The following is a 57,671-nucleotide window of genomic DNA, read 5'->3' as shown; positions in this document are numbered from 1 at the left end:
CTTTTAGGTTTGAAGCCTACCAAGCGCTCATTCACCAATTGGTATTCTGCATTACTGCCCTGACGGTTAAGATCGCCAGCGTAATACACCACATCGCCAGGCCTGAATTGGGTAACTTCTGCACCTGCGGCAATCACCTCGCCAACGGCATCCCAGCCCAGCACCCTATGCTCTCCTTCTTTGGGCGCTAAATTCTGTCGAATTTTGTAGTCCACCGGATTTACCGCAATCGCCGCCACCTTTACCAGCAAGTCGCGTCCTGTTGCCAGAGGCTGAGGCAGCTTAATATCGGATAGTGACTCAACATCTGTGATTGGGAGGGATTTACTGTAACCAATAGCTTTCATTGTTCCAACGGCACTCATAAGTGATTTTTCCTTTTAATTTCGGTGCAGGCAACCTAGCGGGTGGGCATGCCTGAAAATTCCTGTAGGCACTATGCCCGAGGTATGTTTGTTGCGGAATACGCTCAAAGAAAAAAGCGCGCGTGCATTAAAGTAACTTATTGCTAACGGAATTAAGGATAGACATGAACCACACAACAATGCCTTGAGACCTACACAACAATGCCTTGAGACCTACACAACAATGCCTTGAGACCTACACAACAATGCCTTGAGACCTACACAACATTAGCCAGACAAACGCGCAAAGCCTTGTTACCATAGCGTCGCTTTCTAAGCGCTCACGTTAGATGCGCCAATACCCATAATCACGCCTACATACAATACACACGGCGCCGACTTAAAAATACGCTTTCCCCTTTGAGATCGAGATACACCATGTCGCTTCAGCACTATTCACAAGAATGGCTAGCCCTGCAATCGCAACACGACAAATTTGAGTGCTACTCACTGATCATAAAACTTGTTGCCATTGGTCTTTCTGCTTTCATTTTGGTAAACGACAACATTAGTTTGGCGATTATAGCCCTGGCGCCGGTATTGTGGCTTCAGGACGCCATTTGGAAAACCTACCAAGCCAGAACCGAAGCTCACTTGCTCGTTCTTGAGAAAGTTCTAGCGGGAGAAATAGTCAGCGACGACAGTGCGCCCTTTCAGTTTAACCAGAGCTTCCAAAACAATCGCCCAGGCTTAATCGGATTAACTAAAGAGTACCTAGCACAGGCCTCTCGCCCCACCGTTGCTTTTCCGCATGTTGTACTTACTGCACTACTTGTATTCGCTTAAAATGTATTCAGCTCCAGCGCTATACCTACACTGTTTACTTTTTTATAGTAGTCGACAAGGTCTGAGTTGTACCCATGAGACGCCCAGACCATTAGCGGTATTCCGCCGAGATCAAACGTGGCTTCCCCGCGTATACTGTGGTTTGCAAATGGCTGACTGATACCCGTTGTATATAGCAGGGCTAGCTTGGACACATTTATTCTGCTGGGCTTGTGGTAACGGTACTTAAATAAAGCGGTAATGCCGTCTACCTCCCGGCGCTGCTTTCCGGTAATGCCTGGCTCATATTCCCACTCGTTATATTCTTCTATTTCCGTTTGCAATAACCCATTTTCTAAAAAATGCTTAAGATTTATATAATAGGCAATATTTTGCTTTTCATTTTTCTGGGGTGCCTTCCAGTCGAGGGAGACGTAATCCCAACCTCGACTAATGTAGTTTCGGGCAAACTCTGCAGACTGACCACTTCCCTGAAGATCTTCTTGTAGCTGCTGGAACTGCGTCAAACTTTCCACGCTCTGCCCGTTAGATTCATGGGCATAACCAAAATCAATATAGTGATCTTCGTTGCCCAACCAATGGCGCACAAATAACTTGGGATTAAAACGCTTTGCGATTACAGGTGATGACTTAACACTACCTATATATTGAGAAAAACGACCGGTAAAAGCAAGAAACGGAGTCAGGAGCCACGCCCGCTCAGAATATTGACCACTGTTAAAAAGCGGGTATCGTAACGACACTTTAAAATCCATGTAGCCACCGGCCACATCATTATCGTCGAATGTCCAACCTAATGAATTAGGCTCATAACTGGAAAGCTTAAGTTGACGCGCCTTGATGTCGTCGGCCTCCGATTTACTCTCTAATAGGGCTATTAATTGCATCGCGTACGCATTCGAGCAGCCCAACAACTCTGTTACGCCGCTCTGGCTTTTTCGATAAACTTCAACCCCTAAGGCACGAATACTGTTGGAAAAAAAATGGACTTCATAAACCCCCTTAGCACTCTGTACTCGGATAGCCTTATAACCTACGCTCGGTATTTGGCTAACGGGCTCTTCAATAGCACAGGATTCAACCAACTTTTCGGTTACTCTAGTAAAGAACACTTTCTCATCTTGTTCATACAGTTCCGGCTGCATTTTACCCAAAAATTCAACCATAACCTTGTCGCTAGCTGCACTATACTTGCCGTAGAATGCAAATAAGCAACATGCTAACCATAAGCATAAAAAACCCGTTTTTCTCATTACGGCTTGATGAGGACTTAGCTGCAATGGTACCTGCAGGGTGTACTGAAACATAAAGCTTTCATTCCCAATTTGTTTGCGGACTATAACGGAAAAAGGTGTTAAATATTAGCTTAGGGCAACCATGATTTTACACTAAGGCTACTCTCTCTTTTGCTCGCTAATGGTTCAGCTGTACACATAACGATTGCGCCCTTGATCCTTTGCCGCGTACAAGGCTTTATCGACCGAAGACAGCAAACCATCAGCACTCTGACCTTTTTGCAAGCGTGAAATACCTATCGAGCAGGTTTGTGAAAAACGGTGATGTTCAAATTTAATTTCAGTTGTTTCACAGGTTTTCAAAATACGTTCCGCTATAAGCTTTGTTTGCTCCGGCGTTACATCACACAGCAGTATGCCGAACTCTTCCCCCCCCATACGAGCAACCACGTCACTCGGTCGAACCAAATCGGCGCAGATAGTTGCCATTGAACGAATAGCTTCGTCCCCGGCCGGATGGCCATAGGTATCATTAACGATTTTAAACTTGTCTATATCCAACAACAAAAGACTTAAACCCATAAAATTTTCGGAAGAGCGAGGCATATCCTGTGGGCGGCGTAATTCACGCGCAACTTCTTGCTCGAGGCGCTGACCAAAATAACGCCGACTGCTGATTCCTGTTAGTGCATCGGTGACGGTAAGCTCATAGAGTTCATTGGAGACCTGTGATAGATTTTCGTTTGCTAGTGACAATGCCCGCAGGTGTGCCTTACGTGACTGACTAAAGTTGAGGCTTCGCTCAACAAGTACGATAAGTAAAATACCCGCGAGTAAAACAGTAATACTAAACCCCCAATGGCCGTGGGCTGTTTCGAATACCTCTTCGACATCCTGCAGTAAAAAAACGTGGTAATCATTACGCGCTACGCTATTTTGGCCAATTAAATGCCGCCTTCCCTGCCACGTCCAAATCGATACACTACCCCTCTCGATTGCTGTCATTTCGATCGCCATTATGCGCATATCGGGCTGCTTGTATAACCGCCGATATTCGCCAATTCGTGGCACTGGCGCCAACGCAGGCCCCACATGGTGAAACAGTAATGTGGGGTCTGAACTACCGATCACTATGCCGTTTTCATCGCCAACCAGCGCAACTGAAGCGCTGGGATGAATGAAATCTATAGCATCGCTCGTTAGCAGCCGCACCACTATCACCCCGACAAATTCCTCGTTGTCATGCAGTGCTGTTGAAAAGAAAAAGGAAGGTACCGCGTGTAAACGCCCAACGGCAAATTGTCGGCCAGACCCTTGACTTGCGGCCAGCTGAAAATACTCTCGATTATGGTAGCGCGCACCGATACAATCGTCGCTTTCTCCACTGCGACCTGAGCCAACGCAGTATCCCCAGTAGTCGAGCATAAATACCTGGTAAGCATCGATATGCAATACCATCCGCCGAAACAGATCATTAACCTCTGCAACACCGGGCGCCTCCATTAAATGTTGGACACGCTCGCTGCGCTCGATAGCGCCCAAATAGCCATTACGCTGTCTGCTGGCATGCGCAAACTCAATAAGTGAACGGTCAAAAGATAAGGTTTTGGATAACTGTTCAGCCTGATGAAGGTTCTGCTCAAACACACGAACCAAATAACCCACTTCGCTATCGAGCTGTTGCTGACTCGCTTGTAATCGCTGATTGAGCTTATGAGCAATAAATTGACTACTGAACAAACTGCCGCCAACAAGCCAGGCACACGCGATCGCGATCGCGATCATTTGCAGACTGCGAAATTTACGCAGTTTGGGTGTGGGGTTGGTGCCCTGACTATGCGATGAGGGGAACTCGTGCAGGTTAGTTGGGCAGCTTTCGCTCTCCTGGGTCATGGGCTGGAATTGGGAAAAAGTGTGCCCTAAGTCTAGCGCGGATACCGCCAGAGTACGTCGAAATAATAGCCTTTTAGTCCGTTTTTATGCGTTTTAGACCCGATCCAAAGTACGAAAGAACAAAAGAACACGTTAACTACAACATTTTGACTAGGCCGCTCTGGAAAGTAACACAAAAAGGGGCGAGCACGAGGCCCACCCCTAGACGTATTTAGTCGATACGCCGGAACTGCCACTGTTGGTTAGTGCCACCAAGATCATCCCACTGGGCGATATTGGCGCCATTGTTAGAATCCCAAGCGTATACGTCCAGTGCTTTTCCACTGTGTACAGACACAATTTTGTAATAGCCGTCTTCCACCGCTTCAATACGCCAGCGTTGATTAACGCCGTTAAGGTAGCTCCACTGACGAATATCGCCCCCATTTTCGGTACTGAAGCCGTACACATCTAACGACTTGCCGCTATGCGCGGGACGAATAGAGAATGTGCCATCACCAAGACTGGCAATATCAAACTGTTGGTTAGCGCCTCCACCATAACTCCACTGAACCAGGTTGGCTCCGTCGCTAGTGCTATTACCTTCCACATCAAGGGCTTTACCGCTGAATCGAGAGATAATCGCGTATCGGCCTTCACTTAGGCCAGTGCCGCCTGAGGAATCTGAGCCACCACCGCCACTGGCACCTTCAAGAAATGCATCCAGCGCCGCTGTTGGGCGACCGGTGTTGGGGTTCCAGGTGCCCAGGGTATAACCACTAAAGTTTTGCCCCTGAGGCTCCCAATAAAACACCCCCAGACCACGACCATTATTTACGGCACGAACTTTACTGATAACGTCGGCAACAACGTCTTGTGCATCGGGCTGATCCCAGGGAACACCCAGCTCGACAACCATAACGTCACGGTCGTAGCGCGACACCATATCGTTGAGGTTTGATAGGCAATTATTGTTTGCTGTTTGCCAATCTAGGCCAGAATGCATGGGGTACGAGGAAGCGCCAATAATATCGAATTTGCCACCATTATTGGTCAAGCCATCAAATATCCAACGGAAGTTGGCGTTGTCGTGGCAGTTCGCTAAGTGCACCACAACCTGAGCATTAGGGAACACCTCTTTTACCGCCTCATAGCCGCTGTTAGTGAGCCAGGCGTAATTTTGCATGTTGACCGACGCCCGGCCATCGTCCCAAAGCATGCCGTTGTTAGTTTCATTACCCACCTGTACCCACTCTGGGGTAATACCGGCGTTTTTAATGGCCGTAAGCGAATCGCGTGTATGCCACCATACTTGTGACATTAGATCTTCCATAGACAAATTCGCCCAAGCCGCTGGCTTAGTCTGCTGCCCTGGATCGGCCCAAGAGTCGCTGTAGTGGAAGTCGATTAAAATACGCATTCCCGCAGCCTTGGCGCGCTGAGCTTTGGCAATGGTATCGCTTATCCCGCTCCAGCCTCCGTTTGGGTTAACCCAAACCCGCAGACGAATGGAGTCCATACCGTGTTCTTTTAGAATCTCAAAGAGATCGCGTTCAGTGCCGTTATCGTCGTAAAAGCGGTAACCATTGGCCTCCATTTCGGTTAGCCAACTGACATCCGCACCCTTCGTAAACGCGTGAGCTTGGAAAGCAATCGCAAAACTCAGAATTGCGGTAACTAGAACGGCTATTGTCTTAAAGTAAGCTGTTCGGAGCATACATGTATCCTCAAATTATGGTTATACGCCAGCCTGCTATCGCAGCCAGCTAGAGATCACATCGTGGTTTAGAAACCCGTAAAAGAAACAGCTGTAACATTTATAATTATTGGGTTACATCAGTAAAAAAAGGTAAACGTTTACCTGCCAGGTTTTGCCGAGTATATAACCATTATTTTAAAGATAATAGGTAAACGTATCAGATTATTTTTTACCCTACTTATCTGTGGCGGCAGATTCAGCAACCACCTCCCATTCCTCACGGCCTGGCAAGATGAATGCCTCAATTACCCGCCAAAAACTAAAATAATGCCAAAAACGCGTTTTGGAACCTGCAGACGCCGCATCTGGGCTAGAGTGAAAGTAACTCCATTTAACGAGATCCCACGTGTGCGGCGAGGCAATAACGGAATGGCTTTATATCGGCAGTATGTTTTCTTTGTATTTTTACAACTCAGTGTTTTACCCACCGCTGCTGAAACCCTCACCATTCGTCACTTCCCCTTTGAAGGAGAAAAAGAAAAGTACATGGAAGGCCTGGTGGAGCTGGCGCTAAGCTATTCAGACCTAGACGTTCAGTTTGAAGTAAACTCGCGCGCTAACTATACCGACCTTGATCGCAGCCAAATGGTTAACGCCATTGAGCAGGGAGAGATTTCTATTATGTGGTCGGGCACCTCCAAACAACTAGAAAAACAACTACGGCCCATTCGTATTCCTCTGTACAAAGGGCTACTGGGTATGCGCTTACTTTTGATCAGCCCAGATCAACAACAAAAATTTGATTCGGTTCACAGTATAGACGCGCTGAAAAACATCCGCCTCGGACAAGGTAAAGGGTGGCCAGACGTAACTATTCTGGAGAACGCTGGATTCAACGTAGTGCTGTCACCCACCTATGAAGCGCTATTTGGCAAGCTAAACGCAGGAGAATTTGATGCATTTCCACGAGGGCTACAGGAACCTTGGGCCGAAATTAAATCAAACCCAGGCATCCCCCTCGCCGTTGAGAGCAACTTATTACTGGCCTACAAGCTGCCCACCTACTTTTTTGTCAGTAACCAAAATACGCAACTGGCGCACGCTTTGGAAAACGGACTGAAGATGGCAATTGCCGACAAAAATTTTGACGATTACTTCTTTTACAGTGACCAAGTAATGGATGCTTTAAAAAACGCCAATGCGGTGGGCCGTATTATACTTTCCATAGACAACCCCTATCTGCCTCCAGGCACACCCGTAGATGAAAAAGCCCTTTGGCTCGATATTGGAGACTTGTAGGCAGTCGAGACAATGAGCACCCGTTACAATAATAAGAAAGAACCAAGCTCACTGTACTTCCACTCACGGACATGGATCTAGGAGCACGTGTTGTTCGTTAGACTATTACTCATTTTATTTGTGCTTTGGTATACCTCCATAGCAAGCGCAAAGGATCTCATACGCCTACCCAACGTAATGGGCAGCTCAGACCCCCTTGCATACCAATTTGAACTGACCGCAATTAGGGCCGCATTGGAAGCAACCGTCGCCGACTTCGGCGAGTATGAGGTAAGCCACCACCCACGCTTTATGCCTCGCGCACGCCTACTCAAGGAATTGGCCAGCGGCAACTTGATAAACGTAGCGCCAGCACCTACCCGAACCGAATGGGAAAATCAGGTAACACCCATTTATTTCCCCCTTCGCAAGGGTACTCTCGGCTTCAGAATTTTTTTAGTCCACAAAAATAGCAAAGCGCTATTTAGCAAGATAGACAGTATTGCATCCCTCAAAAAACTGAGTGCTGGGCAAGATTACTCCTGGAGCTCGGGCATCCGCATGCGCTCCCTAGGCTTCCAAATATACAGTGATACCAGTGTTAAACGTTTCTATGACATGCTGAACCACGCGCGCTATGACTACTACCCAAAAGCAATTTACGAGGCTCGTCGAGACGCAAAAAAAATAGCGCTAAGTCACCCGAACATAATCGTTGAAGAGACAAAAATGCTTCTATTGTTTCAACCACTTTACATTTTTGTATCACCTCACGAAGAGCGGCTTACCAAGCGCATGAGAACGGGCATATGGAGAATCCATCACAATGGCATTTTCGACAAAATATTCGCCAATTTTCACGATGTAAAACAGATGAAAAGAGACGTTGATAAACGCCAGATATTCACCACCATCAGCCCCCAGGATTTATTCAAGCACCCCGCCTTTGCCGACCCAAATTTGTGGTTCTACGGCTGGCCAGGATCGACAGACCCTCATCTATAACCGAAAATTGGGTTCTATAACTCAACAAACAAAATGACGCCTCCTGTCTTGTCGGTTGAAATAACGCGCCAAAATAACGTTGATTTTATTTTTAGGTCCTTGTACAGATTTCAACTAAGACTGGTATCTTTATAACCAATAGCGGCCGGCAGATTACAAAAAAACTCAAAAAAAATGCCTAACCACCTGTTTTAATTCACTATCTTATATTTCCGTTATTTTTTGTAAAAATTGAAACCCATTCCGGAAACGTTATGACGCACTTCACATTTAGTCATTTTGTGTTATTTTTTAACGTATATTGTTAACTGCAAAAGGCAAGTTGCTTCGAAAGAGCAACACGCAAAGCTACCGGTCTAAGGATTAGTTCTAGGGCAGCGGGGTTACCAGATGGCACGAATATTTTACTATTGTCCGTCTCTACTGGTTTTTCCTCGTCCCCCACTTTAGCCACACAGTTTTTCTGCCATTAAATCCGAAGCGGAAGGGTGAACATTGGAACTGGAAGAACGAGAAATACCTATAAGCGAGCTAAAACCTGGAATGTATGTTTCCCGTCTGGACGTGCCATGGGAATTAACCAGCTTCCCTTTACAGGGTATTAGAATTGAATCCTCAAAAGATATTCAACGGTTGGCAAGCTATTGCCAGCGCGTTTATATCGATCTTGCTCGACAGCGTTCTGCGGAAAAATCCGTAGATACCCACAGCCCCACGCAGGCCATATCCACGAAAAAATCAGTACAATCAACGAAACCCGCCTGGAAAAAACACTGTGTCGAAAAATACAGCATTAGCACTCCCCAGCAAAAAGAGCTGAATGCCTGTACCGACATCATGAACGATTTGGAACGTAAGGTGTACCATCTCTGCGAGCATACTTTACGGTGTAGAAGCGCAAATGTTGTGCAGCTCTTAGATTCAGCCACTCAAATTGTAGAAAGCGTTATTCGCAACCCCGACGCATTAGCCTGGTTATGTCGAGTAAAGAAAAATCGGCAACCCATTCACATGCATACCATGCGCCTTTCTGTCTGGGGGGCAATTGTAGGTCGACAGCTAGGCCTAAACCGATATTCCATCACTCATCTTTGTGGTGCATTATTAATGACGGGCATTGGGAAAAGTGCCATACCCGAAAAAGCGCTTGGTGGTTACAGCCCATTTAAGTGTTCGTTCGAATACAAAAAACATTTACAGGAAACACTGTATCAACTTAAACAACTAAAAATCAGCGACAGCAACATCTATGAAACCCTAGAGTCTTACTGCGAGAGAATCGATGGAACAGGGTACCCCGATGGTATCCGTGAAAATACTATTCCGTTTTTATCTCAAGTATGCGGGATAACTGAAGCATTTGAGTTGCTGGTTAACCCTTACCATATGACACGGGCGATATCCCCAGCGCACGCCATTTTTTTTATAAATAAATTTAAAGGCGTTCTATTTGAAGAAACTCTAGTTGAAGAATTTATAAGAGCGATAGGCCTATACCCAACCGGAACACTAGTGGAGATTAGCGACGGCCAGCTTGGCGTTATTATTGCAAAAAACCATAAAAATAAATTTCGCGTCAGCGTTATACCTATCATTAACTCACAGGGCGAGGTTATACAAAAATACACTGTTTTAGATCTGTCATATACCAAAAGTATTGAGCATACTTTTATTCGAAAGGGCATCCCTTCCAGCACGATTCCGCGCGGTCTTCTGGAGAACGCCCACCACTGGATGTTTAAAAATGGCACCTCTATAAAGTCACTTATTGACACACTATTCTAGTCACAAGTACCATTTAAGATGCCCCGAAAAAATACTATGTTATCGATTCATTTATCTGACAGATATCTCTAATAATTGATTTTTTCTTCTCTGTACGATCTGGCAAGCGTTAGCGTAAGGTGTAAGGCGTACTGCGCAGCGGAAAGCTAGCTTCGTTCCCAAGTAGGACAACACTGGAATAAGGTTTGCGTGACCGCGCCCTCAACACTACAAGCGATGAAAAACCTAGGCAAAATATGACTGTAACTATTCGTCTTGAGCAATATCGCGCAAAAGCACACTTTTCATTGTTTCTAAGGTAAACGGTTTAGTCACGAAGTAATCCATACCCACCTCTAAGGCCCGTTTGTGATCGGACACATTGCAGCGGCTGTTAACGCAATTATTTTCGGCTGGCTTCTTCCCCTCAATTGCTCTCTAATTAACTGCGTTGCTTGAAAACCGTCCAGCTCTGGCATTTGCACATCCATCAGAATAAAATCGAAATCTTCCTGTTTGTTTTTCTCTACCGCCTTGGAAGCGGGAGTTGCTGTCTTTGTAGTAGAAGAGGTCTTGCAATTGATCCTGCATGTGCATAAAAAAACGTGCAGATTCTCGCGATTTTTCCGCTTCGGCGTGACTATCGGAAATGTCGATAATACACGCGCAACCGTCCACGTCTCCCGTTTGGATAAAGGAACACTGCAACCAGTAGTCCTCCCCAAGAAAGTTACACAAATGCAATTCGCTGTTAAAACTGGCTTTATCACGCAGCGCGATTTTTTTGTCCAAAATCCAAGTTTTTAGCCTGCTTGTTGAGCTGCTGCCAGATAAACGGACATACTAAGCCAGCGCGCTTTTAGCATGACCGGAGAATACCTTGGGAAACATGTGATCGACAAAGCGGCAATTCTGCCTCAACTATCACGGCTTACCGCCAACACTGACACTATAGGCGCCGACCGAAGTCGATAATAAGCGGTTTTCATCGGAATACTATTTGATGGAAGGGGGGGGGGTAGCCCCCCAAAGGGATGCTTATCAGGTTTTAAACTCTACGCGTGGCACAGCTGTTTTCTTGTAGTCCACTTTTGGTGAACACAAATGTAAACGCTGAGATTCAACGCCAACATCTTTAATCAACCTAGCTTTAATGGCTTTTGCTCGCGCATCAGCCACTGCAATTGCCTGCGTATACTGCTCTGGAGTAAGCGTTGCTCCCGGTGCAAGCAATATGTCTTCCGGTGTTGCAATACCGCATACGCTTACCACTAGGTTTTTTTTGTCGGTCATCAGTAGCCCTAGCTGTTGAAGAAAAACATTCTGCTGTTCAGCGGGCAGGGTTTGCTCTGGTGCGTAGGACAAATCTTCAAATCGAATTTTTAGCGCAGCCGAGCCTGCCGCCATGGCCACAGACACCACCTCACTATAGGGCACGAACATAGTCATTAAGTAACTTTTCGCCTGCGCCATGGCGACTTTTCGAATAACCATACCCACCACGTGGCTCGCATCAAAGCTTGGGTCATTCACATCGCCTTTTATGGGTATTTTAAGTTTAATATTGCCCTTACTATCCTTGAGCATATCCAATGCAACATTTAACGGAATGGCCGTCTGGCCAATAAGATTACTCTCGTCTGTACTTTTTTGGCTGCCTTTAAAGCTCGCCCCTCGTAACAGTATCTTAGCGCTGCTATTTAACTCATCTTCGGTGACGGTAGCCTTTAAATCCACGTCCAGCTGCCCACGTTCAACTTCAAAGCCTAGCGCGTCGCGTAAATAGGGCGCCACCTCGTACAACGGGAATTCACGCAGTTCGCCCTCCGAAACAAGATTCAGCTTGGGCGTAAAAGGCTTCACCCAACCCGATAAGTGAGACCGAAAGTATTCTGCATCCCTCACTTCCAGCATATAGTTCGATTGCTGATCGGGGAATGAAGTATCAATATTGTTTATTTCCGCCTTCGTCAGCTCAAATGTTTTACTAAAACGATGTTCATGGCTTTTATCGTCTACCAATATTTTGAACGGATCTGCCAGTTTAAATTCGCCAAGGCGAATGGCAAGCTGCTGTGGATGTTCCGCAGGCTGTTCAGGCGCAGAGACCACTTCAACGACGTCGGCTTTGTTTTCTGTGGTTTCTTCACTTGCCTGATCAGCAGAGAATATTGCCGTGTCGAACAACGTCACTAACTCGCCACTTTCGGCAATATGTACATTTGCAACAGAAGCACCCAATTCAATACTCGCAATTTGTAACGACTGAGCAGACGCTTCCAATTCCGATATACGTAACTGCTCCGCTGAAAACAGTGGTGGTAATTCCTGCTCGTGGCTAACGGTTGATAGTACAATTTTTTCAAATACCACCTCCGGTGACTGAGCAATAATTACACCATCCTCCATTCGTAATTTTATCACGCCTGAATTAAACTGATTCAAACCCAGTAATTTGTCACCCGACCCCTGCGCATCTACCGCAAGGTCGGTAAGCTGTAGCTGCAGATCGGTAGCCATATCGGAAATATCACCTTGCAGGTTCATGTTCGCCTGCAGGTTCTCTATGGAGAAATTCAGCTCAGTCAGGCCCAAGTCCAACAATTCGTCGGCGAATTGGCCATCGTTGACCGTTATATTCACACTAGCCTGCTCAACCCTCAGCGCGTCTTCTGTCAGACTGAGCGAAGTATTCAATTTCACCTTTGCCTTTGCCGCGAGCGCTTTAATCGAATCGGGAAGCAGATAAAGCACACTATTAGGTTGCAGGTTGTCAACGGATAAATCTAGCTCAATAGACTTTACCCCTTGGTCAACAGAAACGTCAGTCTTTACAGCAAGCTCGGCGCCATCTAACTGCCCACTAAAGGCGAGTGAGGAGCTAAATACCTGCCCACGGTATAAACTGCGAGCAATTTCCAAATTATCAATATGGAGGCGATGCGGCTGCCCCTGATTGACAACCAAAAAAGTGATGTCCATTAAGACTATTTCCGGTGCCGAAATAGTAAAGCCTAGGCCTTCACTAGGCTTAGTACTCGTAGGTATTTCGGCTTCACTCTCAGCCCCTTCCTGAGCAGGAAGAGACAACCCAGCAACTCGAAACTTGTCTCCGCTTTTTTCCAGTTTTAGGGTCATTCCTTCTACCGTTACCCTGTCAACGCGGACCTCTTTGGTCAGCAATCGCCATAAACTGTAATCTAGGTATAACGCTGTCAGATGATAGGTTTCGCTATCACCCTGCTTAAAGACTAAATCGTTAATGGAAACTCGAGAGGTAAAGGGGTTCAGCCGCACGACGCTATCGCCACTCAATGTTAACTGGCGCGGAGCTAATATGTCGGTAAGGACGTGGCGAACTACAAGAGGTGAGAGCAACCACACGAGAGAATAGAGGGCCACGACAAAAACAACGACTCCGATTCCGAGTCTCTTAACAATTTTCATTTATATTACTTTCCATAGAAGACCTACACATCGCTGCGATGCAACATATAAGATCAGATACATAAAAACGCTTACCACGCAGCCAGCAGACGAAACAAGACAATCACCCTGAATTGGCGCTATTGAACATGCTAATACCGCTCCCCGCCAAAGGAATCTCAATTTTATTCACGTTCTTTCAAGTAGCACTTCGATCGGTGACAGTGTAATCAGTGCCAAAACAGGAAGCGATCAAACTGACTAAATGTGCGCCAAAAACACAACGCTTTCACCGCAAATAGGTTTCATATTTTGGATCTCTGCACCTACTTTTCAAACCCATAGCAGCATTACCCTTAGCCCCCCGAAAATTTCGTATCTATACTTAGTCGGTTATAACGTGAAAATCGAGGTGAATGTGTACGATCGGGCTTATTCAACGCTACGCCTTACCCTAGCGACCATGGCTTTTCTACTGCCCATGTCGCTGGCGGCCGAATATAGCGAGCTTCACCTCAACATTCCAGCTTTTAAGCCCTACCAATATATGGAAAAGGGTAAACCAGGCGGTGTCGGCGTTATAAAGCTGAGTAACGTACTCAACCGGATGCAGGTCAAGTACCGGATTACCAGTGTTCCCAATTACGGTCGAGCCGTGCTTAATTTACGCAACGGCCACAGCAGCGGATTCTTTCTTGCGTCTCAAAATACCGAGCGTGACAAGTTGGGAGTATTTTCTGCGCCATTGATGATCAACAACTGGGTGTGGGTGCTGACCTCAAACTCCACAGCCGACGTTCACAGTGATGATTTTAAGCGGCATAGGCGCGTCGGCACTTTTTTACACAGCAATACCCACAAATGGCTAATAAAAAATGAATACCAACGAATATTGCCCTCAATGCAGGCCCATTTACTGCCTAGGCAACTATACAACAAACGGTTAGATGCTGTGTTTCTTGCGGAAACAGTGTTTGTTCACCATGCCAAAAAAGACAAACTGAATATTGAGCATTTTAAATTTGTGGTGGAAGCGGGTAAACCCTTTGGAGCCTACATTTCCAAAAGCTACTTAAAACAAAACTCGGGCTTTATGGAAGAATTCAATTCGCTAATACTCAAAGCCAATAAAAGCAGCAAGTAGGCTTTTCGCTATCAACAAGGTGATGAAGTTTGTAGGATCGCAATACTACCGTACAGCCGAACATTAGTACCATCATCGGTAAAACCCCTAAATTCTGCTCCCTGTTTGGACAGCTGCCGCCCATACATCTCCCCACGCAGCCCCTGTTGAAACCAATACTTTACCAGAAGAGCATTCGCTGAACCGGTGGCCGCATCTTCTTGCTGGCCATATTGGGGGGCAAAATAGCGCATTACATAACCAGCCTTTGCCACCCGGGCCGTGACGATGAGGGCTCTGCCTGTCAACGCAGTCATCAAGCGGTAGTCTGGCTGGCAATTGCGAACACTGCTTGCGTTAGCCAGCTGCAGTATGACGTAACCGCGAGGGCCTCCAGCATTTACTCCGTGTACCACAGGCTGATCCATTAGATTTTGCCAAAGGCCTCTTCTGCTCAGCGGAAGAAAGACTGAGGGGCGGCAACTAAAACCATACAGCGCTCTCCGACGCATCAACTCGATACGCCCCACGGCCGTATGAACCCAAGCATTATCTCTGGCGCCCAGTTCCAATGCCGCGGCAGCGAGCAGACCCGAGCCACAAAACTGTACGTTATTACCACAGCAAAAAAAATCGGCACGAATACCATCCGACAGCTTACCGTAAGAAAACATACAAGCGATGGTCGCAGGATGCTCAGTACTCCACCGAACAATATCGAAATTTTTCTCAGCTTTTGCGTTGATAAAAACCGAATGATGATTACCCGCACAGCCAGGACCGAGAAATGTACGAATGTGGTAATCGGGAGTAACGTGAGGCAACGTTTAATACTCTAATCTCTAAATTTTTTATCCCTAAGCCCTAAGCAGAAACGTACTGAACATCTCATTTTCGGCCAGCCACAATTGCTCCACCTGCCACCCGGCTCGATCGGCCATTGCAGAGAAATCTTCGGGGCGATATTTATAAGAGCTTTCCGTATGCACAGATTCACCCTTATTAAATACAATTTCTTTGCCTAGCAGCTGATAACGCTGATCCGCAAGGCTGACCAAATGCATTTTTATACAGCCTGCATCCGTATCGTAATAAGCATAGTGTTCAAATGCCTCCAAATTAAAATTAGCCCCCAGTTCGCGATTAATCCTAGTGAGCATATTCAGGTTAAATTGGGCGGTCACACCGGCATTGTCATTGTAGGCTCGATGTAATGTAACGGGTGACTTTTTGGTGTCGACACCGACCAACATATAGCCACCGCTACCCACAGTTTTTTTTGCATTGGCTAAAAATTGCATAGCTTCCGAAGGCGAAAAATTACCAATTGTGGAGCCAGGAAAGAAGCCCAACGGTTTACCCATAGTTTGCCCAAGATCCACGAACTGACAAAAATCTGCCTCCACCGGCTGAATCTCAATAGCGGGAAATTCTATAGACAACTGCGCACAGGCCTCACGCAAATGATTGCCCGATATGTCGATTGGAATAAATTGACGAATTCCTTTTACATTTTCCAGCAGCGGCTTAATTTTAAGTAGGGAACCCGCGCCGAACTCTACTACCGTATAGTCTTCTGTTAATATTTTTGCGAGTTCTAGGGCCACCACGGGCAATAACTTCAACTCTGCTTGGTAGGGGTAGTATTCGTCCAAGCGACAGATACGGTCAAATAACGCCGACCCCTCGTCATCGTAAAAATATTTTGGTGATAAAGATTTTTCTTTGGCCGTAAGCCCGCGCAAAACATCGCGGGAAAAACCTGTATCCATACTTTTTCCGTTACCAACAGTTTCAGCTTGTTTATTATCGTTATAACACTCTGCCAGAGAGGTATGCACTTTCGTCGCTCCTTAAATGTCTTCGGCTAATCGCAGCCCCATAAATTGCCAGCGTTGATGCGGATAGAAAAAATTTCGGTAACTGCTTCTCATCTGTGCTTTTGGCGTAATGCATGAACCACCTTTCAACACAAATTGATTAGCCATAAACTTTCCGTTATATTCCCCCAAAGCCCCCTGCTCCGGAGAAAATTTTGGGTAGGGGCTATAGGCGCTTTGCGTCCACTCCCAAACGTCGCCATACAATTGCGCCACGTTTTCATTGGCGCCCGTAGCGGCCTGTGGTCGCCAACAGCGTTCTCCCAAAAGGTTTCCAAATACAACCTCATCCTGAACACAAACCTCAAGCTCATGTTCGCGCGGCAAGCGTTTTCCTGCCCAGCGTGCAAAAGCATCGGCCTCATAAAAACTTACATGGCATACGGGGGCATGTTTATTGATGGGCTGTAATCCATCTAGACCAAACTGAAACCAACCCCCATCTTTTTGTTGCCAATATAGCGGTGCAAACCAGCTGTTTCGCTGACAATAATCCCAGCCGTCAGACAACCAATAGAGCGGGTTTTTATAACCTCCATCGGCCATAAACTCCTGCCACTCGCCATTGGTGGTTAAACGGTTTGCCAGCCTGAAAGGATGCAGTAATACTGTATGTAGTGGCCCTTCACAGTCATAACTAAACCCCGAAGCCTCAGCGCCCACCGATACTACACCACCTTCATTCAGTGTCCACTTTAACGAAGCTCCGGCCATTTGCGCTTCCCTATGCGGGGCTTCCATTACCGCAGGCAGTAGCGGGTTTTGAGAAAACAAATGCAGTACATCCGTTAACAATAATTCCTGATGCTGCATTTCGTGATGTAAACCAACGGTCACAAGCGACATCAGCTCAGAGCTAGCCCGATCCAGCACCGCCATCATATGTTCGTCTACATAGCGACGGTAGTCCATTACCTGCTGCATAGAAGGACGCGTCAATACACCGCGTCTGGGGCGAGGATGACGTTCACCCGCGGATTCATAGTAGGAGTTAAAAATGAACGGGAATGTATCGTTAAACCGTCGATAGTCCGAAGCAAATTTTTGCAAAATAAATGTTTCAAAAAACCAAGTGGTATGGCCTAAATGCCACTTTACCGGGCTGGCATCAGCCATAGACTGAACAACCATATCCTCCGCCGACAGGGTCTCGGTAAGCCCTTCGGTAGTGTGACGCACTTGACTATAAGCATTCGAGGAAATCGAACTCACCTCCATGTTACACATCCTTATTCATCAGACCGTCGGTAGTCAGCAGGCAGCACCGAGAGGCCCGCTACGACATGTCAGTTTAGTGTATGAATCTTGATGACAAACAACAACTAGGCGAAAGAGAAAGTGCGCAATTACAAAAAATATTGGCGCAAAATTCAACAGAAAAACATTCTGGCCCTACCAATACGGCAGACTACTACTGCGGAAGGCTGGTTGCCTTTCCAAGCGGGCCAACCCCGCAAATAAGGTTCGCGAGACCGCACAGAGACTAAAAACAATAAATGCAGGAGCCCTAAAAAATCAAAGGTAGGGGCAGAGGGGACAAAAGAAAAGGACAGTCGCTCAGCAAAGCCCCGATAATAAGTGGGGCAAAACTGAGCAAAAGGGTACCCCACAACCCAGCGCTCAGAGGCACCGGTAGATATCAATCTATACGGAGAATGCCTGACGAGCAATTAACACCCAGCTACCTCCGGCATTTTGCCAAAGCATCATATTGCGAATTTCGAGCGCACCCACTTTGCCGTTTTTACTGGTTTCGGCTTTAAAGGTATGACGAACGATGGCGTTGTCACCGACTATTTCGGTCGTTTGATCGGCAATATCAATTTTCACAAACTGTGTTGCGCCCTCACTAACAACGTTGTTGACGAACGACTCCTGACCTTCAACTTTACCTTTTGAATGACCATAGCTTAAACCTGCCGATGTCAGCTCTGTTAATGCCTTTGCGTCTCGGCTAACAAGTGCTCCATTAAACTGTGCGACACATTCGTTGACGGTTTGAATTGCCTCAGTGCTCATAATCGTAAAACTCCACTCATGATATTACTCTGTACGTACTGGAACAGGATCACTGCCAAACGGGCAGCGCCTAACTGGCGAAGATAGTAACCGCCTGTTAGGTAAACGGCAATTTACATAAAACAATTTTTAGGCAAGCTCTGACGAAGAACAAAATATGCACAATACTGTCGTATACACGGAAGCTAATGCAGAAGCCCAAACACCCTATTGTTACTTCGCCTTTCTCCCGTTTGAGCAGGATCAAGCTTTCCCGACACATCCCATAGCGTGCCACGGCCTTAAAGATGTAGAATAGATGCATCTTTCGATATTCGTTAACGGGTAACCTCCTTATGACCCCTCCGGCTCTGCTGGCTTATGCCTTTCGCCCTTTCTTTTTACTCGTCGGCCTTTACGGGGCTCTCAGTGTGTTTTTCTGGGCAGGTTTTCTGCTGGCCGGGTGGCAGCTTCCCACCGGGTTATCCATTATTCAGTGGCACAGCCACGAAATGCTATACGGCATGATCCCCGCGGCCATTGCGGGGTTTTTATTAACGGCTATTACCAATTGGACAAGCGCGCCTCCACTCAAGGGTTTCAAATTGTTAACCCTAGTTCTGCTCTGGCTTAGCGGGCGTATACTCTTTGCGGTTTCCGGTTCTCTCTCTGTACCTTATGGCTTAGTTGCCGCTGTGGATATCAGCTTTCTACTGGTGCTGGGTATCAGTATTACCATTACGCTTGTCCAACATAGAAATTATCGCAATCTCATTTTAGTGGCTATTATTGCGCTACTTATTACAGGCAACTCGCTCGTCCATATCGGTATTGGAGGCTACGATTTCGAGCTGGTACAAAAAGGCCTGAACCTTGGGTTTAACGTAATAACCCTCATGATAATTATCATCGCCGGGCGCATTACTCCCGCGTTCTCGATTAACTGGCTAAAGCAACAGAATCGCAATTTCGATGCTGTTCAAACGGTCAAAATACTGGATATTACCTGTATCGGCAGTCTTGTAATCCTCATCATTGTGAATTTATTCTTCAACGAGCTTTGGCTAGTAACCGTATTGATATTCGCCGGCGCCGCTAATTTAATTCGCCTGCTTTTATGGGCCGGTTGGAAGGTGAAAAGTGAACCCCTACTGTGGGTGCTGCATTTAGGGTACTTCTGGATTGTAACCGCCCTGTTTATTCGCGGCTTTGGCATTTTGTTTGAATCCGTACCCGATAGCCTCTGGCAACACACGCTCGGGGTAGGTGCTATGGGCACACTAATTTTTGGTGTAATGACCCGTGTCGCCGTCGGCCACACAGGTCGCAAAATAAAGCTGGTTCGCTTTGGCGTTTTTATTTACATCGGCATTGCACTTTCAACCATTTTACGGATGGCCGTTGCGGTAAAATGGCTGCCTTTCCAACCGGGTATTCTATTAACATCATTATGCTGGGTGGCGGCCTGCGTGCTGTTTTTAATTCTCTATTGGCCAATACTCAGCAAGCCACGCATAGACGGTCGGCCCGGTTAATGTCTTACGGGCTGAAATTTTCATGCATATAACCCGCTACACCGACTACTCGCTTCGCGTTATGATCTATGTTGCCCTGCAGGACGACAAGCTGTGCACTATTCAAGAAATTGCCAGCGCCTACAACGTATCCAAAAATCACTTAATGAAAGTCGTACAGCGCCTAAATAACAGTGGTTACATAAAATCCGTACGGGGAAAAAATGGCGGCCTGCGATTAGGGCGGGCAGCCGCAAGCATTAACATCGGTGAACTGGTACGAGAAATGGAACAGGATTTGGCTCTGGTAGAATGCCAGCAACACCAAGACAGTTGCGTCATAACACCTGCGTGCCAGCTAAAGAATATTTTTCAGCAAGCGCTAGACGCTTTTTTTCATGTGCTAGACCAATACACTCTCGCCGAACTACTTGAGGAAAAAAATCGAACACAACTTCTGAATTTACTCAATATTGAGTAGGTTATTAACAATACTGAAACCTTTCCCTACCACGCCACATTCCCTCACTCCCCCCCCAGCACACTAGCCTTTCCTACCGCTAGGCCCCTTGCGGCACATCCGATATCAACACTAGCGCCCATTACTGCACCTTGATCGACAATAATGACGCAGGCACATAGGCAACGCCACCCTCGCCCTAACCACATTCTCCGTTACTACGCGACCACAAGCTCACCGTTTACCCCCGCGCAGCGGAGACATATTCGGCCCCGTAGAGCGATCGGCAACGGCAATTACCCCTCACACATACACTCAGTAAAGCGAAAAACCACTCAGACGCTCAACGAATAAGCCTTTACACGTTAATAACCTTTAATTTTAACGTCTTTTTTTAAGACCATTTCTCTCTAAAAATAAGTAAACCGCGCTTTTACGGTTATGGTCATATGCAAAAAAGATCTACATTACTACTTCGCTAATAGCTGGCCCGCCCTAAAGCTGACTATTTTCACCCTAAAAAATACTTTAATTTCAAACAGCTAAACCCATAGTTCCATAACCAAGTAAAAACGCCAATAAATGGTTATACCGAAAACGCATATGCACTTTCGTTATTATTATGCTCACCTCACAAAACGACCTAGAAAAGCCATAACCTATACCTTTTTAGTATTTTACGCGCCACTCACAGATCATTAAATTCTAGTCAGCTGTCGCTTTAGACAACAAATCATCAGTGCAAAGAAAACTGACATTGTTGCGCGACTCTCAAAGACTTACTCAATAACTTTATAACTCGAAGTCGGAGAATTACTTATGGTTCGCAACTTGATCTTGGCACTCGCTATCAGCGGGTTGGCTACTGGAGCCCTGGCTGAAATGGGCCCTAACCTCGTTACAGGATCAGATGGATCTGGCAAAGGCGGTGGCACCAGTTATGGTGACGTACGCGATAATGACTACAACTCTTACTGGATGCCCCCTTCCAGTAGTGACGAACGCATTTCTGCAAAATTCTCGACTACCAGCTACAACATGGTACGTATTTATCAATCGGGAAATTATATTGATTCCTGGCGCTTATTGAACCACAGCACTGGCGCGCAAATAGACTCTGGTGCTGGCTCAGATTTTACCAACGGCTTACTTGAATTGAACTTCGCGACACAAACCGGCAGTAAAGTGAGCTTCATGGTTGATTCCGCCAATGCTGCACCCTTAATTACCGAATTCGAAGTGTATATGTCTTCTGGTTCCAGCGAGCCAACGCCTGCACCCACACCAGCTCCAACAGCAGAGCCTACGCCCGCACCGACTCCGGCACCCACTCCCTCTCCAACCGCTGAACCAACACCTGCGCCTACCCCCGCGCCAACGACAGAGCCTGGTGGCGACCTAGGCGCTAACCTCACCGAGAATGCCGACGGCTCAGGTAAAGGTGGAGGCACAAGCTATAGCCACTCCTATGACGGTAATTACAGTTCCTACTGGATGGCAACCTCCAGCAATGGCCAACGTCTGTCAGCCAAATTCGGTGCGGATGTTGAGTACAATACCGCCATCATTTACGAGGTTGGCAATGAAATAACCGCATGGCGTTTGGTTAACCACGACACCGGTCAACAAGTGGCTTCTGGTAGCGCAATAGGTAACGGCCTCGTTGTAACCTTCGCCACGCAGATTGGGCCAAAATTAAACCTGATGATCGACAGCGCCTATTCCGCGCCTATGATTGCCGAGTTTGAAGTGTATAACGCATCGGGTTCGGGAACAGGTTCCAGCTCATCTAGCTCGAATTCAAGCAGTAGCTCATCCAGCTCATCAAGCGCCAGTAATGGAACGCCCGACCCAGAATGTGTCAGCGGTGCAGTGCTGGAAGACGGTGTTTATGACTGTGCCGGTATTACGCTTGGCGCATCAGAGCAATGTACCAGTGATGCCGAAGGTCAAGCACCGGTAATTACCCTTAAGAATGCCACGGTGAAAAACTTGGTTATCGACGGCGCTGCAGGCGGTGACGGTATCCACTGTTCTGAAGGTGACTGTGTAGCCGAAAACGTGGTGTGGGAAGAGATCTGTGAAGATGCGGCAACGCTGAAATCCAGCGGCCGCACAATGACCATCATTGGTGGATCAGCACACAACACTGTAAACGGCCCTGGTGGAAAGCCCGATAAAGTATTCCAGCACAACTCCAAAAACAGTACCTTTATCGTGGAAGGCGGCTTCACCCTTACCGGCACCCACGGCAAACTCTGGCGCTCTTGTGGTAACTGTACCGGCAACGGTGGCCCACGTGACCTGATTGTGGATAATGTCATTATCGATGCAGATATTGGTAGCGTTGCCGGTGCCAACGGTAACTACGGTGATACCGTCACTATCACCAACCTGGCGATCAAAAACTACGATTCCGAAACGCCCAGTGTGTGTGTGGAATATGTAGGCATCGATAAATCAGTGGGTGGTGATTCCAGTAAAATTGGCAAACAGTGGAACACCGATGTATGTAACGTAGACCCAAGCGACATTTCTTCTTTTTAACGCATTCGCTCACAGGTGATGTTTAAAGGCCTCTGCTTCGGCAGAGGCTTTTTTCGTTGCGCTAACGTGATTTACCTGCAAAGTTATAAACGCTTTGCGCGTGTACACCGAAAAGTATCCTGCACCAAAAAACTACACGTTAATCGGCAGGGTCGTTACCGGTTTACCCGTAATGGCGAACACCGCATTGGCCACCGCAGGCGCCAGTGGTGGAACACCTGGTTCTCCCACCCCGGTAGGCGGTTCTTGTGACGCGACAATATGTACTTCCACATCGGGCATTTGGCTAATACGGATGGGCTTGTAACGGTTAAAGTTTTGCTGTTCTACATAACCGTCTTTAAACGTAATTTGCTCACCCAACACCTGCCCAAGCGCAAAACCAATACTACCTTCCATTTGCGCACGTATTACATCGGGGTTAACGGCTATTCCGCAGTCCACCGCGCAGTAAACTTTTTTTACTACCACGTTGCGCTCTGCATCAAGTTCCACTTCCGCAACCTGCGCCACCCAAGACCCCATGGCTTTGTGCACGGCAATTCCCTGTGCGCGACCAACCGGCATGGGTTTCCCCCAACCGGATTTTTCTGCGGCAAGGTTAAGTACGCCAAGCCAGCGGGGTTCGTTTTGCAATAAGCTTCGACGAAAATTCAGCGGATCTTGTTCTGCTGCGCGTGCAAGCTGATCAATAAAGCTTTCGACAATAAACGCATTACCTGAATGCCCTACCGAACGCCACCATAAATGCGTTAAGGGAGTAGTGAACTCACTGCCATGCAGTAGAAAATGAGGCATTTTATAGGGCATATCGGCTATGCCTTCGGTAACGGTTGGATCTACGGCGCCTTTGATAAAAAACTCGAAATCGGTGCCACGAAAAATAGACGGGGCAACACTGTGTTGCTGCCATGCCAATACGCCCTCGCGCGATACCTTTGCCTTTAGCTTGTGCACCGCGCCAGGCCGAAACTTACCTGCGTTCATATCATCTTCACGCGTCCACACCATTTTCACCGGCTTGCCTTTAAACGCTTGGGCAATGGCAGCGGCGTCTATCACGTAGTCACCGGGTGATGCCCGCCGACCAAAACTACCACCAGCAAACAGCGTATTGATCGTTACTTTTTCAGGCGGTAGCCCTAAATACGCCGCAACCTGTTGCTGGTCTGTGGTGGGCATTTGGCTACCAAACCAAAGCTCACACGAAGCATCCCCCACCCTTACAACGCAATTCATCGGCTCCATTGTCGCGTGGGCTAAGAAGGGAACACGATAACTAGCTTCAACAATTTTTTCGCCCTTACCCAACGCTACAATCGCAGCATTGGCATCTCCACGCTCACCGATTACGTGCCCCTTGGTGGCAGCCTGTATTTCCATAGACGTATACAGTTCCTCACTACTTCGGGTTTCACAGGCTGATAAATCCCAGTCTACTGTGAGTATATCTCGAGCTTTTTTTGCCGCCCAAAAACCGGTGGCTACAACCGCTATCCCCCGCGGGATTTGCACAACATCTATAACCCCCTCAATAGCTTTCGCTTTTGAAGCATCGAATTTTTTAGCGCGGCCACCCATTTTTGGTGGATACTTTACCAACGCCGTTAGCAAGCCGTCTAATTGAATGTCTTGAGTAAAAATAGCTTTACCGGTGGTTTTGATATAGCTGTCTTTACGCGAAACATGCTTGCCAATTAAATTAAACGCTTTTGTCGATTTTAATGTAGGTGCCGCCGGAACAGGCTGTTGTGCTGCCAGCGCCACTAAACCGCCGAATGTTGCACGGTTTTCACCCGCGCTAACCACACCATTGCTAACCTGAATAGAAGAACTGTTTACGCCCCATTTTTTTGCTGCAGCGTTTACCATCATTTGCCGAGCAGAGGCACCGGCATTACGTAACTGTTGCCATGAATTAGCAATAGAGGTAGAGCCACCGGTACCCTGGCTATTCCCCCAAAAAATATTATTGTATTTAGCACCATCGGCGGGAGCGAATTCCCAACCAACCTGCGACCAGTCTGCGTCTAACTCTTCCGCGACAATGGTCGCTAACCCTGTTGTTACGCCCTGGCCTTTATCCAGGTGTTTAATCACAACAATCACTTGATTCTCTGGCGTTATTTTTAAAAAGGCATTAAACACCAGCGCGCTATCATCACCATTTACCAACGGGTTGGTGCCAGCAATAATTAACGGAGCAACCGCACAACCTAAAACAAAAGCTCCACCACCACCGCCCACACGCTTAATAAACTGACGACGATCAAGAGAATGACTACCTGAGGCCTCTCCCAATAACCTTTGGCGAATATTCATTTTTCACCTCCCTGTAATTGCGTAGCGGAATCATGAATGGCACTACGAATACGGTGGTAGGTTGCGCATCGACATAGATTACCGTCCATAGCGGCGTCTATGTGTTCATTCGAGGGGTTGTCGTTTTGCTCCAATAAAGCAACAGCCGACATAATTTGACCCGACTGGCAATAGCCACACTGCACAACATCCAGCGACTGCCATGAGGCTTGCACTTGTTTAGCCGTAGGCGAGGCAAGCCCCTCAATTGTTTGAACACTTGCGCCCGGCATTGCCGACATAGGCAAACTGCATGACCGAACCGCAGTACCGTTAAAATGCACGGTACACGCGCCGCAACGGCCAATACCACAACCAAATTTAGTACCCGTTAGCGTCAGCTCCTCGCGTAAATACCACAGAAGAGGTTGCTCTGGGTCTCCCCTATACTCCCTAGGCTTTCCGTTAACCTTCAGCTTTATCATTATTTTACTCCTGAGAATGCAAGAGGGCATTGTTCAAGGCTGAGCGTGAAGATTAAGTAAATGTGGCGCGCAAAAGTTCGTGCCCGGCGGTGAAAAAGAGGTTCATTGAAAAAAATTTAGGGCGACAATTCCTTTAACTTGATAGCCAACAGATCATCGTCAATCGGCTTGGCAATATAGTCATTCATGCCTACTGCCCTGCATCGCTCCGCGTCCCCAGTCATCGCATTGGCGGTACAAGCCAAAATCGGGATCGTTGTGTATTGCTCGCCCACTTCGCCGGCTCTTATTCGCTTAGTTGCCTCAAATCCGTCCATCACGGGCATTTGGCAATCCATTATAACCAGCGCATAGTCACCACATTTGTTTAGCTCTTGCAGCGCCTGCTTACCGTCCTCAACACAGCGGCAGCTATAGTTAAGGTCTTCTAATAAAAGTATCAGAAGCTCACGATTGCTGGCGTTATCTTCAACTATTAGAACTTTCCCCGTTTTTTCATCTACTTTATTTACTTGAATATCCTCGACAACTGCAGCTACTGTTATGTAATTATCATCACAATTTTCCAATTTTCGCTCAGCCAAGGCCTCAGTAACGGGTTTATTTACCACATCCAAAATAAAATCAGCAAAAAATGAACTGCCCTTACCCAGTTCACTCTTTACCCGAATACTACCGCCCATCGCACCACAAAGTTTTTGACTTATAGAAAGGCCCAAGCCAGTACCGCCATACTCTCGTGTAGAAGAGCTGTCGGCCTGAGTGAAGGCCTCAAACAGCTTCGGCAATACGTCCTTTTTCAACCCTATTCCTGTATCTCTTACTTCGATAGTCAAGCGGGCACGCACGGGCTCCTCTTCTAAGCTTGTAATAATACGAGACGACGCAATTACAACAACTTGGCCGGTAGCGGTAAACTTTATGGCATTGGAGCAAAGGTTTAGCAAAACCTGACACACTCGAAGAAAATCTCCACGGTATTCAGCCCCTGAGCTGGATTTATTTTCCAGCCGAAATACCAACCCTTTCTCATCACATGCACTTTTATGTACAGCCGTTAACCGTTCAAAAACACGCTCTACGGAAAATCGGGTACTTTCCAGCACAATCGCACCAGCCTCAATTTTTGAAAAATCGAGAATTTCATTGATAATAGCCATCAAGTGCTCGGCGCTTTTTAAAACCTTACTCATCAGGTTCGCTTGACGATCATCAAGTGATGTTCTTGCCAGTATTTTTGTCATGCCTAATACTGCATTCATGGGCGTTCTAATCTCGTGGCTCATGGTTGCCAAAAAATCAGATTTTGCACGCGAAGCTTGCTTGGCATCTTCAATAACAAACTTTAACTCTTCATTTTTTTTGACTAGGTTATGGGTTTGGAGATCAACCATTTTTTGCAACTGCGTCGACTTCAAAATCGACTGTCGAGCAAATAGTGCGGTGAATAGTCCAATAATCACCGTGGAAATTGTGAGTAAAACTATAAGCACGTTGTGGTAGGCCGAATTCAATTCAAGCGGAAAAGCAACAACTCTCCATTTTTCATCGAGCACATCAAATTCGTATTCCACACCGATAGAAAAATCTACCGCCCGATTTTCAATGACGTTGTCTGGGTACCAATATTGGTTCCCCAGACTATCAATCAAGCAAAAATTAAACTGTCCCGTATCATATGCCAACGTAGATTCCACAAATATGTTTTTAAAACTATTACCCGAAACCAAAAAACCATCAATTCTATTTGCACCTTCTGGAGAGTAAGAATACACCGGAAACGTAATAAAAAAATGAATGCTGTCCACCGCCGGTATGGGTTTTGATATACCACTAACACTGCCAAAACCCGTTTCCAATACTCGCATAGCGTTTTTATATACCGATCTATTTTCGCCAATATTTCGACCGACAAAGTGAGGAACAGAAATAGGAGGGAAGTTATAACCTATGACTAAGTATTCCGATTGATCAGTATTGAGTGGACGTTTTGACTTATTTACATAGTCGTAGTCGAAGGCAAAATAATCTTTGTATTCACCCAAATCATTTTTACGGAAATAAGCTTCCATATCCGCCACTTGACTTTTGTCACCACGAACAAGCCAAGTTACAGAGCTATCCTCGGGTAGATTATCGTCGTATATAAGGCTGACAAACGTCGAGTACTCCTCGTAGCTCACCCATTCGGAACTGGATATATAGTAGGCAACCGATGCGATCTGAATACTGCGGCGTTTAATGCCTGCTTCGATATCACTAATAACGCCATGGGCTTGGCCTTTAACTAAGACACCCATTCGACGCTGTTCCTGGGACACCAAAATCATGTATAAAAATAGTGATAAACTTAACCCACATGCGAGCACCAGCAGAAACCACTGGCCGGCTCGAAAATGAAACTTAATTTTCCATCTGTCAAACGTATACAAACGCTATACCCGTCGATTAATGTAAGTAGTAATAAATTTAACGCCAGCTTTCCTCGGGCTCCCAGCCTCGACGTACCTGACCTTTCCAACTACTCGGCGGAGAGCGTTACCATCAAAACAGGCATATTCTGACGGTGTTCTAGCTTCTTACGCGAGCTGGCAACAACCTTTCGTAAATATAATCAACCAAAAGCAGCGCTCGTCATAGTTATGGTCGTTGCTAAACTTAAGATTTCAAATCTTTTGGCAGGTAACCATTAGCAATGCAACAGCGCCGTCACGAACCCTTGATGGGCATATTAAACTGTGTGAGAGCATAGCCGAAAGTATAGACACAGCATCCATCGCGTCATTATCAAATTAAGACGTGGCCACATTTATGACAAGGCTGTTAAATACTTTTGGCTAGAAGGCCACGTACCGGCAAACCTTATTGTGGTACTGACAGGCTTTGAAAGGCACCAGACATCTGCTGTACAACCCTCCTAGCACCAACGTTCGCTAGGCTGCGCGTTGTATAAAATCCATCAATAGACATACGTTAACGATAAGCGCCAACTATTTGACGAAAAAGCCGTGCGTTATAGAAGAGCGTAACAATGTGTCAATTACACCCTTGGTAAAACCCGGCCAGGGGATTAAGGGCGCCTTTTACAATCGTACTCTAGACTGAAAGGTAACGCCTAAAACTGAGAAAGGAGCGTTTACCGCCCCGCATGAATCAACTATTTATACTTCGCGCACTGGCCAAACTATCCATTAAAGCGCAACTAACCGGTATGGTCATCGTTTTCGCTTTGATTATGCTGTTTATGGTGGTATCAGTGTGGCAGGCTCATCAAGATCAACGCCGCGCGAGCATAGCCCTAGAGGTCGCTTCACGGCAACAATTATTCACCCAGAAACTCACCAAAGAAACCTATCTATACCTGCAACAAAATGCTCAATCCGATGTAGCAACATTTATCCAGGGTAATAACACCCGCGTTCTATTCGAGCAATCGCTCAAAGCCCTGCTAGAGGGTGGCACTGTCGCCAGAGGCTTAGATATGTCGGGCGAAATAAAACTTCCTGGCACTAGCGACGAAGAGCAGCGGGAACTTTTACTGGATGTAGGAAATCAGTGGCAAAAACTAATAAAGGTTTTATCACGCGCATCGGCAGAAAGGAACAATTTGAACACTATTTTACGCGCGGCTAACCAACAAAGTGTGAAAACCCTAACCACCATGGATAAAGCTATAGCGTCTTGGCAAAAAGCTTCACGAGAAAGGGACGAATACCTTGAGAAATTACTGATCACCCTGCTGGTAAGATTTTAATCATTGGCGGCACTATGATGTACTTTCTAGTAAGGGTTATTACCAAGCCCATCGATAACATCATGCATGTTATCGACGATATTGCCGATGGCAACTTAACAACACCGGTACCGGAACACTACCTAGAACTAGATAACGAAGTGGGGCGATTGAGTAAAGCGGCTGAAAAAATGCGGTGCTTTCTTTCCAACATAATCGAATCGCTGCAAAAAAGCGGACAACAAATGCAGCTCTCTTCCCACCAGGTTGCACAAATTTCAGCAGAGATTCGCGCCGATAGCCAGGAACAAAATGAGCGTACCGACGAAGTGAAAAACGCGTTGGAATCTCTACTGGCTATATCCAAGGAAATTGCCACCAATGTCGAATATGCGAGGGTTTCTTCTCTCGACAGTGAAAGCCATGCAAAAACCGGGATTGCCACCGCCGAACACAATATCCAAGAATTGCAAACCACCGTGACTAAAATAGCGTCTGCGTCTGCTGATATTAATGCCATGAGCGAAGCGACGGATAAAAATCACCATATTATCGATGCTATCGAAAATATAGCGTCCCAAACCAACCTACTGGCCCTGAACGCGGCCATTGAAGCGGCAAGAGCAGGCGAGGCCGGCCGGGGTTTCAGTGTCGTCGCCGATGAGGTGAGGAGCCTAGCCATTCCCACAACCTCCTCTACAGAAGAGATTAGTGACCTCATTAAAAACCTAACCACCATAGTGTATGCCGCTGTCGAAGGTATGCAGGAAATCGTTGCTAGTATCGATAGCGTGCAAAAAACTTCACAAAAAACCATTGAAGCCTTCAATTCGGTGAACAGCAGCGCCAGTAATGCTGCCCAAGAAAATGCCACTATTTTTGACAACAACACCCAACAAGAGCACTTTATTGGTGAGTTAAATCACAAAACAGACACCCTTTTCGGCGTACTGAAAGAGAGCGAACGTAAAGCCGGTTCTACCCAGTTTATGACCGATGATTTGTACCACCAAGCGGACAAACTGGCTGAAACGCTACTCCACTTCCATCTTCAAATGTGTCGACTTTAATCGAAAAATTAACCGAAGAGAAACGTCGAAATCCACGAATCAATTCCAATATTTCAGTTCAACTTATTCGCCCTACAGGGGAAAAGCTAAATGCTGTAAGTTCCAATATAAGCCTGTGCGGTTGCCAGGTAAGGGTTACCGACCCACTGCCCGTTAGCGAAAAGCTAGCAATCCATTTACTGGCGCCAAAAGACTGCCTAGAATCCTATGAAAACCAGAATGCGATCGCCATTCAGGCCCAAGTAATGAGATCGGAAAAGGAGCGCAACTACAACGTGTGTGGACTGCGCTTTGCTGAACATAGTGAAGAGCAGCAATTCCAGTTAAAAGCCATATTTCAAGCTTTTGGCGACGCCTATGAATACCACAGCGACCGTTAATCGCGCCATTGGCACGCCATTCTCTTATGCCAAAAACTGCTATACTTTAGGAATCTTCGCGATAAAAAGGCTCGACTACTCGTAAATGAGACCTAGAAAACAACTTAATCTTTGGCCGTTGCTGGGCGTACTACTAACCTTGGTAGCGATTGGCGCCTATAAATTGGTTCCACTACGCCAGCACTCGCTGATGTCGACAATGCCATGGGGCGCTTACCCGTTCTCTAGCTACTCTCCAACTGAAATTGCGGTGGGAAGCTGGGTAGATGAAGCAAAAAAAAATCACTTGCATTGCGATTTCCAGAAGACGACCGCATTGCAGCAATGCGGTATTAATTTTTTTTACGGCAACAAACCTACCAAGGGAGTTGACCTCTCGCAATACAATGAACTTAAGATTAAGGCCAAATTTAAAGGCCAATCGCCTAAAGTACGGGTATTTATGCGTACTTTCAATTCTGCCTATTCTCAAACGAACGACGCCAACAGTGCAAAATTTATGTCTACCAACTTGTCTACAGACGAGTTTGGCGATAACCAAACAGTTACCATTGGGCTAAACGAATTTGTGGTAGCCCAATGGTGGCTAGACCAGCGCGAGCTTAAGCGCAACCAGATTTCACCCGATTTCACCAACGTCATAACCTTTGGGCTGGACTTTAGCATCTACATTGACGGCGTGAAAAACGTCGACTTTCAAATTGGGGACATCTGGCTAGAAGGCACGCTAATACAAGAGGAGCACTGGTACCTAAGTATTCTGGCGGCTTGGATTGTAGCCATACTCGGTTATGTAAGCTGGCAATACTGGTCCATTCTGCGCAGCTCCAAGACCTATACCAAAGTTATAACCGACCTAGTAACCGACAAGGCGCAACTGGAATACGAATCCCTAGAACTGAAAAAGATGTCTAACCACGATCGCCTTACCGGTGCTTTTAACCGGCACGGTATCGAGCAAAGTATTAATGCCATGGTTGCCAGCCAACGTGGGCGAGTTATGGGCTTGATTCTAATGGATGTAGACCATTTTAAACGGGTAAACGATCAGCGCGGCCACGACGTAGGTGACCACGTACTCAAAACGATAGTCGAGCTAATAAACAACAACATCCGCGAGCATGATGTACTAGGGCGCTGGGGCGGCGAGGAGTTTTTACTCATCACCCCTAATACCGACGTGCCAGCCGCCTACCGTATTGCCGAAAAAATTCGCCGCCTAATCGCCAATTACAAATTTGAAGTCGATCCCCCCTTTATTGTTACGGTCAGTTTTGGTGTAACCGCCGTGAATACTGAAGACGATTTCGACATTGCCTTTAAACGCGCCGATATAGCACTCTATAAAGCTAAAGCCCAAGGTAGAAATTGCTCAATTATGGCTAGCGAGCCTGAAAAAAAACCGGATGTGGCTTAAGCGCATATTTAAAAATGCTTTTGACCTATGGTTTTGTGTGCGATTCATGGGCAGGAAAATGTTTACGGGTATGGCGTTTTCCTGCTTGGAAAGGAAGTCAACCTGCCACTACGATGTACGCCCTAGACTACGGCTAGCCCAACCACCCAGAGACAAAAAAAATAACCCTAGACCCCATTAATGGCGGAGTCCTTAATTACTGTAGATGTTGAGGAGATGTTCAAGGGAGGAGCGCCCCCCTGTAATCATTAAAGACGGGAAACACATGTTAATGGTTATTTTGAATCAAACTGAGTAATCGTTTCTGTTCACTGGTTTTAATAAGTGAGTCGTAAACCGGCTGCATCTTTCGCTGGAAAGCGCCTTTATCGACATCTTTAACCAACGTTACACCTTGCCTCAAACTACTCTCCAGTGAAGCCTTTTCGCTCTCACTCCAGAGCTTACGCATTACCGGTACAGAATCACTGGCAGCCTGGGAAATAAGTATTTGGTCTTCGGCTTCTAATTTGTCCCAACGCTTTTTTGAAAACACAATAAGTTCGGGTACCAACGCGTGCTCGGTATAGCAAAAGTGGCTGAAAGCATCGTATTGCTTATAGGCATCAAATGTGGGTATGTTATTTTCCGCCGCATCGATTAGGCCCGTTTTTTTGGCGTTAATCAGCTCGTTCATACCCATTTTAATGGCTGCCGCACCCATAGCCTCGGCCACCGCCACCCACATATCCGAAGGCATAACACGCAGGCGCATCCCTAGGGTATCATCTGGCGTTCGCACCGGCTTACTGGAGTAGATAGAACGTGCCCCGCTATCGTAGTACGCCAACCCCACAAAACCCGCCCGCCCACAGGCCTTCAAAATATCCCTACCGGGTTCTCCATCGATTACCCGATGCATATGCTCGGTGGATTTAAACAGGAAAGGCAGCGCAAGAAGCACCGTTTCGGGTACATCATCGTTAAGCAATGCCGGGTTTGAACGCATCATATCAATGCTGCCACGACGTAATTTTTCGAACACCTCAGCATCGTTACCCAGCGCGCCACCGCTGCACACCTCCAACTGAATTCTACCGTCTGTTCTCTCCTTCAATAGTTCGGACATGTGATATAGCGCTTTCACGGCGGGATGATCGGGGCCATGCTGATCCGCCACGCGTAAATCAAGATTTTGTATAGAGGCGTCCATAAAAGTGAAGGAGCCAATACGCTCGTTAATAGACAGCGCATTTTCGCCTATTTTGCCAATAGACCGGGCAGATGTAAGAGAAGCCGCTGAGTTTTGCACACTCATTTGAGAGATTTGGGCAATTTTCGCCAGCACATCTTCACTCGCGGCCTTTTGATGCTGAATAGATTCGAAAATACTCTCGACCGCCTGCGCCGCTGTAACAGACCCCTGGTTTATTTTTTCTATTGAGACACCGGCTCTCTGGGCGTGCTCGACCCCGTGCTGAACCGCGTTTTCGGTAATCCCCATACTGTTTACGGCTGTTTCGGCATTCTCCTGCATTCGCGTCACAATATTACTGATTTCCTGCGTCGATTCAGCCGAACGCTGAGCTAGATTCCGCACCTCATCCGCCACCACCGCAAACCCCCGACCCTGATCACCGGCACGTGCAGCCTCAATGGCAGCGTTAAGGGCCAGCAAGTTCGTCTGATCGGCTATTTGATGAATTACCACCGCCATTTCGGCAATGCTATTACAGTCTTCTCTTAGCGCCGAAATACTGGAAGATGCCTGAACCACGGTTTGCGAAATTTCCTGAATACTATTTACTGTATTATGAATATCCACCTTTCCCGTTTCCGCAACTTCACGGGTATCGCGGGTATGCGTTCTTGCCGCTTCACTTTCTACGCCTATAGTGGCAATACCGTGAACCATCTCGTCGACCGACTGATTCATATGGTGCGAGGCATCACTTTGTAATTGCGAATTACGGGCAATATTACGTGCCGAACTGTCTACTTCGTCAAGTGTATGAATAAGGGATTTTGCATCAATATGTATGGTTTTAAAGCAATCACGCAGTTTGTCAAACAGGGAAGCCTCTTCACGCAAAATTGTCGCCAACTCATCGTCGCCTTCGGCGTTGAAGCGCTGAGTTAGATCCTGTTTCTGGTTAGCGTGTGTAATTTCGCTTTGCAGACGCGACAAGGGTTCCAGTAGCCCCCGCCAAAGCCCTATGCCGATAAAAACCAACAGGGTAGCCGCACCAAGCCCTACAGCAAGCACTAAGGTACTATAACCGCCCGTCATACCAAAATAAGCGAGCAGTGTTAGAACGACACAGGATAGCGGGGCCGCCAATATCAGGAATAAAGAACGCTGAATTATTGTCACACCGCCCTCCCGCGGAAGTCTTTAAATTTTGCGGTAGCATTTCGCGCCATAAATTTAGCATAGCAGCGGATCAAAAAAATGCCGCCCGAACACAACTTTAAAGCCCCTAATGAATTCCACAGAGCATCAATCTGGCAACAACTGCCAGCCTAGGCAATCAGGCTAGGCAAAAAGGAATTAACTGAGTTTTGGGCGTGCAAGAGAAATAAAGGCTGGCTGTATGAGACACAAGGGCACCGCTATTCATTGTTTTTGGCCTTTGGCTTTGTGTGCGTTCCTACGCAGGATAAAATTTACAGGCATACCGGTGACCTAGCAAAAAAATGTTACCGCCCTACATGCATCGCACACAAAGCCCCAAAGGGCACGGCCTAGAAAACCTTATTGCAGCGTTGGCCCGCTTCGAAAGACACCAGCCTTCGGCTGCGCAGCCCGTCTTACACTAAGGTTTTTCCGATCGCGTAGAGGCTGATATCAATTAATAGCGGCGCCCATAATGACATTGCACTGCTAGCTTAGCGACAAGCCTTTAACGGGCGAACTTGCTAAACGAATCATCGTGCGTTTATCCAACCGAGTAAATTCCCATCAATTCCAAAATGACCTTACCAAATCCATCAAAGCTCACCGTACTCATAGATACGCCGCCAATCCATTAGAGAAAGGCTTTCATTTTTCAATTCTCCACAGTACTCACACGTTTTAATAGGCCAAGATTGGCTTGAGGCTGAATAGACCCTAACCACTTTTGGCGAGATAAAGCGGTGATTCAAAAGCACTGACAAACATTTCTGCGATCATTTTTTGTTTTCCCACGCAATGAGCCAGCCGGGCATAAAGCCCACCCACAGCCTGAGAAAACTCTATAGAATGCTCAATATCAGGGTAGAAGACAAAAAACTGATGCAGTTCATCGGTAAGAATCTGCATATCGGCCCAAAAAATCTTCATCGTTTGATGCAGAGTGACATTGAAACTTGAAGACTCTACCAGTCGAGGACAATAATCCCGATTCAATCGCATAAAGTGTGCGAGCAATGCATTTTTCTCGTCCATCATTACTTTCTGTCCGCATTCTTCCTTAAATCCAAGTCCCCTAATTTTTCCGACCAATTGCGAAAGTTCATTTCTTGCAACGTTAAACTCCAGCAGATGCGTATCCATACCTTTTCCTTGTGTCGCTCTGTTTTTTTCGTTTTAATCAGTCACAGATTTAGCTGTATACCACTAAATAATTTAGCCGGTTAAAATCAGTCAGTTAGACTATTTTTTTTGGTTGCCCGAATGAATTCACTACGGCTGGAATATCCCTATCAAAATGGCATAAAACTCATCTTGCGGTTGTATTAAAAATCCCAACACTATCACTTCTATTTATTTGATATTCTATGAATATCACTATTCGACAGATCAGCACCGTATTTTTAAAATCGACCGTCTCGCTGCGCATTGTGATAATCGTGGCCTCTCCATCTCCACTTAACTTCATTATGCAGATCCTTTTACTACTCTAACGGTGTCAAACTTTTCTGGTTTACCGGCAAAACGGCACTGAACACACTTCCCTTTTCGAGTTCACTCTTAACTTCCACCCAACCGCCATGTGCCCGACAAAGGCTATCCACAAGAGCCAACCCCAAACCTGTTCCATAACCACGCTGTTTTCTTGTTTCATCGTCAAATTGTTCGAAGCGCTGAAACATACGCTGCTGATCCTCATGCGTTATGCCAATACCGGTATCCTCCACATTAAAAACACAATATTGCACACCGTTTTTATTCCGTTCGGAGACTGAAATGTAAATATTTCCCTTCCGCGTGTATTTAATCGCATTTGACACCAAATTATTCAATATCTGTTTTAAACGGACAGAATCAGCCTGTATTTCATCGGTCCAGCATTGCTTACTCGCCATTAATTCTAAACCCGCCTCCTCCGCCCTTGTGGAAAAGTCACGTTCAAGCTGGTCAATAATGGCTAGAATTTCGCAGCGGGTTATAAACAATGTCATTTTCCCCGATTCGATTTTCGAGATATCGAGAATATCGTTAATAATGGCTAAAAGGTGAGAACCATTACGGTGAATGCTCTCAAGAGAACTGAGCATGACTTCAGGTGTTACGTGAGGATACTTGGTTAGTAATCGCCGCGAAAATCCAATAACTGAATTTAGTGGCGTGCGTAATTCATGAGACATATTGGCAAGAAAATCTGTTTTTGCCTCATTAGCTTTGGTTAATTCTCGGGTACGAGTATTCACCAGAGAGTTTAATCTACGCGCGGTTAAATTCAGTAGCACTAAGCGGCTTACCGCAGAAAAAAATAATGCGCCTAGTATTAAATAGAGTATATAGGCCCACCATGTTCGCCAAAGAGGGGGATATATTTCAAATAAAAAAGTAGCTTTTTGTGCCGAAAACCCGCCCTTGCCATCACTACTGCTCAATTCGAACTCGTAACGCCCAGGGCTAAGATTGGTGTAAGTAACAAAGTTTCGATTTGAGATATAGCTCCAGTTAGCGTCAAAATTTTTCAGCCGATATGCGAAGCTATTATCTCGTCGCATTTGAAAATTTATGGCGGTAAATACAAATGTCACCATGTTTTGTGTATACGCGAGCCCAAGAGGCTGCTGATAGTTATCTCGAAAAACCGGATAGGAAATTTCGTTGGAATCGAGCGACTCGTTTAGAACCTGAACATCGGTAATAATGGGTGTGGGCAGTTCACTATCACCCAAAACCATTTCTGGATAAAAACTGAGCAAGCCATTGGAGGAGCCAAAATGTAGCTTACCATCAGCATCCTTATAGCTAGCCTTGCGAATAAACTGGTCCGCCATTAAGCCATTACTATCAGAAAAGCTTTTCAACACTGTAAATTTATTCGCATCTATAACCGCCAATCCATCGGCTGTTGCAACCCAAATTCGCCCCTCATCATCCTGTTGAATCGCGGCTACGCTGTCATCGGGCAGCCCGTCCTCAACCCCAACATGTTTGAATTCCGACGTTTCTGGATTAAATATATTGACCCCTCCACCCTGGGTGGCTATCCAGATCAACCCGTTTTCATCTTCGTGTAAATCCTGTATGCGCCCTACTCTAAAACCCTTATGGTCTTTTGCGTTGGGCAAAAAACGTTTGAATTTTTGTGTGTTCTCATAATATTGATTCAATCCATATTGAGTACCAATCCATAGGCGCTCGCTGGAATCTTCGAGAATATCCCAAATATAGTCATAGCTAAGACTGGCGGAATCATTGGGCTCGTATCGAAAATTGCTGAAGGTATCACTGCTTCTATCGTATAGAAAAAGCCCGGATGTTTCCGAGCCTGCCCAAAGCCGGCTTTTACTGTCTATAAATATTCGCCAGATAAAATCCGAGCCTATACTGCCGTCTTCGTCCGTGTTCAAATAGCGCTTCATTTTTTTTGTATGGGGATTTAAACGTGCCAGCCCACCGCCCCACAAACCCAGCCATATTGCTCCATCGAAATCCTCTTGCAACGTCAGTACCGCAGATGCGGCCAGCCCGTATGGCTCCGGGCCAGGAAGAATGTGCTCAATATTTTCAGCGTCCCCCCCCCAGATTTTATTAAGACCGTACTCTGTGCCAACCCACAATGTCCCATCGTTACTGCGCATAACCGCTGTAATCGCACTACTGGACAATGTTCGTGGGTTGTTTTCAATGTGATAATCGTAATGGAAATTTGCAGAACGCCGATTAAATAAGTGCAGCCCAAACGGAAACGCACCGAGCCAGATATTTTGCTGTTGATCCTCAGCTATCGATCTAATCGCGCTCGACAATGGCGTTGCTGGGTCGTATGGGTTATGAATTATGTTAGTGAATGTTGCTTTTTTTTCATCGAAAAAAACAACACCAGCACGATCGGTTAATATCCATATTAGCCCTAGACTATCCTCATAAATTTCATAGATGATGTCATCGGGTAAGCATGATTCGCCACAACCGACGCCAAAGTGTTTTATTTCACCATTGCTCTCAATGCGAGAAATACCATCCCCCAGTGTCGCCACCCAAATACGTCCAAACTGATCTTCCATTAGGCCTGTTATATGATTGCCTGCTAGGGTGTACGGCGGTGGCGAAGAGGCCGAATAACGGCTGAACATACCACTAGCGCGGTTAAGAAAATTCAAGCCCCCGCCTTCCGTACCAATCCACAAGTTTCCGTTCTTGTCTTCGAGTATTACGCTCACGTAGTTATGGCTAAGGCCATTGGCGTTTTCGGGGTTATGTTCATAATGCTCGACAGTCGTTCGATCGATCGAAATTATGTCGAAACCCTTCCCTGTTCCCACTAGTATTTCATTATTCCTACTAACACCTACCCATTTTACAAAATTATTACCAATGGATTGTGGCTTACCGGGCTGGTGCATCCAGCGTACGAAACTGTCTGTATCGGCATCGTACTGATTCAAACCAAACTCAGAAGCCACCCACATGGTTTGTTCATGATCAATAGCGATTCGGCGCACGTAGTTGGCGCTCAGCGACCCTGGATCAGTCGCTTCATTTCGATACAGTTTTGCACGCAAACCATCATAACGAAGCAATCCATTTGCCGTACCCACCCACAAAAAGCCCTTCGAGTCCTGAGCAAGCGTATTTACGTGAGAAAACCGGTGTTCACTTAACCGCGGCGTCTGCAACCGAACAAAACGAATTTCGTCGGTGACGGCCGAAGGCTGTTTTCGGGCAGGGCTGGCGGTAGAGGCATGGGTACCAACTGTTGCTGCGCACAATAAAACGGCTAATAGATAGGCAATCTTCGCCCAGCCACACAAGAGACACTTTCGGCGATTCGCCGGAATAAGGCACAAGACAAAATGCCTTAGAAAATCGGCCACAAATGGTTTGGAAATCAGTAAGCCAATCATAGCGTCATCTAATTGAGGATGGGTTGAAAAGCCTAAACAGTATAGTCAACGCCCTCCGCTGCCTGTAATCAATCCAAGATATTTAGTCGTAGGCTGGCCAAATCACACAACAAACAAACTTGGCTGATAACATAATGATTAACACGTCAATGCGAAATGAACAGTTGGTGCTACAGTTAAGCTATGACACCCCTCATTCAACTATTTTCGACGATATCGAAGGCTCTTATAGGGTTTTGTAAGAGGTATAAAAATTGAAGATGCCTATGATTATAAGGTTGGTTCTTTTTGTAGCCCTGTTATTTCCCTCAGGGCTACAAGCTAAAACGCTTGTGATTAATAAAATTCGTGCAACGAATTCGCCTTATATGCTGAATTTGCTCAAACTTGCACTGTCATACAGCGACACTGAGTACACCTTCAAAGAGCTACCCGAACGCCTCACTAAAACGGCCTCCAGAGAAGCTCTGAGGCTAGACGAAATTAACGTTATATGGGGTGGCACCTCCAAAGATATGGAAGCCAATTACCGTCCCATTCGCATTGACGGCTACCGCGGTTTGATGAGCATGCGCTTTTTAATCATACGCAAAGGAGACCAGGCGCGTTTTAACGCCATCCGAACGTTGGAAGATTTAAAATCGCTGCGTTTTGGCCAGGGCCGCACCTGGACCGACGGTAAAATATTGGAACACAGCGGCCTAACCGTGCGACGTTCCACAAAAAAGGACGGCCTTTATCATATGCTCGACGGGGGTCGCTTCGAAGCATTTCCTCGCGGCGCCACCGAAGCCTGGAAAGAAGTTGATCAAATGAGCAGCTTAGCTTTAGAGGTTGAAGAGAAACTGATTATTTCCTACCCACTGCCGACCTATTTTTTCGTCAACAAAGACAACTTGGCTTTGGCCCGTGATGTCGAAAATGGGCTGGAAGCGGCGATTACCGACGGCACCATGGACAACTTTTTCTACAGTAGCGACCGCGTGAGATCCTTTCTTAAAAACGCCAAACTTACACAACGAAGAGTTATTGAGCTGAACAACCCCTTCCTGCCTGAAGCAACCCCCATAGACCGCGATGAGCTTTGGCTAACCATAGACGAACTAATTGAAGGTGCAGCTCAGTTTATGTAGCGCCCTTGCGTGTTTGGGTACTCTGTGCTATTGCTGCAATTTACACCGCCATCAAGGCCTTTGTAGCTTTCCGTATGCGCTACCTCAACGACTGCGCCAAAATCTACATATTTTTTTATTCAAGCGGGTTATTGAATTGAATTAGCGTTATGGCGCATATATCATCACCAGGAATCAATACTTCACTGATCGTTGGTTATCTCGCTTATGCTCAGAAGAGTTCCCTATACTGGTTGTGCATTATGTTAGCTGTAAGGTCTGCATTTTTTTCCGTTCTGATGCTATACGGCGCGGCCGCACTAGCCTGCTTCGAGCAAGCTGATGGCTCCACCCCCAAACTGGTTATTCCCCTGCAGGAACCCACTAAGCTCGCTCACAACCAATTCTTCCTTACACTATTACCACAGCTCTTAGAACGCAGCCAGGACGAGTACGGGCCCTGTGAACTCCAGTTTTTTGGGGAGCCTTTATCCCACGAACGAATTTCGGCGCTCATCGCCAAAAATCGGTATCTCAGTATGAACTGGGCCTCCACCGCAAAAGACCGAGAGCACAAATTACGCGCAATTAAGGAACCCTTGCTTAAGGGGCTGATGGGCTTTCGTGTGATGATTTTACACAGTGATAACAAGCACGCCCTGCGCTATGTTAAAACCCCCACTCAACTCAAACAGTTTTCTTTCGGCCTTGGCGGAAGCTGGCCTGATGTAGACGTGATGAAGGCCAATGGCTTTAAAGTCATTACAACCTCCAGCTACGAATTACTGTTTCGTATGCTCTCGGCCGGGCGTTTCGATTTACTGTCTCGCGGTTTCAACGAAGCGATTCCTGAGGCCAAGCTTCACGAACACAAAAACATTACCGTAGACCCTTACATTACGGTGGTTTACCCCCTACCGGTTTACTTTTTTATTAATCGGGATAACAACAAACTGGCTGAGCGCATTGCCTCCACTATTGCCGCGATGCGTGCCGACGGTAGCTTCGACAATATTTTTTACGCCGACCCCGATATTGCCAAAAGCCTGAATGACTTAAGGCTGGAAGAGCGAACCAAAATTTATCTTTGCAACCCTAGCCTCCCCCCAGACGTTCCCTTCGACCGGCCGGAACTCTGGCACTACCCCATCAATAACGACGCTTGCCGATCTTAAAACCCCAGTTAACCGCTACCTTCGGTTATAACAAAAAATAATCGAACCCCCCATCAATTCAGCGCTCCTGCAGGCTCCAGCACAAATATCACCTAAGCCTATAGATCGGCCGGAAGCTGCTCAAGCTCCCCTTCAGATCTAGCGCTGCTGAAGTTTACATTGGGGGCTCATGTGCTAAGTTTAAGAGAATACTGAGGATTTAGGTGCTAAAGGATTCAGCGACACTGTCGATGAGTAACTTGGGGGGTAGAAAGTAAAATCCAATTATCGGCGCACCACCAGCAACCTATCCTACAAGTACCCTAAAAATAGGTGTTCAAAAACTGTAATTGTCTGAACTTTAAGTAGGAACGTGTTTAGGCAGCATTATGCAAAACGCTTCGCCTTCTATTTGGATGTAGCACGGCAAGCTAGACAGGCGCAGGCAAAGAGAACGAAACTATGATGACAAGATCCCTGACCACAAAAATGATGGCCGCCCTCACAATTATTATGGTTTTGGTGGCGGGGTTAGTATTTGCCGTGAACTACAAAATCGCTGAGGGCAACCAGCAAAAAAAGTTTGAATCCGATATTAGCGCGCAAATTGCGCTAATTAATTCGGCAATGATGGAAGCGGTATTCACTTACGATTTCCAGCAAATTGAAACAATTGCCAAATCGCTTGTAAACACTGCATTAGTGACCGAAATCAGGCTAACAGACCACCGAGGAAAAGATCTGGCCAAAGCGCTCGAATCTGACACTAACGATACATCAGATAAAGTCGGTCGCAATGCCGTAGAAATTCACCGTGGTGATGAGTTGGTAGGGAAATATAATATTGTTTTTTCCACCCAGGAAATGGATCAGGTGCTTTCTGATCAGGTGCGCAAAAGCTCGTCCATCGTTGTGATGCTGCTAATTGCCTCCCTAACTACGGTTTATGTCCTTACTCGAAAACTGATCATTTCGCCTGTTAGTGATGTCAGCCACTCTCTGGAAGAAATTGCCGCCGGCGGTGGCGATCTGACCCGTCGCTTACCCACCAATAGCGGTGACGAGATCAGTATACTGTGTAACAATTTTAACCGCGTAATGGAGCAAATTGCCTCCATCATTACGAACGTAACAGTGGTAACAAAAAAAGTAAGGCAGAATGTCGGCACCATGTCGGAGGCCACCAACAGTACCGTAACGTCTATCTCGCAACAGCTTAAAGAGATCGAGCAAGTCGCCGCAGCCCTTCAAGAAATGTCAGCCTCTTCCGACGAAGTGGCCAAACACGCAGAAGAAACCGCAGAACGCACCCGTGAAACCTCTACCTTCGCCGACGAAGGCGCCAATGTCGTTGAACATTCACGTGAAACCGTAAACCGTTTAACCGACCAAATTGAAGCAACCGCCGGAAAAATTCAGGTATTAAAGAACAGCAGTGAAAACATTGGCTCGGTAATGGAAGTTATTCGGTCTATTGCTGAACAAACTAACTTACTGGCTTTAAACGCCGCCATCGAGGCCGCACGTGCTGGCGAACAAGGGCGAGGCTTTGCCGTGGTTGCCGATGAAGTTCGTTCCCTTGCTCAGAAAACACAAACTTCTACTGAAGAAATAGAGTCCATTATCATTCAATTACAACGTGCCGCCGACGAAGCACATCAATCAATGAATACCAGCATGGGGTCGGTTCAGGAAACACTCGAAACGTCGGGTAAGGTGAGTGCTGCGCTAGACAAAATCCGTTCCAACATTGAAACCATTAACAGTATGAATCACCAGATAGCCAACGCCTCCAATGAGCAGAGTTCCGTAGCCAATGAGGTAAGCAAGAATATCACCGCGATTTATTCTTTATCTGAACAGGTTTCCGAGGACGCTCAGATCGTAAGTGAAAACAGTAGCCAGCTTGACCATGAAAGTGGTGAATTAAAAGAGCAAATGGATAATTTCAAAGTTTAGCGAACTTATACTGTGCACTCGGTTTTCACCTAGCTTGCTGCTGCATAAGCAGTAAGCTGGGCTTGCCAGCCTTCACCGTCTAACTTTCCACAGTTTCACCTCTGTTACCCCGCCAATAATCGAATTTTCCTATGCGCTAAGCAAAGTGGTTTTTATAATAGAATCCATAGCCGTTACACATCAAAGTTTTACACGGCTTAGCTGTACCTACCCTAGAAAGGTGAAGTATTATTTCCACAATACTATCGGGACACACAACCCCTGCGGGCGCCGAACCACTATAAAAATTAACTCTTTTAAATACATCAGGCAAGACCTATTTAAAGGCACCGCTATTAATTGCTTTTGGCCTCTGGCTTTGTCTGTGGTTCGTGCGCAAGGCAAAATTGCAAGCATGCTTGGTGGCCTGGCGAAAAATTTTAACGCCCTGTATGGATCGCTCACAAAGGCCCAAAGGGCACGGCCTAGCAAACCTTATTACAACGTTGGCTAGCGTGGGAAGGCAGCCAGCCTTCCGCTACGCAGCCCGCCTTAAACTAAGGCTTGCCTAATCGCGCAGAGGCTAAAACCCATTATTAAATGGTGCCCTTAGTGCGCATAAATATTTTTACGGTTTGCAGTGCAATTGTTGCTCGGGTTCTTATACTGACTTCTGCCGATAGGTGTTTGACAGTTTTAGGCTCACTGCTTATTGCAGGTTTAGCGACAACCAGCAGGCCCGCCATCGCCGTTGAACAGGTGATCGCGCTACCCAATGCTGATGTTCGGGATATTCGCGACGAATACAACAGTGAACTGCTACACGCGGTAATGGATGCAACCGTTGAGGCGTTCGGCCCCTACGAACTTATTTCCCCGAAACGCCCAATGTTAAGCCACCGGATGATTGTGGAACTTAGCCGGGGAGACCACTTAAACGTGGTTGTATCGACCTATAAATCTTCCTGGGAAGGGCAGGTGTTAGTCGTACCCTTCCCGGTGAACAAAGGGCTTGCCAGCTACCGCGTTTTCTTTGCGCCACAAAAGATAAGCGAACCCCTTGTGCGCATTAGCAAGCTCGAGCAATTGAAATCGTTTCGATTCGGCCAGGGGCGCGGCTGGTCTACCGCTAAAATTTTGGAAGACCACGGCTTTAGGGTTGTATACGCCGATTCATACACCAGCCTGTCGCGCATGTTGGCAGCCGACCGGTTCGACCTGTTTATGCGCGGTGTACATGAAATGACATTAGAAAAACCAACCTACCTCAGCCCCGACTCTAGCCTAATGGCCGTGGACAGTTTCGCCCTATATACTTATCTGCCCGCTTATTTTCAAGTCACTAAAAAACGACCAATACTGGCACAAAGGCTAGAAGCAGGGCTCAAAAAGCTAGATCGTGCAGGGAGCATAGAGGCGCAACTGAAACGCTATTATGGTGAAGCCATCAAGCTTGCGAGCAACACCCATCGCAAAGTGTTTTACCTAGAAAACACCAACCTCAAGCCCGGCATGTATGAGCGAGACAAGCCATACTTACTCGACTCCAACCTCCGCTAACCCCCTTAAGCAGCGGCTCTCTCCCCCCCCTGAATTTAACCCGCAGACCTCAGGCAGAATCACCTGGTTGGCTCTTTGGTAATACCAGTAACAACTTGACGAGCGGATTGGTTTTACCATCGCAAAGTGTTATAAACTCGAGCCAGTACCATATTTGTCATATATAAAGCCATCGACTCGCCGCCGTATCCTTTACAGTGCTTGGCGAGTAATCAAGGGGGGATCATGTCACAGACATCTCTGGGCCAGACAGGCCAATCAAGACGTATTTTATCCGGGGCTATTATGGCTCTTTCGCTAGCATTATCAGCCTGTGGTGGCGGGGGAGGAAGTAATGGCGGGGCAACAACACCAACGGCTGTACCTACAACACAACCCACAACGGCACCTACGGCAGAGCCCAGTATCACCCTAACTCTGGAAGAGTCATCCCCTGCTCTGGTTGGCTATTTCCCATCAACGGCTTACGAAGGCACTCTTGGCGGTTTCACGGTTTTACAAGGGTTGTCGAATGACAATAGCACTTCCCCCGCCACCTCCGCCTACCTCAACTACTCCGTGAATGTTGGCACCGACGGCGACTACGCGCTCCAGGTGCATTACGCCTTTGGCGGCACCGAAACGAATATTCGTGATGCTTGGGTCTATGTAAACGGTCTGCGAGTCCAGGTCGACGACGATGACATTCTCGAATTCAGTTATACCGGTGCGAGCGATGGAAAATGGAATACCTACGCCTATACCGACCCGATCACCCTGCCATTGATCGCAGGTGATAACGATATCCGCCTAGTAGCCGTGAATACACCCAATTATGAACGCACCATTACCTTTGCCCGCTCCGGCAGCGGCGGTAACGAAGGCGAAAGCGGTACAGGCACCATGAAGGGCCTAGCCAATATCGATGCGATTGACGTCAGTGGCGTAGCCCCCATTACAGAAGGTTCCGGCAGCACTGTACTTTACAGCCTGAGCACCAGCGTTTCTGGTGGCGCTGGCAACATTACAGTAACGCCCAAACAAGATTTTTACCTGCCAGATACCGCCATAACACTTACCGCAAACGCTGACCCTAACTTTCAATTTGGATCCTGGACCGGAGACGCACCATCTCCTGCGGCCAGCTACAACTTCAATATCAACAGTAACATTCAACTGGCTGCGCGCTTTGTTCCTGCCGGTGCAACACAGCCAGCTTCGCTTGTCGGCTTTGGCAGTGTTCAAAGCGACAACGCCATTCCCTATACCTTAACGGGTGGCTACGGTGCCAACACTACCACCGTTACCAACCTCAATGAGTTGAAAAGCGCCCTGGCCGTTAGCGGCCCCTTGATAATCAAAGTTTCCGGCCTGATCGACAACAGTGGCAACCCCAGTGAAAGCCTAAATGTACCCTCCAACACCACTATTTTTGGGGATACGGCTTCTCAGGGTCACCTGAAGAATATCGAACTAAAACTCTCTGGCGAAAATTACATCGTCCGCAACCTCGTAATGTCTGAGGTCGTTGCGGTGGCAGTGAAAGATGCTGACGGCAACACGCTGATAGAGGAAGGAGCCGGTAACGACATTATTAGTATTAACCAAGGCCGCCACGTATGGATAGATCATTGCGAGTTTTATTCTTCGCTTACACCAACCGCTTTATATGATTTTAGTGGCGACGACGAATCAGCAGACGGCAAGGTTGACGAGTACGACGCAAAAGACTTTTATGATGGCCTGATCGATATTAAAAACGGGGCTTCCTTTATTACGCTTTCCCACAACCATTTTCACGATCACTGGAAAGCGATACTCATTGGTTCAAGCGACACCCAAGAAAACGGTGACTCTGCCACACGGGTAACCCTGAATCACAACTTCTTTGAAGATATCAACGGCCGAATACCTTCTTTGCGCTATGGCAAAGGTCATTTCTTTAACAACTATGTGTTAAGCAATCACCCAACAGCCTATGGCAAAGTGCTTTCCGTAGACACCATCTTCAACCTGCGTAACGGCGCCGAAGGGCTTATTGAAGGTAACTTTATTCAAGGCGCAGAAGATACCTTTGGTTATTTTCATTCAAATATCAGTTCAACAACCGGATACTGGAATGTAGCGGACAATAGCTTCAGTGACACCGATAACCCCGTGACCACCTCCAATGGTGATTACACCGTAGAATACAGTTACACCGCCGAGGCCAGTAACAGCATTAACACGACTGTTCCAAATAATGCTGGTGTAGGCGTTCTGAACGCAGGCGACCTCCCCTAATAAAGTCCCCCCTCTACCACCCAAACAATCCGGCTGATCGCCGGGTTGTTTTTATCTACTCAACATTTATTACTCGCTGCCAGCCAAACCGCATATTGGAACCTACCTTCAAATACAGGAACGCGTTAACAGCCGAGAAATCAGTTGCGCAACACCTCTTACCACTAGGTCGTATTTTTAGTTTCGATACATTTGGTGTAACGGATATTTGAACGCTGAAAAAATAACACGCCTAGCACCATAACAATCACTCGAAAATATAGCGTTCAAATTATTCCTGCCCGAGCATATTCCTAACCGATCACACACACTTTTAGGTGCTCACGCAGCCATGCAAATGGACTTCGTGCGTACAAATTTTCAGGATTAATCTAAACAATCAGCAACCAGCCTCTCAATCTGTCCTACAGGCTGGCCTTACCAAATAGCAATCGATTGTCCAAACCGTTTCTTTTTACGCCAGACCTAACCCCTAATTTCTAACTGTCTTGCTTAGCGTCAAAGTCTATAATGATTTCGAATAAAACATTTTGCCGCCTAATTCACATTTTTAATCGATATGGATTTCTGCATATTGGAAATTGCTATATCGTTTGGCGGCATTACACGCCACCACTCCTACAAATAAGCGTGCATATTCGCAAATCGCATAACCCGTAAAAACAAATCAGACTTTTTTAGGTTTTGCCGTTCCAAGTAAGTAATTTCGTATACCAAACTCACTATATGGCGAAAACCAGCAGCTAAAAGAACCGATGCGTCTGACCACTCGATCACAAATTGGTAAGGGGTTGACGTCATTTTCTGCATTACAGCGTGGTCAATCAATTATTACAAATTGGCCTTACATACACGCTGGGATTTCCACGGAAATCCGCCTAAGCTAAAAACGCTTTCATTTGCTGAAGTACAAGAAATATAAAAATAAGCAGTGCCTTTCTCGTAGCAATTAGCACCTTCATTCATTTAAACAACAATAATCAACCTAATTTAACAAGGGGTATTAATCATGACCCGTAAAACAATCGTGGGTATTACTGCGCTTTTCGTCGCGCTGGGCTTTTCGGCAAACGCTTTTGCCGCCAAGGATTACCCAGACGGCTTTACCAAGTGCGCGCAAAATAAAGGCGAAAGCTGTTCCTTCAGCGGAACCCGTCAGGTAGCACTGGGAAAATCCGGTGACTTTGTTTATGGAACATTTACTGGTGGCGTTACCTGTTCCAGCTCAAACTTTCCATCAAACAGTTATCCTGGCTCTGCTTGGTGTTCCTATGGGCCTGCGGGTAGCGGTGGCGACACCGGTGGCGGTACGGATACCGGTGGCAGCTCCAGTAGTGGCACCTCCAACTCCTGTGGTTCCGGTGGCGGTACTGAAGTTTGCGTAAGCGCTTCTGGCGGTAACGGCTCAGTATCTCTCAGCTGGAATGTTTCCGGGTCTGTTACCGACCAACAGGTATACCGCGACACCGACTCCAACCCCAGTGGTCGTACCCGCCTCAGTAGTGTTGGCTCAAATCCACGCAGCTTCACCGATAATAGTGCTAGCAATGGCACTACTTACTACTACTGGATTAAGTTCCGCGCCAACGGCACTTACTACAACTCCGGCGTAGCTTCAGCAACACCTAGCGGCAGCTCTTCTGGTGGTGGTAGCACTGGTGGTGGAAGCTCGGGTAGTTACGGCTCCAGCTGTAACGGTGGTAACACCACAACCGTAACCGCAACAATTCGCGTGGAAGACGGTGGTACATTCGATGGTGGTTGTAACACCTATAACGGTGGCGGCGCACTCGGCGACGGCAGTCAGGACGAAGGCCAAGACCCCATCTTCCGCGTCGGCCCAGGCTTGGTTCGTAACGTGTACATCGGCGGAAACGGTGCCGACGGTATCCACACTCGAAACGGTGGCGATGTCGATAACGTTCATTGGTCCGACGTAGGTGAAGACGCCATGACCATTAAAGACCCAACCAACGGTGCCAGCGTTTACGCCAACAATATTGAAGGCTACGACTCTGCCGATAAGTTCCTGCAGGCCAACGACGATGCTACCTGGACGGTCAACAATTGCCGCGTAGATAACGCCGGTAAATTCCTGCGTCAGAACGGTGGAACCACCTTCCCACTACATGTTGATGTGACTAACTGTGACATCTCCAATATGGGAGAAGGTATTTTCCGTTCCGATAGTTCGAACAGTACAGCCCGTATTACCAATAGCCGTTTGAGCAACTCTGGTGATACCTGTATAGGTTCATGGTCTAGCTGTTCTTCATCGGGCATTACAAATTATTAATTACGTCATTACTAATTAATGTCTCACCACTCCAGCACTTATGCTGGAGTGGTGTTCCAAACACTTTAATGAACAATTCGCGTAAATATGGCTAACACAGCACATTCAATATGAACACGAAAATACTCCTTATCGCATTTGCCTCTACGCTACTTTGCACAAGCTTCGTTCTAGAGTTTAAGCAACACGGACTAGAACGCGAAATCCTGTCCGCAAACCAGCAATGTGAATCATGGCTGACTCAACTTCAAGCACAGTACGCTGTTCAACCCGCTAGGATTGTAAAGGCCGCAACGACGCCACGAACAATCACAGCCCCCGAAAAAGAAGACATAAAGCCGGCAATAGACATTGAGCAACTCGCATCCTACAGCCATCGCGTGCAGGCGGTTTCTCACAAGTATGAATTCCTATTGTTGACAGCTCAACTCGATGCTGACGACAAAAAATTGCTCCGCCGCCTTTTGGTACGCCGAGAGCGCTTGGAAAATACGGTTATTCTTGCCGAACAGAATGGAAGCGACATTATTACAGAGCTGGAATACCAACTCTATGAAGTGGAAGATCAATTACAAATTTTAATCGCTGATCCATTAGATTATCAACGCTACAATTTTCTAAGAAACAAACAACTCTAACGACTTATATCATGGCTGCTACAACACAAACTAAATTTCTACTGACGCTAACAGGGCTATTAGCAATAGTTGGCTACTACCAACTAAATCAATACAATGCTCTAGCCAGCCAACTTGAAACTATGCCTCAAAAATGTGAAGCAAGAGCATCCGATCTGCTAAAAAACAGAGCAGCGCCTGCTATCCACCAAACTATCAACCTGCATTCAAAAGCCCAACCTAAAGCCATACGAAAACCTACAAAAATATCTTCGGACAACCCTGCTCACTCAAGCACTGAAGAAATCTCAAAAGAACAACCAAAACTTCAGCGTTTCGACGAGTCGTTAGAAGACATTGCTCGTAGAAAATACCGTTTCTTGCTGGCAAAACTAGATTTAAGTCCAGCCGAAAAAGAACATCTATTACAGCTACTTATTCAGAGAGAAGGCGTTTCGCTGGCGCTACGAGACGCGGAATTATTTTCTGACGAGCTAAACCTGGACCCAAATAAGGTTACCGACCTACAGTGGGATCTTAATATTCTGGACGAGAAAATAGCCGACATACTCGATGACAGTGATAACGGTGAACGCTACGCACTACTAAAAGATTCGGAACATGAACAAGAAGAGTTCAATCAATATACGCTGGGGGTTTCTGGGTTATTTCCGCTCGAACAGCCCCAACAGGAAACGGTGTTAATGTCCAGATTGAAACATAAGCAAACATTTGAAACAGCCTTAACAGAAGCAGGCTTTAATTTAGAGTACCCCTTAAGCAAAGCGCAACAGCAATCGCTATTGGAGAACCTCGAACAGGCAGCCTATCGCTATAAAGAAAGTTTTCTCGATGACGTGCGCCCACACCTAGATCACAGCAACTTCCCTATGGATCAATACACCATGCTTGAAAACTACACAAAAACCGAGTTTAACCAGCTTGTCAATAATCTACGTGAAAAAGTAGAATCGAGGGGCGTTTACTAAAGCGTGATAAAACGGCCACAACGCCATCGCCTTTTTCAGAAGCAACCCGTGACGAAGTGAAAACAGATTGTGTGGTCAAATAGCGTCATCGCTAGTGGTATGTCGAGAGCATTGAACAACCGAGTCTGGCCAAGCTTTGTACCAATATTTTGGCTTCTCTAGAGGGGAATCAGGACTAAGGGTTGGATTACAAAGATACAGGAATTTACGTTTTTCTAGCTTTGCTCGCTTCAAGGTTTCTTTGATTAGTGGGTGCTGATAAAAGAACGTCTGAAAACTACCATCGGCAAGCCCCTTCTCTAGTCCACTGCGAAGCCTTTCTGCTAGTAAGTGATGACTTTTTCGCACATAAAAGTTTACCGGTAACGGGTAAGCCAGAACAAGATTTTTCTCCAAACTATGCCCGCTAGCCTTAACCCGTAACTCATCAATCTTGACCTCATGCACGCCCCTAAGAATGGCATCAAATCTACCCACCGGTAACATCCTATACAAAGCACCAAGATCGTCCCCCGTTACGGTGGGAATATTTTGTTGCTGCACCAATTTACGATCGTACCAGTTCATGCCGGCACCAATGGTTATGCTACGCATCGTTTCCAAGCTGTTAATACCATTAAACCTCGCTTGATCTCCTTCGCGAATTATCATTACTCGATAACCCATAAACCCACGATATATGGGGAATCGAATGGGTAGTAATTTTTGATCGCGGCTAGGGTTCACCGTAGAATCCACGGTATCGAATAACTGTCCGCCATCTATATACAAATGAATACGATTCAGTGGTTTATTCGTTTCAATCACAATCAACTTACAAGGGCCATACTCCTCTTCAGTTTTTTTTAACACCATCTGCAATAAATCGGCATGGTAGGCGTAAACCCGATCTTCTGTGTGAAAATTAAGAGGCGTAATAAGTGTGGGGATATCAAAGCCCGGTCTTTGAAAACATGCCTGCACAGCAACCGCACTAAATGCACTTGCAAAGAACAGCAAAAATGGCGATAAAATATTTATTTTGACTATTTTTTGCATTGTAAATCTTTAGGCCAGGGACGCCACCAGAAATTCGTTTTATCCACCGGCGTATCAGGATGAAGGTAGGGATTACATAAATAGATAAAACGACGGCTCTCAAGATGAAGCTCTTCGAATGCACGCTTCACTAGCGAATGACGGCGAAACAGTTTTTCGAAAGAGCCATCGGCTATAGCAAGTTCCAACCCGAACTGAATACGCTCCGCGAGCGCTTTATTGTTTGGGCCAACATGAAAATATACCGGAGAGACATAGGCTAAACCCATTGTTTTTTCAATATCTAACAAGTTGTCTCTGCGATTCGAACGTTCTACCAATATTTGTTGCGCTCCCCGAGGGTACGCATCGAACCTTTTCGCCAGTAGCATTTTCATTAAGTTAATGTGATTGACCGCAGGCACAACAGTTATTCCATTCGCTTTTAATATTGTAACATCAGGCCAATTACCGCCCTGCCCAAAACTCAATGCGCGTACATCCGATAGCGTTTTAATACCGGTAAACGACGGCTGCTCTTCTTTGCGAATAAACAGCAATCGATAGCCCATCAAGCCTTTCAACAATGGAATACGGACCGGTAACAAACGCTGGTCTCTCTCGGGTGATGTCGTGGTATCAATAGTGTCCACTAAACCACTTTCTACCGAATGTAGATTTAACCGGTTACTTGGAAGATAGAGTTCGGTAACCCGAGCTTCACAGGGGCCGTACTTCTTGGCCGACTTATCCAGAGCCATTGCCAGCATTTCGTAGTGGTAAGAGACATTCGCCCGACGGTTTTCGTACTTCAAAGGCATGATAACGGTAGGCACAGAGTCGGCTTCGCGCAGCAAGCACCCCCATGCAGAGAGGCAAAAACCTCCTGCCGTAAGAAACATCGCAATAATCACAACCCAGCGCGGCCAACTCATATTAATAGACTAGTGCAATTTAGCCCTTCTTGCGGGTACTTTTACCCATCCTTACGATGAGCCCTACTGTGCCAACGTTACAATTCCACCTGAGCAAGCACGGCTATCACACCGACTTCAGCAGCGGCGCACCTATCCCCATATTGGCGCCACGATTACGTTCACTACAGTACGCTTGCGGGATTTTTAGGGAGGGCCGCTTACTAAAATTTGGCAGGCGACTTTGAAGCGACTACGATAATGCGCTTGGCGCGAAAACCTCCAACTACGCCATAAAAATTCGTATAAGAAACAACCACACAGTAAAAGCAAATATCGCTAAGGTAGAACCAATGCTAAAACACCTTCTAATAGCCCTAATGCCGCTTGCTCTGTTTGCGTGCTCGAAACCCGATAGCCAAAGCCAAGCGCACCAGACTTCCGCCGCTAACGCCTCCTACTCAATAGCGTCTCCCGACGGCAACAATGTCCTCCAATTCACCTTAAGCAATGGCAAACCGCTGTACGAGGTTTCACATAACGATCAACGCATTATCAGCCCATCGGCCATGGGCTTTGTATTCAAAGGGGATTCAGACGGCTTTGGCCCAATGGATGTTACCGGCACCAGCGAAATCTCCTTAGATCAAACCTGGCAACAGGTGTGGGGAGAAAAGCAAGGTATCCGTAATCACTTCAACGGAATGAGTGTGGACCTACAAGAGACCACGGGCCAGAAACGCAAACTGAGCGTCGAATTCCGGGCGTTTAATGACGGTATTGCCTTCCGCTACCTCTACCCCCAGCAAGGCGAAGGTGGGCTAGTGATTATGGATGAACTAACCGAATTCAATCTTACCAATGACGGCACAGCCTGGTGGATTGGTGCCTATCAAGACAACCGGTATGAATACATTACAACCGAATCAGCGCTCTCTACGCTTGATAAAGTTCATACGCCCCTTACCATTAAAACCGACAAAGGGCTTCATTTAAGCTTTCACGAAGCTCGGCTGGTGGATTTTGCCAGTATGACGCTGGCACGGCAGGAAGGAACCGCCTTCAAAGCTGATTTAGTTCCCTGGGCAGATGGCGACCGGGTAAAAACTGATGGCTCCTTCACAACCCCATGGAGAACCCTTCAAATTGCCGAAAACGCAGGCGACCTTATTACATCCTATTTAATTCTAAACCTGAATGACCCCAACAAACTGGAAGATACATCCTGGATTCAACCGCACAAATACCTAGGCATTTGGTGGGGCATGCACATCGGTAAATACACCTTCTGGGAAAGCCCCACCCATGGAGCCTCCACACAAATTTCTCGAGAGCATATCGACTATTGCAAAAAGTTCGGCATCGACCATTTGTTAATCGAGGGCTGGAACAAAGGCTGGACACCCGCTTGGTACGAAAACGCCATGCATATGTTTAGCTTTACCGAATCCACCCCCGACTTCGACCTAAAGACCGTAACTGATTACGCCAAAGAGAACGGCGTAAAACTTATTGGTTACCACGAAACCGGCTCGAATATAGTCAATTACCGCAAGCAAATCGACGCCGGTATGGCGCTATACCAATCCATGGGTGTGAACGATATAAAAATTGGTCAAGTTGGCTCTCGCCTGAACATGAAAGAATGGCATCACGGTCAATTTGGAGTGCGCTACTACCGAGAAGTGCTAGAGAAAGCCGCCCACTATAAGCTAGCGGTTAACTTTCATGAACCTATTAAAGACACCGGCGAACGCCGTACCTATCCGAACATGATGGCCCGTGAAGGCGCGCGCGGGCAGGAATACAACGCTTGGAGCGAAGGAAACCCACCCTCCCATACCGCCACTATCCCCTTCACCCGTTTGCTTGCAGGCCCAATGGATTTCACTCCCGGCGTGCTCGATGTTGAAATCAAACAGGGATACGCCGGCCGCGATGTTCACACCACTGCGGCTAAACAGCTCGCCCTCTATGTGGTTCTTTATTCGCCGATTCAAATGCTGGCAGACCTGCCTGAGAACTACGACGGAAACCCTGGCCTAAAATTCCTACAAGATGTACCCGTTGACTGGGAAGATACCAAAGTACTCAACGCTGAAGTTGGCCGCTATATTACGACTGTACGGAAAGACCGCTACAGCGACGACTGGTATCTGGGCAGCTTAACCAACGAAGATGCACGTGAATTCGAGATAAAGCTCAACTTCCTCGATGCGAACGCCGAATACGAAGCACAGGTTTATGCCGATGCTGAAGGTATAACATGGGAAAAAGAGGCAACAAAAATTGCTGTCTCGAACACCTCGGTTAAAGCGGGTGACAACCTCAAGCTAATGCTCGCACCCGGTGGCGGAACGGCCATTCGATTTAAAAAGTTGTAACGCCAAAAAACACAGTTAAACCTTTAAAAGGGTTGCTCCGCTAACATAGGGCAGCCCTTTTTATCGCCCCGGTATTATTCCCACCGCGCAGACTATAACCCTGAACATCTGCGCAAATATGCCGCGTCAACGTCAGTGTTTTCATTGTAAAGACCCTCTATAGCGACGCGATACTGCCGTATTTTCAGGTTCCGAAAAATGCCTTAATAATCGCAATTTTAGTGCAAATAACAGCTTACAGTACCTACCTTGTGCGTTATGTCATTCAGAATATATCCCGAACCAGCTGAGCGCCAGCGCCGCAACAGAGTTGAATAAATATTTTTGAGGAACTTCTCTCTTCAACGCAGCTACATCTAGACGAAGATATGCCACTACCCAAGCTTGCCTCTTTGCTCGGTATTTTACGCAATCAACTCTCTGAAACTATTTAACGTTCATAATCAAACGATTTTTGTTATATTTCAATAATCTACGTTTCAACCAAGCCCTACGATCGCTCGACGCTGAAAACAACAAACTCTCGATTGCCGATATCGCCATTCAATCTGGCTTCAATAGTCGCAATAGCTTTTACAAAGTGTTTAAGAAGAAAACCGGGATAACGCTCACCCTTTATCGCAAGTATTTTAAGCAAGGATCGCACACGGAAACGATTGAATAATAGGCTGAAGATTTTAGAAAACGAAGCCAACTTGGAAAGCAGGCCCCAAAAAACAGCTAAAGAAGCGTCTCTTAGATGGGTGACAATTCTGAAGGAATGGATTTAAACACACTGTCAGGACAAGGGAATGCCTTCGATTTCCCTTCTCCTATTTTTTTTACGCTAATGCTTTCACCCGCTTCTATAGGCAAATTTGTTACTGCGCCTGGGCCCAATGTAAATTCCACATCGTGGTAATGTTTTTTACGTAATTCAGGTGTCTGATCAAAAACAACATTATCCAATTGGATTTTTAAGGGGTTAACCACAGTAGCTGTTCTATAACCACTAAAACTTACCTTAGCCTTATTGTATTTTGCTCCAGGGTAATCAACGTAATGAACGTTGCGTAAAACCACATCATGAATATTAGGCGGGTGATTGGTATCATTGGTGGAGCTATAGTATGGGCTGAAAACCAGTACATCTTTCATTCGGCGCAAGCAAACATCCTGATACAGAACATTACTAATTTCTCCGCCTCGCTTACCGTCGGTTTTTATACGTAAGCCAACGCCATGACCACTATCCTGCCCATCGAAATTTAAATCCCAAATTTTAATATTCTCTACGCCAGCATCTGTTTCACTACCAATGGACATGCCATGACCATAGTAGAACTGATTATGCGCATATAGATGGTTTATTGTTTCAGGGGAATTTTTACCCTTACCCGATTTGATCGCAACATTATCATCACCAGTAGTAATGTAAGAATACGCAAGCGTTACATTTTTACTGCGGCCGGGGTCGATAGCATCCGTATTCTTAACCAGCTCAGGAATAAAACAGCTACTGGGGCGACTAAGGTTACCCGGCTCGGGCATAGTGCCCTTGCCACACTTGTAACCGGGAACAGTATACGCAAGTGAAGGCGTTATCACTTTTATACCCCAAAAGGTTAACCCTGTAACATCCTTACTGGCAACGTGAAACTTCGCACCATTAGTAATGGTAATTTTATAGAAAGTGAAATTTTCACCACCCACAACCTCAATCATGCGCGGATTATTTTGTTCCAGTTTAGGTTTAGCTTTACTTTGTATGGAAAGGTCCCACCAAGTGGTTTTACCGGCGTA

At 46.6% G+C, this 57,671-nt stretch carries 42 protein-coding genes and 1 riboswitch (2 of these 43 only partly in view); of the genes, 23 read left to right on the top strand and 19 right to left on the bottom strand.

Features of this window, described 5'->3' with window-relative positions:
• On the bottom strand, window positions 1-365 hold the start of the coding sequence (locus tag H5336_RS16430; protein WP_446697311.1) for a zinc-binding alcohol dehydrogenase family protein. 688 nt of this gene lie to the left of the window's left edge; only the first 365 of its 1,053 coding nucleotides appear in the window; its start codon is at window positions 363-365; its stop codon lies off the left edge, out of view.
• Between the two features lie 417 nt (window positions 366-782).
• On the opposite strand from H5336_RS16430, the gene H5336_RS16425 reads away from it, so the two are divergent.
• On the top strand, window positions 783-1,190 hold the full coding sequence (locus H5336_RS16425; protein ID WP_185235321.1) for a hypothetical protein: 408 nt from the start codon (window positions 783-785) through the stop codon (window positions 1,188-1,190).
• Here the strand turns inward: H5336_RS16425 and H5336_RS16420 are convergent.
• From H5336_RS16420 to H5336_RS16410, 3 genes are all read right to left on the bottom strand, one after another.
• Window positions 1,187-2,356: a hypothetical protein gene (locus tag H5336_RS16420; RefSeq protein ID WP_185235320.1), complete on the bottom strand. Its 1,170-nt coding sequence runs from the start codon at window positions 2,354-2,356 to the stop codon at window positions 1,187-1,189. The genes H5336_RS16425 and H5336_RS16420 overlap by 4 nt on opposite strands.
• 255 nt (window positions 2,357-2,611) lie before the next feature.
• Window positions 2,612-4,210, bottom strand: a complete 1,599-nt coding sequence (locus H5336_RS16415) for a sensor domain-containing diguanylate cyclase (RefSeq protein ID WP_185235319.1) — start codon at window positions 4,208-4,210, stop codon at window positions 2,612-2,614.
• 319 nt (window positions 4,211-4,529) lie between these two features.
• Window positions 4,530-6,014 carry a glycosyl hydrolase 53 family protein gene (locus H5336_RS16410; protein WP_185235318.1) on the bottom strand — a complete coding sequence of 495 codons (1,485 nt, stop codon included), beginning with the start codon at window positions 6,012-6,014 and terminating at the stop codon, window positions 4,530-4,532.
• 411 nt (window positions 6,015-6,425) lie between these two features.
• Here H5336_RS16410 and H5336_RS16405 point away from each other — a divergent pair, with 411 nt between their 5' ends.
• The 3 genes from H5336_RS16405 to H5336_RS16395 all read left to right on the top strand — a co-directional run bounded on the left by H5336_RS16405 (window position 6,426) and on the right by H5336_RS16395 (window position 10,064).
• Complete coding sequence (locus H5336_RS16405; RefSeq protein ID WP_185235317.1) at window positions 6,426-7,295, top strand: transporter substrate-binding domain-containing protein; 870 nt, start codon at window positions 6,426-6,428, stop codon at window positions 7,293-7,295.
• A gap of 90 nt (window positions 7,296-7,385) precedes the next feature.
• Window positions 7,386-8,279, top strand: coding sequence for a hypothetical protein (locus H5336_RS16400; protein ID WP_185235316.1), 894 nt, complete (start codon window positions 7,386-7,388; stop codon window positions 8,277-8,279).
• A 306-nt stretch (window positions 8,280-8,585) separates the two neighbouring features.
• A riboswitch (cyclic di-GMP riboswitch) is annotated at window positions 8,586-8,670 on the top strand.
• Between the two features lie 104 nt (window positions 8,671-8,774).
• On the top strand, window positions 8,775-10,064 hold the full coding sequence (locus H5336_RS16395; RefSeq protein ID WP_246439120.1) for a cyclic di-GMP phosphodiesterase: 1,290 nt from the start codon (window positions 8,775-8,777) through the stop codon (window positions 10,062-10,064).
• A gap of 335 nt (window positions 10,065-10,399) precedes the next feature.
• Here H5336_RS16395 and H5336_RS16390 read toward each other — a convergent pair whose 3' ends face one another.
• Both H5336_RS16390 and H5336_RS16385 read right to left on the bottom strand, forming a co-directional pair.
• Window positions 10,400-10,813, bottom strand: coding sequence for a response regulator (locus tag H5336_RS16390; RefSeq protein WP_185235315.1), 414 nt, complete (start codon window positions 10,811-10,813; stop codon window positions 10,400-10,402).
• A 271-nt stretch (window positions 10,814-11,084) separates the two neighbouring features.
• Complete coding sequence (locus H5336_RS16385) at window positions 11,085-13,490, bottom strand: DUF748 domain-containing protein (RefSeq protein ID WP_185235314.1); 2,406 nt, start codon at window positions 13,488-13,490, stop codon at window positions 11,085-11,087.
• A 379-nt stretch (window positions 13,491-13,869) separates the two neighbouring features.
• Between H5336_RS16385 and H5336_RS16380 the strand changes: the two genes are divergently transcribed.
• On the top strand, window positions 13,870-14,613 hold the full coding sequence (locus tag H5336_RS16380; protein ID WP_185235313.1) for a transporter substrate-binding domain-containing protein: 744 nt from the start codon (window positions 13,870-13,872) through the stop codon (window positions 14,611-14,613).
• 11 nt (window positions 14,614-14,624) lie between these two features.
• On the opposite strand, the gene H5336_RS16375 is transcribed toward H5336_RS16380, so the two are convergent.
• From H5336_RS16375 to H5336_RS16360, 4 genes are all read right to left on the bottom strand, one after another.
• The gene (locus tag H5336_RS16375) at window positions 14,625-15,416 is read right to left on the bottom strand and encodes a PhzF family phenazine biosynthesis protein (protein WP_185235312.1); all 792 of its coding nucleotides are present in this window, start codon (window positions 15,414-15,416) and stop codon (window positions 14,625-14,627) included.
• Between the two features lie 33 nt (window positions 15,417-15,449).
• The gene (egtD, locus tag H5336_RS16370; protein WP_221628074.1) at window positions 15,450-16,433 is read right to left on the bottom strand and encodes an L-histidine N(alpha)-methyltransferase; all 984 of its coding nucleotides are present in this window, start codon (window positions 16,431-16,433) and stop codon (window positions 15,450-15,452) included.
• A 12-nt stretch (window positions 16,434-16,445) separates the two neighbouring features.
• Entirely contained in the window at window positions 16,446-17,690 is a 1,245-nt protein-coding gene (egtB, locus tag H5336_RS16365; protein ID WP_246439118.1) for an ergothioneine biosynthesis protein EgtB, read from the bottom strand.
• 426 nt (window positions 17,691-18,116) lie between these two features.
• Entirely contained in the window at window positions 18,117-18,491 is a 375-nt protein-coding gene (locus tag H5336_RS16360) for a nuclear transport factor 2 family protein (RefSeq protein ID WP_185235310.1), read from the bottom strand.
• Window positions 18,492-18,826: 335 nt separating this feature from the next.
• Between H5336_RS16360 and H5336_RS16355 the strand changes: the two genes are divergently transcribed.
• The 3 genes from H5336_RS16355 to H5336_RS16345 all read left to right on the top strand — a co-directional run bounded on the left by H5336_RS16355 (window position 18,827) and on the right by H5336_RS16345 (window position 22,991).
• Complete coding sequence (locus H5336_RS16355; RefSeq protein WP_185235309.1) at window positions 18,827-20,005, top strand: NnrS family protein; 1,179 nt, start codon at window positions 18,827-18,829, stop codon at window positions 20,003-20,005.
• A gap of 22 nt (window positions 20,006-20,027) precedes the next feature.
• Window positions 20,028-20,465 carry an Rrf2 family transcriptional regulator gene (locus tag H5336_RS16350; RefSeq protein ID WP_185235308.1) on the top strand — a complete coding sequence of 146 codons (438 nt, stop codon included), beginning with the start codon at window positions 20,028-20,030 and terminating at the stop codon, window positions 20,463-20,465.
• 798 nt (window positions 20,466-21,263) lie between these two features.
• Window positions 21,264-22,991, top strand: a complete 1,728-nt coding sequence (locus tag H5336_RS16345; RefSeq protein WP_246439117.1) for a pectate lyase — start codon at window positions 21,264-21,266, stop codon at window positions 22,989-22,991.
• Between the two features lie 132 nt (window positions 22,992-23,123).
• Here H5336_RS16345 and H5336_RS16340 read toward each other — a convergent pair whose 3' ends face one another.
• From H5336_RS16340 to H5336_RS16330, 3 genes are all read right to left on the bottom strand, one after another.
• Window positions 23,124-25,313 carry a xanthine dehydrogenase family protein molybdopterin-binding subunit gene (locus H5336_RS16340; protein WP_185235307.1) on the bottom strand — a complete coding sequence of 730 codons (2,190 nt, stop codon included), beginning with the start codon at window positions 25,311-25,313 and terminating at the stop codon, window positions 23,124-23,126.
• The gene (locus H5336_RS16335; RefSeq protein ID WP_185235306.1) at window positions 25,310-25,777 is read right to left on the bottom strand and encodes a (2Fe-2S)-binding protein; all 468 of its coding nucleotides are present in this window, start codon (window positions 25,775-25,777) and stop codon (window positions 25,310-25,312) included. Before H5336_RS16335 ends, H5336_RS16340 begins: the two co-directional genes overlap by 4 nt.
• Before the next feature lie 116 nt (window positions 25,778-25,893).
• The gene (locus H5336_RS16330) at window positions 25,894-28,077 is read right to left on the bottom strand and encodes an ATP-binding protein (RefSeq protein ID WP_185235305.1); all 2,184 of its coding nucleotides are present in this window, start codon (window positions 28,075-28,077) and stop codon (window positions 25,894-25,896) included.
• Between the two features lie 96 nt (window positions 28,078-28,173).
• Here H5336_RS16330 and H5336_RS16325 point away from each other — a divergent pair, with 96 nt between their 5' ends.
• The 5 genes from H5336_RS16325 to H5336_RS16305 all read left to right on the top strand — a co-directional run bounded on the left by H5336_RS16325 (window position 28,174) and on the right by H5336_RS16305 (window position 32,377).
• Window positions 28,174-28,341, top strand: a complete 168-nt coding sequence (locus H5336_RS16325; RefSeq protein WP_185235304.1) for a hypothetical protein — start codon at window positions 28,174-28,176, stop codon at window positions 28,339-28,341.
• Between the two features lie 584 nt (window positions 28,342-28,925).
• A complete protein-coding gene (locus tag H5336_RS16320) occupies window positions 28,926-29,531 on the top strand; it encodes a type IV pili methyl-accepting chemotaxis transducer N-terminal domain-containing protein (RefSeq protein WP_185235303.1) in 606 nt (201 codons plus the stop codon).
• 14 nt (window positions 29,532-29,545) lie between these two features.
• The gene (locus tag H5336_RS16315) at window positions 29,546-30,580 is read left to right on the top strand and encodes a methyl-accepting chemotaxis protein (protein WP_185235302.1); all 1,035 of its coding nucleotides are present in this window, start codon (window positions 29,546-29,548) and stop codon (window positions 30,578-30,580) included.
• On the top strand, window positions 30,568-30,960 hold the full coding sequence (locus H5336_RS16310; RefSeq protein WP_185235301.1) for a PilZ domain-containing protein: 393 nt from the start codon (window positions 30,568-30,570) through the stop codon (window positions 30,958-30,960). Before H5336_RS16315 ends, H5336_RS16310 begins: the two co-directional genes overlap by 13 nt.
• Before the next feature lie 85 nt (window positions 30,961-31,045).
• Window positions 31,046-32,377, top strand: a complete 1,332-nt coding sequence (locus tag H5336_RS16305) for a GGDEF domain-containing protein (RefSeq protein ID WP_185235300.1) — start codon at window positions 31,046-31,048, stop codon at window positions 32,375-32,377.
• Window positions 32,378-32,645: 268 nt separating this feature from the next.
• On the opposite strand, the gene dctP is transcribed toward H5336_RS16305, so the two are convergent.
• The 3 genes from dctP to H5336_RS16290 all read right to left on the bottom strand — a co-directional run bounded on the left by dctP (window position 32,646) and on the right by H5336_RS16290 (window position 39,646).
• Complete coding sequence (gene dctP / locus H5336_RS16300; RefSeq protein WP_185235299.1) at window positions 32,646-34,730, bottom strand: TRAP transporter substrate-binding protein DctP; 2,085 nt, start codon at window positions 34,728-34,730, stop codon at window positions 32,646-32,648.
• A 738-nt stretch (window positions 34,731-35,468) separates the two neighbouring features.
• A complete protein-coding gene (locus tag H5336_RS16295; protein WP_185235298.1) occupies window positions 35,469-35,894 on the bottom strand; it encodes a hypothetical protein in 426 nt (141 codons plus the stop codon).
• Between the two features lie 341 nt (window positions 35,895-36,235).
• On the bottom strand, window positions 36,236-39,646 hold the full coding sequence (locus H5336_RS16290; protein ID WP_185235297.1) for a ligand-binding sensor domain-containing protein: 3,411 nt from the start codon (window positions 39,644-39,646) through the stop codon (window positions 36,236-36,238).
• A gap of 266 nt (window positions 39,647-39,912) precedes the next feature.
• Here H5336_RS16290 and H5336_RS16285 point away from each other — a divergent pair, with 266 nt between their 5' ends.
• The 8 genes from H5336_RS16285 (at window position 39,913) to H5336_RS16250 (ending at window position 51,574) form a co-directional block, all read left to right on the top strand.
• The gene (locus H5336_RS16285) at window positions 39,913-40,779 is read left to right on the top strand and encodes a transporter substrate-binding domain-containing protein (RefSeq protein WP_246439116.1); all 867 of its coding nucleotides are present in this window, start codon (window positions 39,913-39,915) and stop codon (window positions 40,777-40,779) included.
• Window positions 40,780-41,021: 242 nt separating this feature from the next.
• Window positions 41,022-41,933, top strand: a complete 912-nt coding sequence (locus H5336_RS16280) for a transporter substrate-binding domain-containing protein (protein WP_185235295.1) — start codon at window positions 41,022-41,024, stop codon at window positions 41,931-41,933.
• Between the two features lie 441 nt (window positions 41,934-42,374).
• On the top strand, window positions 42,375-43,871 hold the full coding sequence (locus tag H5336_RS16275; protein ID WP_185235294.1) for a methyl-accepting chemotaxis protein: 1,497 nt from the start codon (window positions 42,375-42,377) through the stop codon (window positions 43,869-43,871).
• A gap of 591 nt (window positions 43,872-44,462) precedes the next feature.
• Complete coding sequence (locus H5336_RS16270; RefSeq protein ID WP_185235293.1) at window positions 44,463-45,410, top strand: transporter substrate-binding domain-containing protein; 948 nt, start codon at window positions 44,463-44,465, stop codon at window positions 45,408-45,410.
• Between the two features lie 225 nt (window positions 45,411-45,635).
• The gene (locus H5336_RS16265; RefSeq protein WP_185235292.1) at window positions 45,636-47,672 is read left to right on the top strand and encodes a pectate lyase family protein; all 2,037 of its coding nucleotides are present in this window, start codon (window positions 45,636-45,638) and stop codon (window positions 47,670-47,672) included.
• 1,009 nt (window positions 47,673-48,681) lie between these two features.
• Complete coding sequence (locus H5336_RS16260) at window positions 48,682-49,968, top strand: pectate lyase (RefSeq protein ID WP_185235291.1); 1,287 nt, start codon at window positions 48,682-48,684, stop codon at window positions 49,966-49,968.
• A 110-nt stretch (window positions 49,969-50,078) separates the two neighbouring features.
• The gene (locus tag H5336_RS16255; protein WP_185235290.1) at window positions 50,079-50,606 is read left to right on the top strand and encodes a hypothetical protein; all 528 of its coding nucleotides are present in this window, start codon (window positions 50,079-50,081) and stop codon (window positions 50,604-50,606) included.
• Window positions 50,607-50,617: 11 nt separating this feature from the next.
• The gene (locus H5336_RS16250) at window positions 50,618-51,574 is read left to right on the top strand and encodes a hypothetical protein (RefSeq protein ID WP_185235289.1); all 957 of its coding nucleotides are present in this window, start codon (window positions 50,618-50,620) and stop codon (window positions 51,572-51,574) included.
• Between the two features lie 75 nt (window positions 51,575-51,649).
• Here H5336_RS16250 and H5336_RS16245 read toward each other — a convergent pair whose 3' ends face one another.
• Both H5336_RS16245 and H5336_RS16240 read right to left on the bottom strand, forming a co-directional pair.
• Entirely contained in the window at window positions 51,650-52,612 is a 963-nt protein-coding gene (locus H5336_RS16245) for a transporter substrate-binding domain-containing protein (RefSeq protein ID WP_185235288.1), read from the bottom strand.
• Window positions 52,600-53,526 carry a substrate-binding periplasmic protein gene (locus H5336_RS16240; RefSeq protein WP_185235287.1) on the bottom strand — a complete coding sequence of 309 codons (927 nt, stop codon included), beginning with the start codon at window positions 53,524-53,526 and terminating at the stop codon, window positions 52,600-52,602. The genes H5336_RS16245 and H5336_RS16240 overlap by 13 nt, the downstream gene beginning before the upstream one ends.
• A 332-nt stretch (window positions 53,527-53,858) precedes the next feature.
• Here H5336_RS16240 and H5336_RS16235 point away from each other — a divergent pair, with 332 nt between their 5' ends.
• Window positions 53,859-55,889, top strand: a complete 2,031-nt coding sequence (locus H5336_RS16235; protein WP_185235286.1) for a glycoside hydrolase family 97 protein — start codon at window positions 53,859-53,861, stop codon at window positions 55,887-55,889.
• Window positions 55,890-56,343: 454 nt separating this feature from the next.
• Window positions 56,344-56,553: a helix-turn-helix domain-containing protein gene (locus H5336_RS23885; RefSeq protein ID WP_185235285.1), complete on the top strand. Its 210-nt coding sequence runs from the start codon at window positions 56,344-56,346 to the stop codon at window positions 56,551-56,553.
• A 71-nt stretch (window positions 56,554-56,624) separates the two neighbouring features.
• Here H5336_RS23885 and H5336_RS16225 read toward each other — a convergent pair whose 3' ends face one another.
• Window positions 56,625-57,671, bottom strand: partial view of a glycoside hydrolase family 28 protein gene (locus tag H5336_RS16225; RefSeq protein ID WP_185235284.1) — the 3' portion only. 537 nt of this gene lie beyond the right edge of the window; only the last 1,047 of its 1,584 coding nucleotides appear in the window; the start codon falls outside the window, past its right edge; its stop codon occupies window positions 56,625-56,627.

Source organism: Teredinibacter franksiae (assembly GCF_014218805.1).
Lineage (GTDB): Bacteria > Pseudomonadota > Gammaproteobacteria > Pseudomonadales > Cellvibrionaceae > Teredinibacter > Teredinibacter franksiae.
This window is presented reverse-complemented; position numbering and strand designations above follow the sequence as displayed.

Bases quoted from the DNA above. Each gene is read 5' to 3' on its own strand.
- H5336_RS16425 (WP_185235321.1), top strand. From the start codon at position 783: ATGTCGCTTCAGCACTATTCACAAGAATGGCTAGCCCTGCAATCGCAA.
- H5336_RS16420 (WP_185235320.1), bottom strand. From the start codon at position 2,356: ATGGTTGAATTTTTGGGTAAAATGCAGCCGGAACTGTATGAACAAGAT.
- H5336_RS16415 (WP_185235319.1), bottom strand. From the start codon at position 4,210: ATGATCGCGATCGCGATCGCGTGTGCCTGGCTTGTTGGCGGCAGTTTG.
- H5336_RS16410 (WP_185235318.1), bottom strand. From the start codon at position 6,014: ATGCTCCGAACAGCTTACTTTAAGACAATAGCCGTTCTAGTTACCGCA.
- H5336_RS16405 (WP_185235317.1), top strand. From the start codon at position 6,426: ATGGCTTTATATCGGCAGTATGTTTTCTTTGTATTTTTACAACTCAGT.
- H5336_RS16385 (WP_185235314.1), bottom strand. From the start codon at position 13,490: ATGAAAATTGTTAAGAGACTCGGAATCGGAGTCGTTGTTTTTGTCGTG.
- egtB (WP_246439118.1), bottom strand. From the start codon at position 17,690: ATGGAGGTGAGTTCGATTTCCTCGAATGCTTATAGTCAAGTGCGTCAC.
- H5336_RS16360 (WP_185235310.1), bottom strand. From the start codon at position 18,491: ATGAGCACTGAGGCAATTCAAACCGTCAACGAATGTGTCGCACAGTTT.
- H5336_RS16355 (WP_185235309.1), top strand. From the start codon at position 18,827: ATGACCCCTCCGGCTCTGCTGGCTTATGCCTTTCGCCCTTTCTTTTTA.
- H5336_RS16350 (WP_185235308.1), top strand. From the start codon at position 20,028: ATGCATATAACCCGCTACACCGACTACTCGCTTCGCGTTATGATCTAT.
- H5336_RS16345 (WP_246439117.1), top strand. From the start codon at position 21,264: ATGGTTCGCAACTTGATCTTGGCACTCGCTATCAGCGGGTTGGCTACT.
- H5336_RS16340 (WP_185235307.1), bottom strand. From the start codon at position 25,313: ATGAATATTCGCCAAAGGTTATTGGGAGAGGCCTCAGGTAGTCATTCT.
- H5336_RS16335 (WP_185235306.1), bottom strand. From the start codon at position 25,777: ATGATAAAGCTGAAGGTTAACGGAAAGCCTAGGGAGTATAGGGGAGAC.
- H5336_RS16330 (WP_185235305.1), bottom strand. From the start codon at position 28,077: ATGGGTGTCTTAGTTAAAGGCCAAGCCCATGGCGTTATTAGTGATATC.
- H5336_RS16325 (WP_185235304.1), top strand. From the start codon at position 28,174: ATGAAACTTAATTTTCCATCTGTCAAACGTATACAAACGCTATACCCG.
- H5336_RS16320 (WP_185235303.1), top strand. From the start codon at position 28,926: ATGAATCAACTATTTATACTTCGCGCACTGGCCAAACTATCCATTAAA.
- H5336_RS16315 (WP_185235302.1), top strand. From the start codon at position 29,546: ATGATGTACTTTCTAGTAAGGGTTATTACCAAGCCCATCGATAACATC.
- H5336_RS16305 (WP_185235300.1), top strand. From the start codon at position 31,046: ATGAGACCTAGAAAACAACTTAATCTTTGGCCGTTGCTGGGCGTACTA.
- H5336_RS16295 (WP_185235298.1), bottom strand. From the start codon at position 35,894: ATGGATACGCATCTGCTGGAGTTTAACGTTGCAAGAAATGAACTTTCG.
- H5336_RS16290 (WP_185235297.1), bottom strand. From the start codon at position 39,646: ATGATTGGCTTACTGATTTCCAAACCATTTGTGGCCGATTTTCTAAGG.
- H5336_RS16285 (WP_246439116.1), top strand. From the start codon at position 39,913: ATGATTATAAGGTTGGTTCTTTTTGTAGCCCTGTTATTTCCCTCAGGG.
- H5336_RS16280 (WP_185235295.1), top strand. From the start codon at position 41,022: ATGTTAGCTGTAAGGTCTGCATTTTTTTCCGTTCTGATGCTATACGGC.
- H5336_RS16275 (WP_185235294.1), top strand. From the start codon at position 42,375: ATGATGACAAGATCCCTGACCACAAAAATGATGGCCGCCCTCACAATT.
- H5336_RS16265 (WP_185235292.1), top strand. From the start codon at position 45,636: ATGTCACAGACATCTCTGGGCCAGACAGGCCAATCAAGACGTATTTTA.
- H5336_RS16260 (WP_185235291.1), top strand. From the start codon at position 48,682: ATGACCCGTAAAACAATCGTGGGTATTACTGCGCTTTTCGTCGCGCTG.
- H5336_RS16255 (WP_185235290.1), top strand. From the start codon at position 50,079: ATGAACACGAAAATACTCCTTATCGCATTTGCCTCTACGCTACTTTGC.
- H5336_RS16250 (WP_185235289.1), top strand. From the start codon at position 50,618: ATGGCTGCTACAACACAAACTAAATTTCTACTGACGCTAACAGGGCTA.
- H5336_RS16245 (WP_185235288.1), bottom strand. From the start codon at position 52,612: ATGCAAAAAATAGTCAAAATAAATATTTTATCGCCATTTTTGCTGTTC.
- H5336_RS16240 (WP_185235287.1), bottom strand. From the start codon at position 53,526: ATGAGTTGGCCGCGCTGGGTTGTGATTATTGCGATGTTTCTTACGGCA.
- H5336_RS16235 (WP_185235286.1), top strand. From the start codon at position 53,859: ATGCTAAAACACCTTCTAATAGCCCTAATGCCGCTTGCTCTGTTTGCG.